The organism is Phenylobacterium haematophilum, from assembly GCF_014196295.1.
Lineage (GTDB): Bacteria > Pseudomonadota > Alphaproteobacteria > Caulobacterales > Caulobacteraceae > Phenylobacterium > Phenylobacterium haematophilum.
This window is the reverse complement of the sequence record NZ_JACIDK010000003.1, coordinates 612,470-668,588: the sequence shown is the minus strand read 5'-3', so window position 1 is coordinate 668,588 and position 56,119 is coordinate 612,470. Positions and strand designations below refer to the sequence as shown.

Sequence of the window (56,119 nt, the reverse complement as noted above, 5' to 3'; positions counted from 1 at the left end):
GATCATAAGCGTGGTGCTGCCCGGATTGACGAGGCCGTAGCCCAGGCTCGCGAGCCCGCCGCACAATAGATAGAAGACAAGGAAGATCAGTGCCCCACGCGCACTGGCGCCGAAGTAGCGCGCCACGGGCGTGCCGAACGCGAGCGCCGCCCCCCCGTTCATCAGAGCATGCGCCCAACTGCCGTGCAGGAAGATGGCTGTGAACAGGAGCGGCCAGCGCCCCTGTTCGAAGGCGGCGGATGAGAAGGCGAAATTCGCCAGCAGCCAGTTCTGCGGCAGGAACGTCTGCACGAGATAGCCGAGCACGATGACCATGGTGGCCACGACCGCTGGCCAGGGCGCGTTGAAGATCGGCTGCCGCTCGTCGTCGCTCAAAACCCGCACTCCACACCCGACCAAAGAAAAAGACCGGCGTTCACCTTATTCCGCTCGCCTTAACCAAATCGCGAGGGTCTGACCCCTAGATACACTCAAGTTCGGCCTGTCTGAGTGCAATGTGCGACCGGCCGTCGTCTTTTTCGGGGTGGGACTTCCCAAGGCCATGGCCGCAGCACCTTTCACAGCTCTGCGCATGCTGGCGTTCGCCGGCGTGGCGAGTCTTATGGGCGTCGCCACGGCGCAGGCCCAATCGATGTCGACCAATTCCGCCGACTTCAACGCCGGCTACGGCCGCCGCGCTGGATCGGAAAACCACGCGGTCAACGTCTCCACGCGTGACGCCAACGGCAACCGGGTGATCATCGACGGGATCATCCAGACCGGCGAAGACCAATCGAGCTTCGCGTTCGGTTCAGGCGCCGGCGAAGCCTACTCCGGCGTCGGCTCGCTGGGCGGCGGCTCCACCGCGATCGGCAATAGCCTCGTGGTGGTCACCCAGGGCAACTACAACACGGTCATCGTCAACTCGTCGCAGACCAACAACGGCAACGTCTCAGCCGGCTCCACCCTGAACGGAGGCGTCGCGCCCAATGGCCAATAGTCGCGCCCTCCGCGCCGGAGTCCTGCTCAGCGCCGCCGCCATCGCCCTTTCGGCCTGCGCCACGCCGATCGCCGGCCCGAGCGGCAACTACGCCCGCAGCATCGGCACCGCGCCGGTGACCGCCAACCCGACCCCCTACTCCGACGCCCTGGTCTGCATGGCCGGCTTCGCGCGCAACACCAATCTCGTGGCGCCGCGCATCGCCATCGGCCGCATCGCCGACTACACCGGCAAGTCGGAATCCGACGGTTCGGGCCGCAAGATCACCCAGGGCGCGTCGCTGATGGCGATGTCGGCCTTCGCCAAGGCCGGCATGCCGCTGGTCGAGCGCTTCGACACCTCGGTCTCCGAACTTGAGCTGAAGTACGCCAACAACAAGCTGATCTCGGACACCCCGAACCCGGCGCCGGACCAGGCGGCCGACTACCGTCGCATCCTGGCCGGCCAGGTGCCCGGCTCGGATTTCTATGTCGCGGGCGGCATCACCGAGCTGAACTACAACATCCGCTCGTCCGGCATCGACATCGCCGGAGGCGACCTCGATCCGATGGATCCCAAAGGGTCGTTCCGTGGCCGGCTGTTCGTGATGAACATCGGCCTGGACCTGCGCCTCATCAATACCCGCACGCTCGAGGTGGTCGACGTCATCTCGTACCAGAAGCAGGTGATCGGCCGCGAAGTCGGCGTCGGCTGGTTCGACTTCCTGAACGGCAATGTCTTCGACATCTCGGCCGGCGCGGGAGCGCTGGAGCCCATGCAGTTGGCGGTCCGCAGCCTGGTGGAACGCGCCGTGGTCGAGATGACCGCCAACCTCTACGGCATGCCGGGCCCTCAGTCCTGCCTCACCTACGATCCGCTCGGCGCGATCGGCTCCGTCGGCGTCACCGGCGGCTATGTTCCGGCCTACAACAACCTGGGCACCAACAATGGTCAGACGCGCGAAGATCCTTCTCGTTGGAACGCTCGCCGCGACTCTGCAATCCCAAGCCGCTACTAGCCAGACCCAGCCGACCGCGGTCCTCAACAATCAGGTTCAGTTCGGCGACGTCTTCAGCCAGCAGTCGCTGAACGTGGTCGAAGTCAGCGACGACACCCAAGGCTCGTCGACGGCGACCGGCAACGCCTACTCGGCGGCCGCCAGCCGCCATGACGCCGATATGCGTTCGTACCAGGAGACGCAGGGCGAGGTCGTCGCGGACACCCGGCTCGACGTCGCGTCGAACTCGGGCGAGACCACCAGCCTGACGACCACCGCCACCGGCAACTTCGTCCAGGCCACGGGCTACGGCTCCACTGTGACCGGCGTCTACACCCAGGCGACCGGGGCGAACGCGGTGACCGCCCACAGCCACACCGAAGCCCCCGGCGGGCGCACCGGCGAGATCGCCAGCTCGGTCCAGGCGGCCGGCAACGCCCAAGCCTTTGGCCTCGAATACGCTTCGGGCGGGGTGCGGACCAGCCAGACCAACGCCGCGGCCGTCACCACCGACGGCGGCGGCGTCTATGGCTATGTCGCCGGAACGGCGAGCTTCGCCGCCACCACGGCGGCCAACGACGTCACCCTGTCGGGCGCCAACGGCTCGGCCGCCCGGATGATCGTCGACCAGAACAACACCGCCCCGCTGACCCAGGCCGCGCAGTTCACGGCCTTTGCAAACGTGCAGGACGCGGTCACCACCGCCACGGCGTCTGGCAACAACGTCAACACGGTCAACGAGGGCGATCTGCTGGACGTCACCGCGCGCCAGAGCAACCAGGCCTATGTCCGCGCGCAGTCGGCCTCTTCGGCCTATCAGTACGGATCGGCCTCGGCATCGGCCTATGGCGTCGGCAACGCCATCGTAGCGGGCGACATCGGCGGCGAACTGTTGCTCGACACCGTGCAGTCCAACGACGGCGGCGGCATCGAGGCCGTAGCCCGGTTCGACGGCACGGAGGGCTATGACGCCAGCGTCAGCGCCACTGCCTACGGCAACTCAGTCACGGGCTACGCGTGTTCCGACTGTCAGGGCCGCCTGGACGTGAATAACGACCAGATCAACAACGCCGACGTCGGCGCGCAGAGCGTGGTCAATGTGACGTCCGGCCGATCGGCCCGCGGCGCGGCCAACGCGGTCGGCAACTCGGCCACCTACTACGTCAGCCGTCCTTCCGGCCAATAGCCGCCTTTCTGCGCCGCAACCGCGCCTTGCGAAGGCCATCCTCGCCTGTGCATGGTGCGATGCTTAACTGGTCTCGGATCCGTAACACCTGATGCGACGTCTCTTCGGCGCGGCCTCTGTGCTCGCTATCGCCCTGTCCTGGCCTATGGACGCCTCCAGTCTGCCCTTCCCGAAACTGGGGCGCGACAAGACAGCGGCGGCGGACGCGGCCCCGGCGGCGCTGAAGGCCGGCGAATGGGCGCAGGCGAGGTCCGACGTCGCTCCCGACCCGACGATCCGCTTCGGCGCCCTGCCCAACGGCATGCGCTATGCGATCCGCAAGCAATCGATCCCGGCCGGCCAAGCGGCGATCCGGCTGCGCATGGACGCGGGCTCGCTGATGGAAACCGACGCCCAACAGGGCCTCGCACATTTCCTCGAACACATGGCCTTCAACGGCTCCAAAGCCGTGCCCGAAGGCGAGATGATCAAGATCCTCGAGCGGCTGGGCCTGGCCTTTGGCGCCGACACCAACGCATCGACCAACTTCGACGAGACGGTCTACAAACTCGACCTGCCGCGCACCAACGACGAGACCGTCGACGCCGCGTTGATGCTGATGCGCGAAGCGGCCGGCAACCTGACGCTTGACCAGGGCGCCATCGACCGCGAGCGCGGCGTGGTGCTGTCGGAGGAACGCGCCCGCGACACCCCGCCTTACCGCATCTACAAGGAAAGGCTGGGCTTTTTTCTGAAAGGCCAGCGCCCGCCGACCCGCTATCCGATCGGCCAGGTCCAGGTGCTGGAGACCGCGCCGGCCTCCGAGTTCACAGACTTCTATCACCGCTACTATCGACCCGAGCGCGCGGTGCTGGTGGCGGTCGGCGACTTCGACGTCGATGCGATGGAGGCCAAGATCAAGGCCAAATTCGGCGACTGGACGCCAACCGGACCGGCGGGCGAGGCCCCGAACCTGGGACAACTGCAACAGCGCAAGACCGAAGCGAAATTGGTCGTCGAGCCCGGCGCCCCGCTGTCGATGCAGATCGCCTGGATGCGTAAGCCGGATCTGGCCGCCGACACGATCGCCAGGCGCAAGAGCGACCTCGTCGAACAATTGGGCTTCTCGGTGCTCAACCGGCGCCTGCAACGGCTCGCCCGCGCGGACCAACCGCCGTTCCTTGCGTCAGGGGTCTTCAAGAACAACGAGTACAATGCGGCCGAGTCCACGCTGCTGATCGTCAACGCCGAGCCCGACCGCTGGCGCGAAGCTCTCGCCGCAGCCGAACAGGAACAGCGCCGCGCCGTGCAGTATGGCGTGCGCCAGGACGAACTCGATCGCGAGATCGCCGAGTACCGCGCCAGCCTGAAGGCGGACGCCGCAGGCGCGGCCACGCGCACGCCCGCGCAGTTGGCCGGCGAGATCGTCGCGTCGCTGGGCGACCGCGAGGTCGTTACCGATCCGGCGCAGGATCTGGCCCTGTTCGAGCAGACCGTGAAGGACCTGAAGGCTGAGCAGGTGTCGGCCGCCCTGAAGGCCAGCTTCGCCGGCGCAGGCCCTCTGCTGTTCATGGCCTCGCCCCGGCCCATCGAGGGAGGCGAGGCCAGCGTGCTCGCCGAATTGGACGCCTCGCGCAAGGTCGCGGTCGCCGAGCCGTCGGCCGCCGCCGAGGTCGCCTGGCCGTACCCCTCGTTCGGCGGCGCCGGGAAGGTCGTCGAGACCAGGGACGCGCCGGACTTCGACACCACCTTCGTCCGCTTCGAGAACGGCGTGCGCCTGACCGTCAAGCCGACCCGCTTCAAGGACGATGAGGTTCTGGTGAGGATCAATGTCGGCGACGGGCGCCTCGAGCTGCCCAAGGACGCCCAGAGCCTTGGCTGGGCCTCGGGCGCCTACATCGAGGGCGGCCTCAAGCAGATCAGCGCCGAGGACATGGAGCGCGTGTTGGCCAGCCGCGTCTATGGCGCCCAGTTCAGCGTCGCAGACGACGCCTTCGTACTGAGCGGGGCGACCCGGCCGGAGGACCTGGACGTTCAGATGCAGGTGCTGACCGCCTATGTCGCCGAACCCGGGTGGCGGGCCGAGGCGTTCAAGCGGCTGCAGAGCGCGTTCCAGACCGCCAACGATCAGTACGAGTCGACCGATTCCGGTGTGCTCAGCCGCGACCTCGCGCGGCTGTTGCGCGACGGCGACAAGCGATGGGCGTTCCCCAGCCACGATCAGATCGCCAACGCCAAGCTCGACGACTTCCAGAAGATGATCGCCCCCGCCCTCGCCGACGGTCCGATCGAGGTGGTGATCGTCGGCGATACAACGGTGGAGAAGGCGACGGAGGCGGTCGCCCGCACCCTGGGCGCCCTGCCGCCCCGGCAGGAAAACCAGGTGGCTTCCGCCCAGCGCGAGGTCGGTTTCCCGGCCGGCGTTCAACAACCGGTCGTCCTGACGCACAAAGGCCGCGCCGATCAGTCGATCGGCTACCTGGCCTGGCGCACCAACGACTTTTTCGCCGACCCGCAGAAGGCGCGCGACACCGCCGTGCTCGGGGAGATCCTGGAGCTACGCCTGATCGAGGAGCTCCGCGAGACGCAGGGCGCGACGTACTCGCCTAGCGTCGTCTATAGCCACAGCATGGTCTGGCCGGGCTGGGGCTACATCTCCGCCAGCGTCGAGATTCCTCCCGCCAAGCTGTCAGACTTCTTCGCCGACGTGAAAAAGATCGCCGCCGACCTGCGCGACAAGCCCGTCACCGCCGACGAACTGGCGCGCGCCAAGAAGCCGCGGATCGATCAGATCGAGAAGGCGCGCGAGACCAACGGCTATTGGCTGTCGGAGCTGTCCGGCGTGCAGAGCGACCCACGCCGTCTGGACGCGACCCGCGGGCTGATCCCAGGCACCGAAAGGGTTACCGCCGCCGACGTGCAGCGCGCCGCCCAGGCGGTGCTCAAGGACGAGGCCATGTGGATGCTAGAGGTCGTGCCCGCCAAGAAGTAGGGAACGGCGCCGATCGTCGCGCCGAGCGCGGCATAGCGTCATATGGTCAAGCTGGCGGCGGGCTGGCTCTATCCTCCGGCGAATCCGCGGCGCTGTCGCGGGACTGGAACGGCAGTCGGGGGGTCTCGCCCGTATCAGCGACCCCGTCGCCTCGATCTTGCGCGGACTTCGAGTTGCGCCAAGATCGCTCCTGAGAAGGGGCGACCATGCTGCCGTTGGATCACATCCCGTTTCAGGGACCGGACCTCCCTGGTCTGGCGCAGGCGTTCGGCGCACTAGGCTTCACCGTCTCGCCGCGAGGCTTCTACACGTCGCCCGATCAACCTGAGGCTCGCTGGGACAATCACTGCGTATTCATGGATCGCGGCTGGTTCGATTTGTTGCAGGCCCCTGGAGCGCCCGCCGCGGTCGGTCCCGGCGGCGCGCTGTTCCTGACCTCGGACCTCGAATCGGCGGCCCGCCGCCTAGGCGACATGCGGCTGGCCACGGCCTACCGCCTCATCCGCAGCCGGGACGGCGAGCCTGCCCATGAACCGTTCAAACTGTTCTCGATCCGCGAGCGCATCGCCCCGCTAGGACTGGCGGTCATCGAGCACGCCTATCCGTGCGCCGACGCCATGCCGGAGTGGTTCTCGCACTCCAACACGGCGATGGAGGCTGCCGGGCTGATCTTCGCTGGCGCTCGGCCGGGGCCGTTTGCGCAGGCCGCCGGCGGGATCCTTGACTTGACCGGCTTCGAATACTGGGAGCCGAACCGGTTGAGGGAAGCCTTCGGCCAGGACGTCGAGCGCGCCGTCCGCGTCCGCGTCGCCTCCCTGGACGCCGCGCGCGCGGCCTTGGCTGGCGATCTCGTAGTCCAGGAATCGAAAGGGCGGCTGCACGTGGCGCCGCCCTCGCCGCTTAGCTGCGGCTTTCAGTTCTTCGAAGCCTAGTAGATGTAGCCGCCGACGCCGCCGTCGAGGCTCAGGGAGCCGCTGACAGTCTGGAGGCGCTCTTCTTCCTCGCGGTAGGCGGTGTAGGTCTCGATCTCGGTGATGGTCAGCACCTTCACGCCGGCGCCGAAGCGACGCAGCAGCGAGCGCTCGTTGCAGTCACGGGCCGGGGTCTGACGGCGGCATTCCAGCTTGCCGTCGCGGCCGTGATAGAGCGCCTGGCCCTTCTCGCAGGCCATGGTCTTGCCGCCGCTGAAGTCGACCTTCCCGCTGAAGTCGGCGATAGTCGCCTGCAGCCAGGTGCCGGCGATGCAGCGATAGAGTTCCCCCTCGAACGAGGCGGCGATATCGCGGTCGGGACGGACCTGCGAGGCCGGGTGCGGGATCTGGCGGGCGTCGATGCACACGGCCTGGATGACGACCTGACGCGTGCGCATGCGGCTGGCCTCGTAAGGCACGCGCCGGATGCGGCTGCCCGCGTCGACATTGAGCTGAACCGAGCCCGTGACCATCGGCGGGGTGTAGCCGCCGCTGTAGCCGCCGCCATAGTAGACGGCGGCGCCGGCGCTGGCGCCAGCGCCGGCTCGAGCGCCGGACGAGGCGCTGGCGACCGCGACGTTCACGTTAGAGACGTGGACGTTGATGTTCGGACGCCCCGGGTCGCCGCAGCACGGTGTCGTGGGGGGAGTGGGCGGCGGCGGCGGCTGGGTGCAGCAAGGCGGCGTCGGCGGCGCGCAGCACACCGGGGGCGGCGGGGGCGGCGCGCAGCATTGCGCCGACGCGCTCTGCGGTCCCACCAGCAAAAGAAGGCCAAAGCCGAGCATCAGGCCCAGCAAGGTCGAACGCGTCTTCATGGATGGCCCCTCCAAAGGCCAGCCGGCCGCCGCGGCGCAACTGCCGATCAACGCAGTAAAGCTTGTGCGGCTTAAGAATCTCTGAGCCTCGCCGAAGTTCGGCGTCCCGTTCTGGTACGTCGGCGACTTGGCACGGTTTTGCTTGCAAGCCGCATGCGGTCGCTGACGGCCGCCTCGGAGGCGTCGAGATGTTCCATTCGAACACGCAGCAGATGATCGATTACTGGCGCAGCAAGTGCGGCGTCGCCGGCCTGCCTGTGCGGGCCGACATTGATCCCACCGAATTCGCCAAGCTGGCGCCCCAGGCCTTTGTCCTCGGACGGGAGGCGTCAGGCGTCTATCCGGTGCGACTGTCGGGCGGCCTCGTGTCCGAACTGCACCGGCGCGATCTGCGCGGGCGCAATTTCCTGAGCCTGCTTGACCCGCTCGGTCGCCACGAAGTCCAGACGGCTCTGGAGACGGGACGTCGGCGCCCTGAACCGGTCGTGGCGCGGATCGATGCGCTCAGCGACACCGCCACGCTCGAGCTGGAACTGCTATTTGCGCCGATCGCCGGCGGCCCGGGCTCGCCGGAACGCTTCCTCGGTCTCTATCAGCCGATCTCACTGGTCGCCGCCCTGGGCGACGAGCCGCTGCGCCAACTGTTCGTCCGCGAGGTCCATGGCGTGGGGCCGGCCAATGAGGAAACCAACCGCCTGCGACTGGCGACCCTCGACGGCCGCTGGGTCGCCTGAGGCCTCAAAGTGCTTCGCCGGCGTCATCCAGTATCCGGGATACGGCCTCTTCGGCTCGCACGCGGGCGTTGGGCGCGCGGAACAGCTTGGCCTGCTGCTGGAACGCCAGGCTGACCCCGACCAGCTCGAAAACGATCTGCCGGCAATAGTCCGGCGGCGCCTTGCCGGCCTTGGGCAGGTCGGCGGCAACGCGGACCAGGGTCTCGTGCCACTCGCGCTGCGACTCGACCAGCCGGTCGCGGATCGCGCCGGGGCGGTCGTCGTACTCCTGAGCCGACACCGCGAAGATGCAGCCGCGCATGTCCGGCTCGCCTTCCAGCCAATCGAACCAGCGGCTGAGCAAGGCGTCCATGCGCGCCCGGCCGCGCGGCATGGCCAGGCTGGGTTCGACGACGCGGCTGCTGAACCGCGCGATCGCCTCCTCGAGCACCGCCAGCTGCAGCGCTTCCTTGGAGCGGAAGTGAGCGAACAGGCCGCTCTTCGACAGCTCCAGGCTGTCGGCCAGCGGGCCGAGCGACAGCCCCTCCAGCCCGACCGCAACGGCCTGCTGGAGGGCCCGCCCGACAATGGCCTCTCGTGTCGCGGCGCCCTTTTTCATACGCCGCACATTAGCACGATCGGTCGTTTTTTCAAGAATCCTTGGCCGACGCCTTATCCAAGGTCGCCAGGTCCTCGGCCGTCAGCGTCAGCCGCGCCGAGCCCATCAGTTCATCCAGTTGCTCAAGGCTGGTGGCCGAGGCGATCGGACCGGTCAGACCGGGTTGCGCCATGACCCAAGCCAGCGCGACCTGCGCCTGCGACGCGGTGCGGGCGGCCGAGACCTCGTCCAACGCAGCCAGGATACGCATGCCGCGCGCGTCCATCATCCGCTTCACGCCCTGGCCGCGCGGGCTTTTCGAGAGATCCGCCTCGGTCCGGTACTTGCCTGTCAGGAAGCCGGAAGCCAAGCCATAGTACGGAATGACCCCGACGTCGTTGTCGATGCAGACCTGCTGCAGGCCGCTCTCGAAGCCGTCTCGCGAGTAGAGATTGTAGAGCGGCTGCTCGCTGTTGTAGCGCGCCAGGCCTTTGGCCTCGCTGATCTCCAGCGCTGACTTCAGACGTTCGGGCGTGAAGTTCGACGAACCGATGGCGCGCACCTTGCCAGCCTTCACGAGGCGGTCGAACGCCTCGGCGGTCTCTTCCTGCGGGGTGTCGGGATCGTCGCGGTGCGACTGGTAGAGGTCGATGTAGTCGGTCTGCAGGCGCTTGAGCGAGGCTTCCACTGCTTCGACCATGTACTTGGCCGACAGGCCCTTCATGCCCTCGCCCATTTCCGAGCCGAGCTTGGTCGCCAACACGATCTTGTCGCGCTTGCCGCCCTGAGCCAGCCACTTGCCGATGACGGTTTCCGAAGCGCCCCCGCCAGCCGGAGCCCAACGCGAATAGACGTCGGCGGTGTCGACCATGTTGAAGCCGCCGGCCACAAAGGCGTCCAGCAACTTGAAGGAGGTGGCCTCGTCAGCTGTCCACCCAAATACATTGCCGCCGAGCACCAGCGGCGCGACTTTCAAATCGGACTTGCCCAGTCTGCGCAGTTCCATCGTCGCCTCCCATGAAATTATTGAAAATATAAAGAAAACGGCCCTCTCCGATTGGAGAGGGCCAAATCATAACGCTAAGCGGCCTTCTGGTCGTCCTCGTAGATCGGCGCGTCCTCCGCCGGCAGCGCCGCGCGGCCCCGGATCACGTCCGAAATCTTCTCGGCGATCATGATCGTCGGGGCGTTGGTGTTGCCGCCCACCAGGGTCGGCATGACCGAGGCGTCGACCACGCGCAGGCCCTCGACGCCGCGCACCTTCAGTTCGCCGTCGACCACCGCCATCTCGTCGCCGTCCGCGCCCATCTTGCAGGTGCCCACCGGGTGGTAGATCGTCTCGGCGTGCTTGCGGATCCAGGCGTCGATCTGCTCGTCGGTCTCCACGTCCTTGCCGGGGAACAGTTCCTCGGTGCGATAGGGATCGAGCGCCGACTGAGCGGCGACCTTGCGCATCATCCGGACACCCTCGCGCAGGGCGCGACGGTCTTCCTCGGTGGCGAGGTAGTTCGCGAAAATCGCCGGATCGTCGGTCGGATCGGCCGAGCGCAGGCCGACGCGGCCGCGGCTTTCCGGACGCAGCTGGCAGACGTGGAAGGTGAAGCCATCCTTGGGGACGGCCGTATTGCCGTGGTTCTGCATGATCGCCGCGACGGTATGGATCTGCAGGTCCGGACGGTCGAGGTCGGGGCGCGACTTCAGGAAGGCGCCCGACTCCAGGAACTGCTGGCGGCCCAGGCCCTTGCCGAAGAAAGCGTAGTTCATGCCGATTGCCAGGGTCTTGATCAGGCCCTTGCGCAACGAGTGCGCGGTGATCGGCTGCGGGCATTCCCACGACATGCAGACGTCGAGGTGGTCCTGCAGATTGGCGCCGACGCCTTTCAGGGCCTTCACGACCGGAATGCCGAACTTGGCCAGTTCCTCGGGATCGCCGATGCCGGATAGCTGCAGGATCTGCGGCGACTGCACCGCGCCGGCCGACAGCAGCACTTCCTTGTCGGCATGCACGACGTGCTTCTGGCCCGACTTGGCGTCGATGTACTCGACGCCGGTGGCGCGGCCGTTCTCGATCACGATCCTGCTGGTCCGCGCGCCGGTGATGCAGGTCAGGTTCGAACGCGGCAGGGCCGGATGCAGGTAGCCGCGGGCGGCGCTCCAGCGCTGTCCGTCATGGATGGTCAGCTGATAGGGCCCCCAGCCTTCCTGCTGGAAGCCGTTGAAATCGCTGGTGACCTTGAAGCCCGCCTGACGGCCGGCCTCGACAGTGGCCGAGTAGATCGGGTTCGGGGTGGAGGCCTTGGAGACCTTCAAAGGACCTGCGCCGCCGTGCCAGGCGTCCCCGCCGCCCTCAAGGCTCTCCGAGCGCTTGAAGTAGGGCAGCACGTCCCGGTACGACCAGCCCTGCAGGCCCATCTGGCGCCACTGGTCGTAGTCGCGGGCGTGACCGCGGATGTAGATCATGCCGTTGATCGACGAGGAACCGCCCCAGCCCTTGCCGCGCGGCCACCACAGCTTACGGCCGTCGAGGTTCGGCTCGGCCTCCGTCCAGAAGCCCCAGTTATAGGTCCCGGGCTTGCCGATCAGGGCGCCGACGCCGGCCGGCATTTTGACCAGGATCGAGCTGTCCTTGCCGCCCGCTTCGAGCAGCAGCACTTTGACCTGCGGATCCTCCGTCAACCGGTTGGCGAGCACGCATCCGGCGGACCCCGCGCCAATGATGACGAAGTCGAAGCGATCCATGTGTTCCGTCCCTAAACACTGTTAAGTTAGCCGCACACTGGCCGAACCCCGGGCGGGAGACAAGTGCCGCAGAACCCTGTTTTTAGGCGCCCCGACGGCAGGTTTCGGACGGGGTCCTGTCAGGAATCGGCCGGACGGCGTGACGCCTTGAGCGCGCTTGAGTTTCATGCGCCAATGGACTTCGGCGGCAATCTGGTCCTAACGACAGTCCTATGAGCGCCCAGCAGACGGCCTCGGCTGGAGGCGAACATCGTCTCGTCCAAGGCCTGCACCATCAGGCGACCGCCGGCCTGACCGTCGGCGCGATCGTCTTTCTGGCGGCGATGGCCGGGATTCTTCTCCGGCCGAGCGGCCACCTCAGCACATTCTGGGCGGCGAACGCGATCCTGCTCGGCCTGCTCGTGCGTCGTCCGGACCTGGCGACGCCGGCGGGCTGGCTGGCCGCAGCCGCCAGCCTGATCGCCGCAGACACGATCACCGGCAGCGGCTGGGCCCGCACCCTGCTGCTGACCGCCGGCAACCTTGCCGGGGTGATGACGGGCTACCTGCTGTTCAAGCGCCTGTCGCCTGAGGATCGCCTGCTGCAACGTCCGGCCTCGCTGCTTTCGGTGACGCTGATCTCGCTGGCGGCCTCGGCCGCCACCAGCGTGCTGGGCGCGGCGGTCAACGCCCTGCTCTTTCACCGGGACCCGATCAGCGGCTTCTTCATCTGGCTGGCGACGGAGTTGGCCAACTACATCGTCGTGCTGCCGGTGGCGCTGACCTTCCCGCGGCCGTCCGAGCTGAAATGCTGGCTCACCCGGACCTTCACCACACGGCCGCAGTTGCGGACAGTCGCGCCGCTGATCCTCTATCTCGTCAGCCTGGCCATGGTGCCGGCGGTCGGCGGCCCCGGGGCCCTGGCCTTCCCCGTCCCGACCCTGCTGTGGTGCGCGCTGACCTACAGCCTGGCGGCCACGACGCTGCTGACCCTGTCGTTCGCGGTTTGGAGCCTGCTGTTCCTGTCGACGGCTTCGGCCTCGATGGGCTTCGCCTCGGTGATGGGCTTCGACCTGATGTCGCTGCGGCTCGGCGTCATGCTGGTCGCCTTGGCCCCGATCACCGTCGCCGGCGTCATGGCCAGCCGCAACGCACTGCTGCGGGAAGCCGAGCTCGCCCGTCGCGCGGCCGAGGAGGCGATGGCCGCCCGTACCCTCCTGCTGGCGACCATGACGCACGAGTTGCGCTCGCCGCTCACAGCCGTCGTCGGTTTTTCAGGCATGATGTCGCGACAGGCGTTCGGGCCGGTGGGCCACCCGAAGTATCTCGACTACGCGCAGTCCATCGAGATCGCCGGCTCGCACCTCAGCGAACTCGTCACCGACCTGCTGGACACCGCCAAGATCGAGGCCGGGCAGATCGACCTAGCCCCCGCGCGCGCCTCGAGCCGCGAGATCGTCGAACAGTCGCTGCGCCTGGTGCGGGGCCTGTCCATCGAGGCCGGCGTCACTGTGGTGATGGAGCCCGGCGACTGGCCCGACGTCCACGTCGACCAGCGCGCTGTGAAGCAGATCCTGATCAACCTGCTGGCCAACGCCGTGAAGTTCTCGCCCCCGTCCGGTCTGGTCGAGGTCTCCTCCGAGCGAAAGGGCGAGCGGCTGGTGATCTTGGTCAAGGACTTCGGCCAGGGCATCCGCGAAGAAGACCTGGCCGTCCTGGGCCGTCCCTATGTCCAGACGGGCGACCGTGTGACCCGACCTGAAGGCTGGGGCCTGGGCCTGGCCCTGTCGCACGATCTTATCGAGCGGCACGGCGGCCGCCTCGAACTCGAGAGCAAGCTCGGCGCGGGCACCCGCGCCCGCTTCGACCTGCCGCTGGCGCGGACCGCTGGGGTCGCCCACTAGTCCCGAGAAAGCGCCGTCTCCGGCATCTCGATATCGATCTCCAGGGTCGAGACCTGGTCGCCGCGGTCCAGCTTGACCACCACCCGGTCGCGATCGATCGGGATGTGCTTGGCGATCACCGCCAGGATCTCCTGCTGCAGGATGGCGGCGAGATCTTCGCCGCCGCCGAGGCCGCGCTCATGCGCCAGCAGCAACTGCAGCCGGTCACGCGCCACCGGGGCCGAACGGCGACCGCGGCCGAAGAGGTTGAGCAGGCTCATGCGACCGCCTTTCGGCCGAACAGCCGGCTCATGAAGCTCTGGCGTTCCTTGGGCACGCTGACGGCCACGTTGTCCCCCATCAGCCGGCGGGCCGCTTCGCTATATGCCTGGGCGGCCGGCGAACCCGGATTGTGCAGGGTCACCGGGCAGCCGACGTTCGACGCGCTAAGCACGTCCGGGCTTTCCGACACGATGCCCAGCAGCGGGATGGCGAGGATTTCGAGCACGTCGTCGACGCTCATCATCTCTCCCTTGGCGGCGCGGGCGGGGTCGTATCGGGTGAGAAGCAGGTGCTTTTCGATCCGCTCGCCGCTCTCGGCACGCAGCGTCTTGGAATCGAGCAGGCCGATGATGCGGTCGGAGTCGCGCACCGAGGAGACCTCGGGATTGGTGACCACCACAGCCAGGTCGGCGTAGCGCATGGCCAGGGTCGCGCCCTTTTCGATGCCGGCCGGACTGTCGCAGATCACCCAGTCGAACTGCTCGCGCAGATCGTCGATGACCCGGCCGACGCCCTCTTCAGTCAACGCATCCTTGTCGCGGGTCTGGGAGGCCGGCAGCAGGCTGAGCGTGTCGACGCGCTTGTCGCGGATCAGGGCCTGGGCGAGTTTGGCGTCGCCCTGGACCACGTTGACGAGGTCGAACACGACGCGCCGCTCGGCCCCCATGACCAGATCGAGGTTGCGCAGGCCGACGTCGAAATCAACCACCACCACCTTCTGGCCCGCCTGAGCGAGCGCCGCGCCCAGGGACGCCGAAGACGTGGTCTTGCCCACGCCCCCCTTACCCGACGTGACGACGACAACCTTGGACATGACTCACTATTCCTTCCCCTCGCCCCACGACGAGCAACTCAACTAACCGAGCGCCGAGAGACGCAGCGCGCCCCGGTCACAGCGGACTTGGACGGCTAGGCCGTGGAGATCGGGCCCCCAGTGCTCGGCCGTCCGATACAGATGATCGACGCCGACCAGCTCGGCCTCGAGCCGGCGGCAGAAGATGCGGGCCTCGGCGCCCGTCCGCAGGCCCGCGATCGCCCGCCCGCGCAGCGCGCCGTAGACATGGATGGAGCCGCCGGCGAGGACCTCGGCCCCGGACGCGACCGGCCCGACGATGGTCACATCGCCCTCTTCGAAGATCACCGACTGACCGGAACGCACCGGCCGATCGATCAGCAGCGACGGCGCGGCGCGGGCGGGCGCGTCAGACGCCTCCGGCGCGACAGCCGCGGCCACGTCGCTGCGAACTCTGCGTGCGACATTGCCGTGAAGGTTGGTCGGCAGATGCGACCAGGGCGTCCCGCCCAACGCCGCCGGCCGCAAGCCCTCGACGCCGATCAGCTTGAGGCCGCGCGCATTGAGCCCATCGAGCGCCACCAGCACAGCTTCCGGCCCGACGCTCTCCAGCGCCGCGCCGAGATCCGCGACGATGGGGCGGTTGTCGAACAGCGCCGCCGAAGCGTGCATCTGCTCGTCAAGCGCCGCGAACCACTGCGCAAACGGCGGCTCGGGGGCCAGGATCAGCGCCATGATGCTGCGCCCGCGCACGCGAATCTTAGGCAACTCGAACGTCTCGGCGTTCACGTCGCGCGGCCTCGAGCACAGGGCCGATTATCGATATGCGCGCTCATGACGCCTCCGTCCGAACTGGGGGACAGGGGTCCCCCTCCGGGCGCTCCCTGGCGTAGTAAGTTCAAGATTCGTGGGGCTTTCTTGCGGCCTGATCCCGCCGCAGTTTCGGCGCCATGAGGTCAAGCTTCAACGCGGCGGGCGGCGAAACTCCATGATCCAGTTGGTCTCCCACGTGGCACCGTCGTCGTACGAAAAGGCCTGGCTCCAACGGGGCGTGTCGGTGTCCGTGCCGCTCCAGTCGAAGAGCACCTTCACCGGCCGCCCATCGTCGAGGTCGTCGCCGGCGAAGACGCCCTGGCCGTTCTCGAAACGGCCGTAGACAGGCGGCTGCAGTTTACCGTCCTTCGAGTTGATCCAGTAGATCGCCCAGCGGTCCTCGGCCGGCTGGTAGAGGCGCAAGGTCATGCCCTTGAAGCCCTTGGTCGGGAAATCACTCTCGTCGATCGAGACCGTCCCGCCCATCAATAGCTGAGCGGTCTCGAAGGACGGAAAGACCTCCCAGTCGTCGGAGCCGACGCCGCGGACCTTCAGCCGCCGGTTCGTGACCTTCCATTCGCCATGGTTGAAGTCGAAGTCGTGCGCCGCGCTCATCACCGGTTCTCCTGTCGGATCGCCGGTCTAGCAGGGGGCTGCTGACAGGGGCGTGTCAGCAGCCTGTCACGACATCCCTCAGCCCCGCATCGAGCCTGTTTCGATGAACCGCTGGTGCCAGGAGAGCGCCTCATTCAGCAGCGACGGCGACTGCTGCCCGTAGGCGTGCAGGCGCGCACGGGCATAGTAGTCGGCCAGGGCGGGCCGATAGTCCGGATGGGCGCAGTTGGCGATGATCACCTCGGCCTTCTGCTTGGGCGACAGCCCACGCAGGTCGGCGAGCCCCTGTTCGGTGACGATCACCTGGACGTCCTGATTGATGTGATCGACGTGGCTGGCCTGGGGCACGATCGCCGAGATCTTGCCGCCCTTGGCGACCGAGGGCGTCACGAAGATCGAAAGGTAGGCGTTGCGCGCGAAGTCGCCCGAGCCGCCGATCCCGTTCTGGATTCGTGAGCCCATGATGTGGGTCGAGTTCACGTTGCCGTAGATGTCGGCCTCGATCATGCCGTTCATCGCCACGCAGCCCAGCCGGCGGATCAGCTCGGGATGATTGCTGATCTCCTGCGGCCGCAGGATCAGCTTGTCCCGATAGAAGGCCATGTTCTCGTTGAGCGCGGCCGCGGCCTCCGGGCTCAAGGAGAAGGCGGTGGCCGAGGCCATGCGCAGCTTGCCGGCGGTGATCAGTTCCAGCATCCCGTCCTGCAGGACCTCGGTATAGGCGGTCATGTTTTCGAACCGGCTGTCGAGCAGCCCGGCGAGCACGGCGTTGGCGATGTTGCCGACGCCGGACTGCAGCGGCAGCAGATTCTCCGGCAGACGTCCCTTGGCCACTTCGTGCTCGAGGAATTCGAGCAGATGACCGGCGATGGCCGCGGCGACGCCGTCGGGGGGCGAAAACGGCAGGTTGCGGTCGGGCGCCTGGGTCTCGACGATCGCGACGATCTTGTCGGGGTCGCAGCGGAAGTAGGCCTCGCCGATACGATCGTCCGGCCGCACCAGCGGGATCGGCACGCGGTTCGGCGGCAACGCGGTGCCGTAGTAGATGTCGTGCATCCCCTCCAGCGCCGGGTTCTGCCAGCCGTTGACCTCGAGGATCACCTGTTGGGCCCGGTCAAGCCACGTCTTGTTGTTGCCCACCGACGATGACGGGATCAGCGAACCGTCCGGCCGGATGCCCGACACCTCGACGACCGCGGTGTCGAGCGGGCCGAGGAACCCCTGCCAGGCCATCGGGGCGACCTGACTGAGGTGCATGTCGAAATATTCCATCTCGCCGCGGTTGATCTTCTCACGGGCGATCGGGTCGGAGTTGTACGGCAGCCGGAACTCGACGCCGTCCGCCTTGGCCAGGGCGCCGTCCAGTTCGGGGCCCGTCGACGCGCCGGTCCAGACGCGAACCTGGAACTTACGGCCGGCGGCGTGCTCGGCCTCAATACGGCTGGCCAGGGCGAGTGGGACGGCCTTCGGATAGCCAGATCCGGTGAAGCCGCTCATGGCGACGGTCGACCCCGAGGCGATCAGTCCGGCCGCCGTCTGGGCGTCCGTCACCTTGGCGCGAAGCTTGTCGCAGCCGATCCGGGTCTTGTCCGCCATACGCGCCTCCACTGACAGGTCCGCCGTCCTTACCCCTTCGCATGGGGCCAGGTCGGCGAAATCTTGTCGCAGCGTAGGGCGTCAATGAGACAGACGCGACTGCGCGCCCGTCAGCGGCCCTTCCAGGCCGGCGCACGCTTCTGAGCGAAGGCCATCGGTCCCTCGACGAAGTCCTCGGATTTGAAGAGCGCGCTGACCGCCGGATAGCGGTTCTGGCCCTTGATCGCCGCCTCGAGCGTCGGTTCGTCCAGGCCCTTGTAGACCGCCTCCTTCGAGGCGCGGATCGACATCGGCGAAAGCTCGCAGATCTGGCCGGCCCAGCGGCGGGCGGCGGGCATCAGCTCGGCGGCCGGCACGACCTCGTTGACGAAGCCCAGCGTTTGGCCTTCGGCCGCGCCGACCCGGCGTCCGGTGAGGATCATGCCCAGGGCCTGCTTCTGGCCGATCATCCGCGGCAGGCGGTGCAGACCGCCGGCCAGAGCGGCCAGGCCGACGCGCGGCTCGGGCAGAGCGAAGGTGGCGGTGTCGGCGGCCACGATCAGGTCGCAGGCCAGCGCGATCTCGAAGCCGCCGCCCATCGCCACGCCGTTGACCGCCGCGATCAGCGGCTTGGTCAGGTCGAAGCGCGAGGTCAGGCCGGCGAAGCCCGACGGCGGGCTCTTCATGTCGCCGCCGGTCGCCTGGTGCTTGAGGTCGTTGCCGGCCGAGAAGGCGCGGTCCCCCGCGCCGGTCACGATCCCGACCCACTGGTCCGGATCGGCCGCAAAAGCGTTGAAGGCGTCGTCCAGTTCGAAGTGCGCCGGCGAATGCAGGGCGTTCATCACCTCGGGCCGGTTGAGCGTGAAGATGGTGATCGGACCCTCGCGGTCCACGCGGATGAACTCATAGGCCATCGAGGATCCTCCCTGTTTGCCGCCCCAGGCTCGCCGGGGCGCCGCTACGTCGGTCAAGTCCTCAGAGCGGGCGCAGACCGGCGCGATATCGCTTCCAATTCTCGACGTAGTGCAGCGCCCCGCCGGCCAGCGCCTTGCCCTGCTCCGGCGAGATCTCACGCACAACCTTGCCCGGCGCGCCCATGACCAGCGAATTGTCCGGGATCTCCTTGCCCTCGGTGATCAGGCAGTTGGCGCCGATCAGGCAGTTCTTCCCGATCTTGGCGCCGTTGAGCACGATCGAGCCGATGCCGATCAGCGAGCCGTCGCCGATGGTGCAGCCGTGCAGCATGACCATGTGCCCCACGGTGACGTTGGCGCCGATGGTCAGGGGATAGCCGGTGTCGGTGTGCAGGACGCTGCCGTCCTGGACGTTCGAATTCTCGCCGATGGTGATCGGGTCGTTGTCGCCGCGAATCGTCGCGCCGAACCATACCGACGCGTTCTTCTTGAGAATCACCCGGCCGACCACCGCTGCGTTCGGCGCGATCCAGTATTCATCTTCCTTGGGCAGTTCCGGGGCGACTTCGCCCAAGTTGTAGACACTCATCCGTACACCCCGTTTATTTAATCAAATGAGCCATTTAAGGATTCAGAAACCACGTTAGCATCACTCTAGTGATGCGATTCGAGAGGGGCGAGAGCCCTTTCCGCATCACGCCGCGAGTCGGCGTCCGGTTCGTGGCCTGCGTTTGGGGCGGGGTACTAAGGTGTCGCGTTTGCTACGGCGGGGTTTCCCGCCTGGATCACGAACCGAAGACGGACCTCCGGGCCGTTGCGCGCGTCCCCGCCGCACCATTGCAAACTTCATCGATCCTCGAGGGCGAGCCGTTTCGGCGTCGCCCTTTTTTCTTGCCCCTATGGAGGCCTAGATGACCAAGCGAGCTCTGAAGCGACAACTGCGCGAAGGCGCGTTCGACGCCGCCCAGTTCGAGGATGACGCGAAAGTCCGCCGTCTGCCCGTGGATCGCGCGTGGTCCCCCTTGGCTCATCACAACGACGACCGCGACCAGGGGTATCTCAAGACGATAAAAGCCAAGTCGCCGGGCCAGCAGGCGCTGATGGACGCCATCGACGCCAAGAACCTGGTCATGGCGCTGGGACCGGCCGGCACCGGCAAGACTTATCTGGCCATCGCCAAGGCGGTGGAAGCGCTGGAAGCCGGGCGCGTCGGGCGCATCGTGCTGTCGCGGCCGGCGGTCGAGGCCGGGGAGTCGATCGGCTTCCTGCCCGGCGACGCCGAGGACAAGCTCGCGCCCTATCTGCGGCCGCTCTACGACGCGCTGTCGGACCGGCTGTCGATGAAGCGGGTGCGGGCGCTGATGGCCGAGGGCGCAATCGAGATCGCGCCGGTCGGCTTCATGCGAGGCCGCACGCTGAACAACGCCTTCGTGGTCATCGACGAGGCGCAGAACTGCACCTACGGGCAACTGAAGATGCTGCTGACCCGCCTGGGGTGGCATTCGACCATGGTGGTGACCGGCGACCCTGCCCAATCGGACCTGCTGCCGGAGCTCTCGGGCCTCGGCCCGGTCGCCGACCGCTTCGAGGAGATCTCGAACATCGCGGTCGTGCGGCTCAAGGACGTCGACATCGTGCGCCACCCGCTGGTGGCCGAGATGCTGGGCGTGCTCTGACGCCGTAGTGGAGGCCGGCCCCGGATCACGGGGCCGGCGCTCGACCTGCTAGGGCAGGTCTTCGGCGAGGATCGCCATTTCGAACATGTACGAGCCGTCGCCGTCCTCGTCCTCGAAGACGACGCCGATGAACTCCTCGCCGATATAGACTTCGGCGGAGTCCTTTTGCTTCGGGCGGGGGACCAACGTGATCCGCGCGTTGGCGAAGGTGCCGCGCAGGTGGCCTTCGAGACGGCGGATAGCTTTTTCGTCCAGCACGCTGGGCTCCTTCGTAGATTTTCGCCGGGAACCTACGGGTTTTGCGCCGCACCGCAAAGCGCCTGCGCCCGAAAAAGCTGGGGACGCGGCCGTCGCGCCCGCTAGTCTGCCCGCCAAATGAAGAGGAGGGCCGCGTGGCGGGCGTCGAGCTGGGACTGGTCGAGGGCTATTACGGCAAGCCGTGGTCGTGGGCGGAGCGCCGGGCGGTCGTCGAGGCGCTGATCCCGCACGGCTACCGATTCTTTCTCTATGCGCCGAAGGCCGACGCCTTCCTGCGCCGCCGCTGGCAGGAGCCGCATCCCCAGGAGGCCGCGGCCGAATTGCAGGCCTTCTCCACCTTCTGCCGCGCCGCCGGCGTGCGGTTCGGCGTAGGCCTCAGCCCTTACGAGATCTACCGCGACTTCGGGGCCGCCGCGCAGGACGCGTTGGCCGCCAAGCTCGCGCAACTGGACGCCCTGGGCCTCGACGACCTGGCCATCCTGTTCGACGACATGCGCGGCGACCTGCCGGACCTAGCGGCCAATCAGATCGAGATCGTGCATTGGATCGCGGCCCGGACCAGGGCGAAGCGGGTGATCGTCTGCCCGTCCTACTACACCGACGATTCCATTCTCGACCGCGTGTTCGGCCAGCGGCCGGCGAACTATCTCGAGGACCTCGGCGCGGGGCTCGATCCGGCCATCAAGGTGTTCTGGACCGGCGAGGAGGTCTGCTCGCGCGAGTTCAGCCCTGGCCACCTCGAACGCGTCGGCCGCCAGCTGCGCCGCAAGCCGCTGCTGTGGGACAACTATCCGGTCAATGACGGGCCGCTGATGTCGCCCTATCTGCATCTGCGCGCATTCACGGGCCGGCCGGCCGGCATCGCGCCGCACATCGCCGGCCATGCGGTCAATCCGGCCCTGCAGCCCACACTGTCGCTGATCCCCGCGATCACCCTCGCGCAGAGCTATGAGCAGGGCGAGGGCTACGAGTATGTCCGCGCCTTCCAGGCCGCCGCCCGAGAGGTGCTGGGCGAGGACCTCGCCGCCGCCGTCGAGCGCAATATGAGCCAGTTCCAGGGCTTCGGGGTCGACCGCCTGACCGATGAGAACATGAGCCGGATGCGGCCGCGCTACGCCGGCTTCGACCATCCGGCGGCGCGCGAGATCGTCGCCTGGCTGGACGGCGCCTACCGCATCACCCTGGCCGAGGTCGAAGCGACTTGAGGCACACCCTGCCGGAGGCCTAGACTGCGCGAACCGCGTTGGCGGAATGCGCGAAAGACCGCCCCAGTGGCCGGCTGATCATCTCGGAGACTCCCGACCTTCACTGACCGGCGCCGCTGGCGCCTTGGGTCGTCCTGCCGCTCGACTTCCCGAGACTGTCTCCATGGCGTTCTTTCGCAACTCCACCGTCAACCTGCTCAACCTCCACTACGGCGTGCACGCGCTGGCGCTTAGCGGCGGCGGCGCGTTCTTCGCGGTCTACCTACTGCGCGCCGGCGTTCCGCCCTATGGAGTGCTGGCCTCGCTGGCCGCGATCCTGATAGGCCGTTTCTTCATCCGGCCGGCGGTGCTGCCGCTCTGCAAGCGCTTCGGCCTCAAGCCGATGGTCATCGTCGGCACCATCCTGACCGCCGGCCAGTACCTGCTGCTGGCCAGGGTGGACGGGATCGGCTGGCCGCTGTTCACGCTCTGCGCCGTCTCCTCAATCGGCGACACCTTCTACTGGACAACCTATCACGCCTACTTCGCCTCGCTGGGCGACGCTGAGCACCGTGGCCATCAGATTGGCGCGCGCGAAGCCATCGCCGCCCTGGTCGGGATCGCCGCGCCGCTGCTGACCGGTTGGGCCTTGGCCACCGTGGGACCGGAGATCGCGTTCGGCGCGACGGCCGTCGTGCTGGTCCTCTCCGCGACGCCGCTGTTCTTCACCCCCGCGGTCCCTATCGCGCTCGAGGCGCCGAACGCCTTCTGGTCGGCACGTCCTGGCGTCGCGCTGTTCATAGCCGACGGCTGGATGGCCTCAGGCTATCTATTCGTCTGGCAGATCGCGCTGTTCATTTCATTGGGTGAGAACTTCGCGGCCTTCGGCGGAGCGATGGCGGTCGCCGCGGTCGCCGGGGCGATCTGCGGTCTGATGCTGGGCCGGTTCATCGACGCCGGGCACGGCCGGCGCGCCGTTTGGTTGGCGGCCGGAACGGCGGCGGCGGTCATCGCTGTCCGCGCGGCAGGCTACGGACATCCGGCCATCGCCGTCGCAGCGAACGCGGCCGGCGCGCTGGTGGTGGCGCTCTACACGCCGACCATGATGACGGCCGTCTACAACCTCTCGCAGGCCTCGCCATGCCCGCTGCGGTTCCACATCGCCACCGAGGGAGGTTGGGACGCCGGCGGCGCTGGGGGCGCGCTCACGGCGGCGACCCTGCTGTGGGCCGGCGCGCCGTTCTGGGCGGCGATCCTGATGGGACTTATCGGCGCCGCCGCGGCTTTCGTCCTTCTGCGACGCTACTATTACGCAGCACCGACGACCGCGCCTCAGATGACGTAGTCGTAGACCGCCTCGGCCAGGGTGTGGTCCATGCTGCGGGCTGGCTCTTCGCAGGTGGGGCAGTTGACCAGGCGCGCGGGAACGCCCGCGGCGGTGCAGTGCGGCGGCACAGGCTTGAGCACCACCGACCCCGAGGCGACCTTGGCGTAGTCGCCGATAGTGATGTTGCCGAGCACCTTGGCGCCCGCGCCCAGGAGCACGCCGTTGCCGATCTTCGGGTGACGATCGCCGCGTTCAGCGCCCGTCCCGCCCAAGGTCACGCCCTGCAGCAGCGAGACGTCGTCGCCGATCACTGCGGTCTCGCCGATGACAATGCCGGTACCGTGGTCAATGAACACCCCAGAGCCGATCTTGGTGGCCGGGTGGATGTCGACCTGGAAAATCTCGGACATGCGGCTCTGCAGGTAGAGCGCGATAGTCTCGCGTCCCTGATGCCACAGCCAGTGGGCGACGCGCTGAGTCTGCAGCGCCTGGAAGCCCTTGAAGAACAGGAACGGCTGGACATAGCCCTTGCAGGCCGGGTCGCGCTCGAAGACGGCCTTGAGGTCCGCTTCGGCGATTTCAACCAGCCGCGGGTCGGCGCGATAGGCGGCGTCGGCCAGTTCGCGCAGGCTCATGGCCCGCAGCTCCTGGTCGCCCAGCTTGCGCGCCAGCTGATACGACAGCGCCGCGCCGAGGTCGTCGTGGCTCAACACCACCGCGTTCAGCAGCGAGGCGAGCGCGGGCTCGGCCTTCGCGGCGCGTTCGGATTCCATCCGCAACGCGGCCCATACCGGCGGCGCGGCCGTGGGATCGATCACTTCCAGACGCTGGCTCAAAGGCTCCTCCCGTCCCAAAGGCGGTCCCCTATCCTAGCATGGCGCGCGCGAGCGACGCCGACAAAAGCCCTTCTCGGGCCATGTGGTACGCCCGAAGCAACATGGCAACCGTTAAGGCGTCGCGGATGTGTCCATCGATTGCAGCCTGCAGCGCCTCGCGGAACGGCGCCCGCACCATCGCGAGGTCCTCGGTGTCATCGGCGTGCAGCGCCTCGGCCGCCGGCCGCAGGTCGGTCGCCAAGTAGCCGATCGCCAGTTCGTCGGTGACCGAGTTCGACAGTTGCACGCGCAGGATCTCGCGCCACTCGCCCGCCGCCAGGCCGGCCTCCTCGGCCAGTTCGCGCTGGGCGCCGAGCAGCGGATCCTCGCTCTTGGGCCCGCCGCCTTCCGGAATCTCCCAACTGTAGTCCGCGAACGGGAACCGATGCTGTCCGACCAGCACCACCGAACCGTCCTCATCGATCGGCAGCACCGCGAGCGCATAGTTCTTGAAGCCGACGACGCCGTAGAAGGCCGCGGCCCCGGTGGGCGCGACCGCGTCATGCTCGGTGATCCGGATCCACGGGTTCTCGTAGGCGACCTTGGATTCGCCACGAAGCCAGGGCCTTCCATGCGCGGTCAGCCACGCCGGTTTTTGCGACATATTCTCAACTAACCTTGCAGATCGCGCCCGCGGCGCCAATAAAGGCCCGACGTCCATCCATCCCAGCGAGAAGCCCGTCTTGTCCATCGCACTTCCCGACGCGCCGTCGTTCGGCGCCCCGGTCGATCAGCATCCCTGCCCCGAACTGCTGAGCTTTCTCGCCACGCGCCGATCGGCCTCGGCGGTCACTCTCGCCGAGCCCGCCCCATCGGACGAAGACGTGACGGCCTTGATCCGACTGGCCGCTCGCGCGCCGGACCACGGCAAGCTGGCCCCCTGGCGCTTCATCGTGCTTCGCGGCGACGACAAGGCCGCATTCGCCGCACGCCTGGAGGATTTGGCGAAGTCGCGCGGCGACGCGCGCGCCGCCGCCAAGCTGGCGAAACTGAAGCTGCCGCCGCTGGGAATCGCCGTGGTGTCGGCGTCGCGCCCGCATGACGTTCCTGAGTGGGAACAAGTGCTCTCGGCCGGCGCGGTGTGCACCGGCCTGCTTTACGCCGCCCAGGCGCTGGGCTACGGGGCCAACTGGATCACCGACTGGTACGCGTACGACGACGACGCCAAGGCGATCTTGGGGCTCAAGGCTGGAGAGAATGTGGCCGGCTTCATCTTCATAGGTACGGCGAAGGAGCCGCCCATGGAGCGCGAGCGGCCTGACAGCCAAGCCCTGACTACCGTCTGGAAGCCTTAGAAGACGGCCTCTGGAATCACGAAGGCCGGACAGCGATGGCCCGCTGCCCGGCCTGATGTGACACGCCCGAGGAGAGATGGGCACGGCCTTTATATCACGCGAGCGACCCGTCCGCTAGTCAATCGCGCCTCTCACCGATGCGACGAGGGGCCGCTGAAGGCTCTGACCGCCATATCAATACAACCGTTGAGATGTATTCGATCGAACGAATACTCTGTGGACGCGGGTCGCGTTCCGGCGTTCAACCGCCCGAACCAGGATTACCGGCGCACAATCACCCTTGAATTCTGATCAGCCGCGACCGCGATATGTCGCGACACCCTGATCTGGCACCCAAAGCCCCTCCGGCGCGGGGCCGCTTTGCCAGAAAACATCGATCGGAATGCCTCCGCGCGGGAACCAATAGCCGCCGATACGCAGCCAGCGGGGCGCGGCGACCTCGACGATCTTGCGCCCGATCCCGACGGTGCAGTCCTCGTGAAACGCGCCATGGTTGCGGAACGAGCCCAGGTACAGCTTGAGAGACTTCGATTCGATCAGCCAGTCGCCGGGGGCGTAGTCGATGACCAAGTGCGCGAAATCGGGCTGTCCGGTCACTGGACAGAGCGAGGTGAACTCCGGCGCCGTGAACCGCGCCAGATAGAGCGTGTCGCTCTGCGGATTGGGGACGCGCTCAAGGATCGCCGTCTCCGGACTATCGAAGCCCCGGACGTCGCGGCCCAGTTGGGTCAGATGCAGTTCTTCCATCGAGGGCATTTATCCCGCCGCAAGGTTTGCGGCAACCGAGCGAGCCGCTATCAGAACAAGCAAACAGGCAGATGGGGAGGACAGGATGTCCGGCAGTGATTTCGAAGGCTTCGTGGTGGTGGTCACCGGCGCGTCGACGGGCCTCGGCCGCGCCATCGCGGTGGAGACATCCAGCCGCGGCGCGCAGGCGGTGATCATCAACTATGCGCGCAGCGCCGACGAGGCACAGGAGACCGCCCGCCAGGTCGAGGCGCACGGCGCCACGGCGGTCCTGGTCCAGGGCGATGTCGCCAACGACGCCGACTGCCGCAAGATCGCCGCCGCGGCCGAGCCGTTCGGGCGTATCGACGCACTGTTCAACAACGCGGGCGTCACCAAGTTCGCGCCCAACCACGCCGACCTCGACGCCGTCTCCGCCGAGGACTTCCTGAACCTCTACGGCGTCAATGTTGTCGGCGCCTTCCAGATGACCCGCGCCGCCCGCACCCTGCTTGAGGTCGGTGAGCGCCCGGGCGCGGTGGTCAACACCTCTTCGATCGCCGGTGTCGCCGGCATCGGATCTTCGGTGCCCTACGCCGCCTCTAAGGGGGCGATGAACACCATGACCCTGTCGCTGGCCCGCGCCCTGGCGCCGAAGATCCGAGTTAACGCGATCTGTCCCGGCTTCATCGACACGCCTTGGTTCGATAAGGGCGTCGGCGCCGAGCGGGCCCAGAAGATGCGCGAGGGCGCAGCCGCCAATACGCCGCTGAAGGCCGCCTCGACCGCCGAAGACGTAGCCGCCGCCGCGGTGTTCCTGGCTTCGCCAGGGTCGCGGCATGTCACCGGCGAAACCCTGCTGGTCGACGCAGGCACGCACCTTGGCTACGCGCCGATGTCCATGCGGTGAGCAGGGGGCGACGCAATCTGGGGTGAAACCCTGACTCGCAGGGCAGCCGTGGCGCCAAAGGCACACTCATTCGCACAAAAGTGCGGCGCCACGCGCTGTTAACGCTCAAAAATCAAACAGCGATTACCCAGCACAGATGATCGGCTCCGCTCGCGTTGATCTGCCGGGCGGCCGCATGGCGATCTCGGTTCGACGGTCAGCTGGAGCCTGATCGAATAATGGGGATACAACGCTAATGAAGACTCTCACCACTGCGCTTCTGGCCGCTGCGGCCACCGTCGCCATGGGCGGCGCCGCCTTCGCCCAGGAGGACAGCGCGCTCGACCTCTCCTTCAACGTCGGCGCGGCCACCGATTACGTCTGGCGCGGCGTCAGCCAAACCGACGAGAGCCCGCAGATCTCGGGCGGCATCGACGCCACCATCGGCGGTCTGGTCTACGCCGGCACCTGGCTGTCGAACGTCGACTTCGGCACCGGCAACGACACCGACTTCGAGCTGGACGTTTACGCCGGCATCCGTCCGCAGCTCGGCCCGGTCAGCCTCGACTTCGGCATCTTGTACTACGGCTACATCAACGCCCCGACCGGTTCGGACCAGGACTTCATCGAGTTCAAGGCCGCCGGCTCGGTTCCGGCCGGCCCGGCCACGATCGGCGCGGCCGTCTATTACTCGGACGACTTTTTCGGCGGCACCGGCAAGGCGACCTATGTCGAGTTGAACGGCTCAAGCCCGATCGGCGAAAAGTTCAGCGTTTCGGGCGCCCTCGGCTATCAGGACGTCGACTATGACGGCGACTACACCACCTGGAACCTCGGCGTGGGCTACGCCCTCACCGACTATCTCGGCGTGGATCTGCGCTACCACGACACCAGCGAGCACGATTTCGGCGATCTTTACGAAAGCCGCGTCGTTTTGGGTCTTAAGGCCGCCTTCTAAGGGCCGCGAGACTTAAGGAAAAGGAGAGCCGCCTCGGCGACGAGGAGGCTCTCTTGCTTTATTCCCCGCGACTACTGCGGGAATTCGGCCACAGGTCAAAAAAAACATCGTTCTCCTGCGGAGCGAAAACCTCGCCTTGGAGTTTCATTGGACGGTCGCGTCGACGCGTCTATGTTGCCAACCTTCGGACAGGACGCGGAGCGCGATTCATGGAGCAGATGGCCAATCGGGCTCAGACCATCGTCGCTGACGCCCTGATTGCAGCTGGCGCTTTCTTTCTTGCGTATCTGCTGGCGGCCGGTCAGTTCCTGGATACTGTTGGACCTGCTCTCCCTGCATTCAAGCTACTTCAGCTGATCGGAATCTATACCGGTCTGGCGGCCCTGTTCTCGACGCTGTTCCGCCGCGAGCTATCGCCCTGGCGCTACGTGTCGATCCCCGACGCCCTTGTCCTGGCCCGCACCGCATTCCTGACGGCCGGCGTCTTCCTGCTTATGGTTTTCGTGCTCAATCGCGCAGAAGGCCTGCCGCGCTCGGCCCTGGCCATGGCCGTGATCTTCCAGATGGTCGGCTCGATGGGCGCACGCCTGATGCGCCGGGCCATGCACGAGCACGCGCTCGACAGTTTCTCGCCGTTGAAGACCATCAAGGACCGCGCGCCGACCGCGCCATCGCTGTTGCTCATCGGCTCGCCGGCGCTCGCGGATTCCTATTTGCGCGAAGCCGCTCGCCGGCATGACCACGCCTGGACGCCGGTCGGCATCGTCAGCCCGGACGCCAGGGATCTCGGGCAGCAGGTGCGCGGCGTCTGCGTGATCGAAAGCATTGGCAATCTGGACGAAGCCCTGGCCGACTTGCGGCGCTGGAACCGCTATCCGCGCGCCATACTTTTCCTAGAGGAGCCCGGCCGCCTGAAGGGGCTGACCGCGAACCAGCTTGGCCTTCTGAAGAATGACGGCATCCGCCTGCTTCGCCGCCCGTCCATCGTCGAACTCGCCCACCATGAGGGCATGCCGCTGCTGCCGATGCGGGAGATCAGCGTCGAGGAACTGCTTGCGCGCGAACCGATCGAACTCGACCGCGCCGCGGTCGGTGCCCTGATACAGGGCCGCCGGGTGCTGATCACCGGCGCTGGCGGATCGATCGGCGCGGAGCTCGTGCGGCAGGTCGCGCAGTTCAACGCCGCCCACGTCACGGTCATGGATTTCTCGGAGACATCTCTGTTCGAGATCGACCGGGAAATGGCCGAGACCTGGCCGCAGCTCTCGCGCACCGCCGTGCTGTGCGACGTGCGCAACTCCCATCGCCTGCATCAGGCGTTCCAGCGCGAGAAGCCGGACCTGGTGTTCCACGCCGCGGCGCTGAAGCACGTGTCGATGGTTGAGCAACACCCCTGCGAAGGCGTGCTGACGAATGTCGTCGGCACCTGGAACGTCACCGAGGCCGCCCGCGCCTGTGGGGCGGCGCAGATGATCCTGATCTCCACCGATAAGGCGGTCGACCCGTCCAACGTCATGGGCGCCACCAAGCGGCTGGCCGAGGCGGTCATCCAGTCCCAGCAAGCCGGCGAAGGGACCCGCTTCTCCGCGGTCCGGTTCGGCAACGTGCTCGGCTCGGCCGGCTCGGTTGTGCCGATCTTCCGATCGCAGATCGAGCGCGGCGGCCCTGTGCGGGTGACGCACGAGAACATCGAACGCTTCTTCATGACCATTCCTGAGGCCGCGCAACTGGTGCTGCACGCCACCGCGCATTCGGCCGAGGGCGAAGAAACCAAGCACGCGCGCCTGTTCCTTTTGGAAATGGGCGAGCCGGTGCGGATCATGGATCTGGCCCGCCAGATGATCGCGCTCTCGGGGCACGTGCCCGGCAAGGACATCGAGATCGAAGTCACCGGTCTGCGTCCGGGCGAGAAGCTGACCGAGCTCCTGCTCGACGAGACCGAACGCTCTCTGCCTTGCGCACCCAAGGTCATGGAGGTCGTGTCCTCCTCAGCGTTGCGGATCACCGCAAACCACCTGATCGAACTGGAAGCCATGGCTCAGCGCGGAGACGTCGACCAGGTGCGGGCCAAGCTGTTCGACATCGTGGCGCAGGTGCGCGGCGAGAAGCCTTCCACCCCGACGCTACGGGTCGTGTCGAGCGCCTGAGCGGCGCCTACGGTATCGCACGGGCGTGACGCGGCCGCGTCGAGAGTATAATCCGGCGGCATGGCGGTTATCCTGGTCACCGGCTCGGCCGGCTTCATCGGCTCCCACGTCGCGCATCGGCTGCTGGATCGCGGCGACGCCGTGGTGGGGCTGGACAATCTCAACCCCTACTACGACCCGACGCTGAAACAGGCGCGCCTTGCGCGGCTTGAAGCGCGCGAGGGCTATCGCCACTCGGCCATCGACCTGGCCGATCGCGAAGCGATGGCGGCGCTGTTCGCCGAGGCCAAGCCCGACCGCGTGATCCACCTGGCCGCCCAGGCCGGAGTTCGCTACAGCCTGGAGCAGCCCGCCGCCTACATCGACGCCAACCTCGTCGGCTTCGGGAACATCCTGGAAGGTTGCCGCGCCGTACGGGCGCAGCATCTGGTGTTCGCGTCGACCAGTTCGGTCTACGGCGCCAACGGCAAGCTGCCATTCTCGGTGCACGACAGCGCCACCCACCCGATCACCCTCTATGCAGCGACCAAGCTGGCTAACGAAGCCATGGCGCATTCCTACGCCCACCTGTTCGACATTCCGTCGACCGGCTTCCGGTTCTTCACGGTCTACGGGCCATGGGGTCGGCCTGACATGGCGCTGTTCAAGTTCACCAAGGCGATTCTCGAAGGCCGGCCGATCGATGTCTTCGGTCAGGGCGAGATGCAGCGCGACTTCACCTACGTGGACGACATCGTCTCCGGCGTGGTCGCTGCGCTCGATCGTCCAGCTCAGATCGATCCGAACTGGGATGCTATGGCGCCCGATCCGGCCACCAGCGGCGTCGCCCCTTGGCGCATGCTCAACCTCGGCAACAGCCAGCGCGTCGAGCTGATGCGTTACATTGAGGTGCTGGAGGAGAAGCTCGGCCGCAAGGCTATGCTGAACCTGCTGCCGATGCAGCCCGGCGACGTGGCACGCACGGAAGCGGACGTCACCGACACTAAGGCCGCCCTCGACTACGCGCCATCGACGCCGATCGAGGTCGGAGTGTCGAACTTCGTCGACTGGTATCTCGACTACTATCGCGTCGGGACGAACTGACGATCAGCGGCCGCGGGCCTGATCGCGCGCGGCTGCCGCCTCTTCCTTCTGGCGGCGCGCCGCCTCGCGGGTGGCGCGGCGTTCGGCGAGAATCGACCAGACGATCAGCCCGACGATGCAGGCCGCCAGGAACGGCAGGGAAAACTGGCCAAGTCTTTCCATCCGGAAGGGTCCTTACCTCGGCGTCGATGACCTAGTCGATACCAGGGTTCGCCGCCCTGGCAAGCGGCGCGCTAGAGCCGCAGGTCGGCCGCCCCCTGCGGGAACATCGCCTTGACGTCGTAGAGCACCGCGTCGGGTTTGCCCAACGCGCGGATGGCGTCGACGCCCATCTCCTTGAACTCGTTGTGGGCCACCGCGACCACGATCGCGTCATAGGCCCCCGGCTCCAGGGTCGCGACCGGGGCGACGCCGTACTCGGCCTGCGCCTCAGCGGGGTCAGCCCAGGGCTCGTGAACATCGACTTCGATCTCGTACTCGGCGAGTTCGCGGACGATGTCGATGACCCGGGTGTTGCGCAGGTCCGGGCAGTTTTCCTTGAACGTGAGACCCATGACCAAGACCCGCGCCCCGCGGACCTGAATCTCGCGACGGATCATGCTCTTGACCAGCTCCTGGGCGATGTAGCCGCCCATGCCGTCGTTGATCCGGCGACCGGCGAGGATGACCTGCGGGTGGTAGCCGGCGTCCTCGGCCTTGGAGGTCAGGTAGTACGGGTCGACGCCGATGCAGTGACCGCCGACCAGACCGGGGGTGAACTTCAGGAAGTTCCACTTGGTGCCGGCCGCGGCCAGCACCTCCTGGGTATCGATATCCAGGCGATTGAAGATCAGCGCGAACTCGTTGATCAGCGCGATGTTCAGGTCGCGCTGGGTGTTCTCGATCACCTTGGCGGCCTCCGCCACGCGGATCGAGCTGGCCAGATGCGTGCCGGCCGGCACCACAGCAGCATATAGGGCGTCGACGAACTCCGCGGCCTGCGGCGTCGAACCGGCGGTGACCTTGATGATCGTCGACAGCCGGTGCTGGCGATCGCCCGGATTGGCGCGCTCGGGGCTGTAGCCGGCGAAGAAATCCTCGTTGAACTTCAGGCCCGAGACCTGCTCGATCACCGGTACGCAGTCCTCTTCAGTGGCGCCGGGATAGACGGTCGACTCGAAGATCACCACCGCGCCATTGGCGATCGCCCGGCCCACCGTGCGGCTAGCTGACAAAAGCGCCGTCAGGTCGGGGCGCTTATATCGGTCGATCGGAGTCGGGACCGTGACGATGAAGACGTTACAGGCCTTCAGCGCCGCTTCATCGGCGGCGAAGGTCAGGCCGCTAGCCGCAGCCAGTTCCTCCGCTGAGGTCTCCAAAGTCCGGTCATGACCGGACTTCAGCTCGGCTATCCGCTCGGCGTCGATGTCGAACCCGACAACGGGGTACTTCTCGGCCAACGCCACCGCGAGGGGCAGTCCGACATAGCCGAGGCCTATCACGCCGATCGCGGCCGGCGTGCGGGTAAAGGGGTTCTGCAGCATCGCTGGCAAATCTCCTAGCGTCCGGTCGCCCGGAACAGCTCCGTGCAGGCGCAGAGGATATGGTAGAACGACGTCGCCGGCGCCGGTTCGTCGATGAAGGTTCCGTCGGGCCGCAGCTTGTCGCGCCAGGCGCCCTCCGCCGGGGTCCGCAGGTAGCGGCGCAGCACCTCGGCCGCGTCGATCTTGTCCGCCTCGTCGCCGAACAGCAGTTCAGCCTTGAGATGCTCGGTCTGCGGCCACAGCCGGGCCGTCGCCTCGCGCACCGAGAAGTCGTCCCAGAGCTCGTTCATGACCACCAGGCGGCCCGGGTCGATCCCGCGCCGACCAGCCTCGTATAGGCCGCGAGCGGCGGCAAGGGCGTCCTCGCGTCCGCGAAGCCGGCCCCACTTCTCCAGCAGCCAGGCCCACTCGAACTGGTGGCCTGGCTCGACCAAGCGGCCGTCGTCGCCGTCCACCAGGCGCCAATCGACATCGAAGAACTCCCGCAGGAACCCGCCCTTCGGGTCGATGAACACCTTCAGCGCCATTTCAACGATTTCGTCGGCCATGGCGTCCCACGCGCCGCCCTCGTTCTCGGCCCAGGCCAGCGCGCCCTCCAGGAGGTGCATGTGGGCGTTGGCCTGATAGGGGTAGGCGATGTTCTCGACGAAGCCGCCGGCTGGATTGCGCATCGAGTCGAGCCCGTTCAGCACACCGAGCGCCACCTTGCGCAGATCGATCCGGCTTGGATCAACCTTATGCAGGGTCGCCGTACCCAGCAGCGCGAAGGCCTGGTCGTACAGCATCGGCGTGTCGTCCAGCGGCGCGCCGTCAAGGCCCACCAGGGTGCGGAACAGTCCGTCCGGCCGCAGGTAGCGGTCCAGGAAGAAGTCCATCCCGTGCCACGCGGCCTCGCGCCAGGGCCCGTCCCAGCCGAGCGCGCCAGCGGTGGCGAACACGTAGGTCTGGCGGCCCTGCACCCGCGCGCGGCGCGGCCCCGGTCGGGCGTCGCCGTCAATGCTGAGCGCCTCGTGATAGCCGCCCCGCTCATGATCGGCCCCGCGCTCCCACCACAGCGGCAGCGCAGCCTCGCGAACCCAGCGGTCGTACCATGCACCCGCAGCGTCCAGGCTCTTGAAGGGGGCTTCGTCCCGAGGATCCACACTCTCGTCCCGTCGCGGCGGCGAATCGACTTTCAATACTTCCAACCTTGTCCTCACGGCCCCTCGATAGCGCGTCGGGGCGTACGCGTCATCGCGATTGCGCCGCGGCCGGATAAGCGCAGCTTGAGGCGAAATTGCGCGAACGCGCGCCGCGACGCCAAATCCACCGGAAACCTTTCCTCAGGGCGAGGATGCTAGACAGATGCGAGGCGTCTCCACCGACGCCTCCGTCACCGCAAAGGCTTCGATATGCTCGGACTGTTCAACGCCGCCGTTCTCAAGCTGAGGCTCTACCTGATGAAACGGCGCCAGTTCGACAATCTGGCGCTGCGCAAACTGTTCCGCGAGCGCTACGACATCGACATCGGCATGTACTCGTACGGCTGCTTCGATCAATGGCGCATGCCCGGACCGATCCGTATCGGCCGCTACTGCTCCTTCGCCAACACGGTCCGTTCGGCACCGATCAACCATCCGCTCGACGCGCTGACCACACACCCGGCGCTGTATGAGAAGAAGTTCGGCGTGGTGGACGCCGACATCACCTGGGACGAGCCGCTGATCGTCGAGGACGACGTCTGGGTGGCGCACAACGTGGTGATCCTTCCGAGCTGCAAGTTCATCGGCCGCGGGGCCGTGATCGGAGCCGGAGCCATCCTGACCAAGAACGTCGATCGCTACGCTGTGATGGTGGGCAATCCGGCGCGCAAGATCCGTGACCGCTTCGATCCCGAAATGGCCGCGGCGATCGAAGCCACCCGCTGGTGGGAACTCGATACGCCCGAACTGCGCCGGCTCGTGCAGAGCCACGGCGAAATGGTCAATCACCCGAGCGTCGCGGCCCTGGAGGCTTGGCGCCGCGGACAGCCAATCAGCGGCTAGCGGGCTTCAGGGTCCGCAACAGCCCAACCACCTCACCGATCGTTTCGCGCTCGCGCAGCGCGACCCCGGCGGCGATGGCCGCCAGTAGCGCCGCGAACAGCGCGGCGAAAGCGTAGTGGCCGGAATCCGCGGCGGCTGCGGCGCCGTAGATCACTGCAAACGAAGCCGCGAACGCGGCCACGCGATCCCAGCCGTCCCAGTTGGGGAAACCGACGGCCCTATTCAACAGCACCAGGGCCACCATCAGGGCGGTGAACTCGCCGATGATGAAGCCGATCAGCACGCCAGGCAGTCCTCCCAGCATCATGAATCCCGCGATCGCCGCCGGCAGCGCGACCAGACGTGCAATGTTGTTGATCATGACAATGCGGCTCACTCCGACGCCGAGCGCGACATTGGTGGGCCAGAGACGGATGAAGCGCGCAGCCTGCAGCATCCCGATCAGGGCGAGCACCGTCGCCGGAAGGTCGAAAGCCCTGCCGTAGAGCATCACGACCGCCACAGGGGCGACCAGGGCGAACCCTGCGGCGATGCCGAGCGCCAGCAGCACGGACCGCCCGGCGAGCCGGTCTGCAGCCCGCTTCAGGTGAGCCGGATCACTTCGGGCCGCGGAGATGATGGGCAGGTTCGTGGCCCCCAGCACGCGGCTCACCATCGCCGCCGGCGAACTGACCAGCAGCAGCACCGCGGTGTAATGGCCAAGCTCGGTCACGCCCAGCTGATGGCCGATCAGCACGCGGTCGCCTTGCGAGCCGACGAACAGCAAGAGGCCGTTGACCACCAAAGGACCGGCGAACATCGCCAGCCTTCCGGCGTAGTCGCGAGAGTAGCCGATCGCATAAGGGCGTTTGGCGGTCAGGTGGGAGACGATCACCTGCGCCACCGGCCGGGCGATCAGACCATAGAGAATCGCCGTGAAATCACGTGTGTAGTAGGCGGCGATGATGATCGCCGCGGTGCTGACCAGTTCGGCGACCGCGATCCCCAGGGCCTCCGGCCGGAAGTCGTGCGCCCGTTGAGCCCGCCGGAAATCGAGGTGGACCCAGCCGCCGATGAGCGGTGCGGCCGCAAGAACCATCAGGCCGGTTGCGAGCGCCGGCTCGTCGTAGAGGCTCGCCATCGGGTAGGCCGCGATGAGCAGACCCAGCGCGATAAATATGCCTCGTCCCACGAAGACCAACTGGACGAGCTTCTGGGCCGCCGGCTTGTCGCCGTCGGGATCCTGGATCAGGAAGCGGTCGCTGCCGTTGTCGCTGACAGACTCGAAGAACGACGACGTAAGGATCAGCAGCGCCGCGAGACCAATCTGCTCTGGCCCCAGCAGCCGCGCCATGATCGTGTAGCGCGCCAGCGAGCACACCTGCGCGATTACGGACGCGGCGACATATGCTCTCGTGCCTTGGCGAATGACGCGCCCTCAATCTTGCATCTACCCAGCCGCACCCCGCAGCTGGCACCTCACCCGCCCCGTCGTCGGCGCTCGCCGACGTTGGAGGCCGAGCTTACTCAGGCCGCAGCCGCTTCGAAGGTTCGGCGAAGCTCCGCCCGATAGACGCCGAGCAGGTCATCCACCTCACGCATTCCGGCGACGATATCGGCCGCCAGCTCCTTCCGCCGATCAAGACAGTCCTCAAGGTACCCCAGCGCCTCCTCGACATCGATGCCCGAGGTGGGGATCATCCACTTGTACGCCAGCAATCCGAACAACCCGCTGAACTTTCGACTGTAGGCGACCGGCACGACGGGCGTACCCGATGAAAACGCTCCGATACAAGCATGCATCCGGCCGGCGACCAGGAAGTCGAGGCTGGAAATATAAGACTTAGCGTCGGAAGGATTTGTGAAGTTCCCAACCCTCACCGTGGCGGGGAATTCAGTCGCAAGTTTGTCCGCGATCCGGCCATCGTCATCCCAGGCGTAGGCGTCGGCGGTGGCGTGCGGGATGAGGTGAACCTCGACGTCGTCGCGGGCCGCGGCACGGCCGATGAACCGGCGCATCAGATCAGCGTAGTCGACGCTAAGCCCGAAGCGGTTCCGGCCGCTCTCGGCCTCATTGAAAAGCAGTCCGGACACGTTCACGCCGAGCCGCAGACGTGCGCCGCCCCGCTCTGCGCTGCGGTCGACATAGGGCAAGGCGAACGCCACATCGACCGACAGGGCGCCCTTGGCGGCCGGTGCCAGGCCGCGAAGCGCGTCGAGCGAGGCCTGGTCGCGGGCCAACACGCTGTCGGCCCGCTTGAGGGCCACCGACGCCATCTGACGATAAGGCGATCTCGTAAACGGACCGATCGTCTGCGGCGACAGGACCAGCGGCGTACGCGCGGCCAGCGCCTGCATCTTGGTCAGCCACAGGAACATGAATCGGCGCAGACCGTAGATGTCGGCGAAGCTGTCGCCGGCGCCGATGTCCAGAATGCAGTCCTGATCGGCGATGACACGCAGCGCCCCGCTGGGATCCAGAAGGGTGCGGGTGCTTACGACGAACAGATCCGCCTCGGTCGGCGACACGTACACCGCCCCGTCGTCCCGCATGCCGATGATCGTGAAACGCGGCGTGAGGCCCATCTCCGTCGCCACCGTACGCGCGATCGCCATGTTGGCGACCGTCAACGCCCCAACGCCGAGGTTGCCGGAGTTCGGCGAGTGCCACAGCAGGCCGATCTTGATCGCCTTGTCCGCCATCGCGTTCACTCTCAACTCCAGTACTACCGCGGCTTCAGCAAGTGCGCCGCACCCGAGCGTCTCCGCCCCCCCCGATATTGTCGCCCTGCCGGCCAAGCACCGTCGCCGGCGTCAGGCTTTTATGGCTTTCGCCAGCTGCGTTCCGATCAGCGCATTGCGCCGCGCAGCCGGAGTCGCGGCCAGCAGCGCCGGCACGAATCGGTCGATCAGACTGAACGCGGCCTTTGGGTCCGAGCCGAGCGCCGAGAACCGCACCAGCACGCCGTCAGGCACATAGCCTTCCATCGCCGTTTTCAGGCGTACTGAGCGCTGGTCGCCGGCGCTCTTGGGCAGGTACTCGCCCATGCGCGTCCAGTAGGTGACGTACTCGACCCGGTCCGCGCCCTTGGCGACGATCCGGCGGACCGGCAGCTCCGCGCCGCCAGGCAACGCCATTTCCCCGGCCCGGACCGACTGCAGTTCGAAACCCAGGGCCGGATAGCAGGATTCCGGCCGGTGCAGTTGCAGCAAATCGCTCTGGGTGTCCCCATAGGCGATCAGCATCATGATCTGCTCGTCGGTCTCCAGGTCGCGATAGATGCGGCTGACCATCTCGCTATAGAGCGTCGCGGCCAGGCCTTCGGTGTTGGGCTGCACCAGGCCGTCGCTCTCTTCCGAGGACCATTGGCCAAAGCGCACGGGAACGATCGCGTCGATCTTGTCGCCCGACTTGACCAGGCTCAGCCGATGGCGCGGTTTGAGCCCATAGGAGACGCCCGCCGCCCCGGCGCAGGCGCCCAGGAACAGCAGTTCGCGACGCCCGATCATGCCGCCGCTCCCTTCAGCTTCAGCAGACGCGACATCAGGTGGTCGACCGCGAAGACCAGCAGCAGCGCCGTCACGAAAAGGAATATCCCGGCGGCCATATGCAGGAAGCCTTGCGCCACGGCGTCGCCGAAGAAGTAGGTCAGCAACACCAGGGTTACGATCCGGATGATGTTGGCGACGATGGCGATCGGGATCACCAGCGCGACCAGGAACAGCGAGTAGCGCCACGAAGCGTTACGCAGCAGGTAGATATAGAACAGGCTGATCGCCACGAGGCCGGTGATCGAGTTCATGCCCGAGCAAGCGTCCTCTACGAGCAGCTGGTAGTGGCCGATCATCAGTGTGACGCCTTCGCGGAAGACCGGAATGCCGACGGCCTGCAGCCCTTCGGTGGCGGCGAACGACACGAACAGCTTGAGCGGCGCGGTGACGCCATCCATGAACCAGCCGGGCGGCGGAACCAGGAAGCCCAGGTAAAGCAGTGGGAACCAGTTGGTCAGCAGCACCCGCAGGCCGAAACATGCGTACAGCAGCGAAACCCCGACGCCGTACAGACCGACCACCTCGAGGCTGATGAAGTCATAGGCGCGGCCGAAGATGTAGAGCGCCAGCGACGCGGCCATGGCCGGAATGGTCAGCCAGTCGCTGCCGGGCGCGGCCGCGGCCAGCATCTCGTCGCGCTTGCGCCACAGCAGCCAGAGGCCAGTGACCAGGACGATCGGGCCATGGGCCCCGGATTCCTTCGACCAGACCTGTTCGCCCAAGGTTGCGATGGTCGGGACCGCCAGCAGCGCCATACCGAGAGCGACCACCCAAGCCGGGGTGATCGCGAACCGGGAACGCGGCGCGTTTTCTGATACTGCTGACGCCACGGATCAGCCTTCGTTCATCACCGTGCCGACGATCCGGGCGCGGTCTTCATTCAGTTGAGCGGCCAGGACCTGCATGTCGCCGATGAAGCTGCGGTTGCGCCGAACCACAATCAGGCTGTAGCCGACGACCGTGCTGATACGACGCGCGTCCGCGCAGCTGTTCGCCGCCGGCGTGTCGATGATCGTCATATCGAAATCGCGCAACTGCTGATCGACCAGATCCTTGAACCGGTCGCTCGCCAGCAGCTCCTGAGCGTCCGGCGCAGCGCCGCCGGAGTACATCACCGACAGGTCAGGCAAAACGGCTGACTGGATGACGCCATCCAGCGGCTCCTCCGAGCTCAGCGCCTGGCGAAGGCCGATCACCGGCTTGGCCGGGCGGATCAGGTCTTGGACGGTCGGGCGACGCAGGTCGCCATCGATGAGCAGCGTGTTGACGCCGATCTGCGACAGCGCGACGGCCAGATTGACCGCAGTGAATGTACAACCCACGCCGATGCTCGGCCCGCAGATCGCCAAGCCGCGACGACCGTCGTCCACGTGCTGGGCCATGATGTGCGTGCGCAGGGTGCGAATGGCTTCGGCCTGCTCGCCATGCGGCGCCGACAGGCTCACCACGGAAGGCGAGAAGCTGAACGCACCCTCCCCGCCCTTGGGCGTCTCAGGCGCGCCGATCGGGGCTCCGCCGATGGGGGCGGCTTCATTTGTCCGAGGCACTTGCGTTTCCCTGATCATGCGTTCGCAAATTTGCGGCGCGCCGCTCCCCGGGCGCCGCCGGTCGGCAGCGAGAAGCCCAGGAAGGTGGGCGGCTTGTGCGGCCCGGCGATCACCGCCAGCAGCGGCGCGTCGATGATGGCTGTGACGTCCTCGGCGCCGCGGACGCGCCGGCCGAAAAGCTCGATGAGCAGCGACACCAGCACCCCGAAGCCGAGGCCGAAGCCCAGCGCGCCGAACATAATCAGCGGCATGTTGGGGAAGCTGGGGCTCTGGGGGGTCACCGCGCTGCCGAGCGGTACGAGGTTGGTCTCGCCGACCTCGGCCTCCTGGCGTAGTTCGGCGGTGCGGGCCGCAGCCTTTTCGAACTGCGAGCGGCGCAGATCGACCTCAGCCTGCAGCTGACGCAGGCGCTCGACCTGATCACGCTGACCGATGACCTTGTTCTTCTGGCGCTCCAGGGCGCCGGCGCTGACCGCGCTGGCCCCGGCCATGGCGCCGACGGCGGACCGCTCCTGGGCGACCTGCTGGGCCATGACCGTGCGTTGCTGACGCATCGCGATCAGATCGGGGTGGTTCGGACCCAGCACCCGTGAAGCCTGGGCGATCGAGGCGTCGATCTGAGCCAGTTGCAGGGCCGAAGCCGACGGGCCGGCGATCACCGGCGCGGCGGAGGCGGCCGAGGCCGCCGCCAGCGCGCTCAGCTTGGCGCTTTCGATGTCGGGACCGCCATCCTGCAGCACGATACCGGTCTGCTTTTCGTAGGCGGTCTTGGCCGCTTCGGCCGAGACCAGCACGGTCTTGGCCTTCTCGGCCTGGGCCTCGTACCACTCGGCCGTGCGGCGAGCGGACTCGCGACGGAAGGCCAGGCTGGTGTCGATGTAGGCCTTGCGCAGCGCGTCGGCGACGGTGCGCGCCGATTCCGGAGAGTTCGAGGTGTAGCTGATCTCGAGGATATTGCTCCCCTCGATCAGGGAGGCGCCGGTCCCGTCGATCACGCGCTGTGCGGCCCAGCGCCGGAAGTCGCGGTCATCGCCCGGTCCACGCATGTCGTACTGGGTGATCAGATTGGGGTCTTGCAACCAGCCGAGGTCTTCGACCACCTGGCCGGCGACCCGATAGTCCTTGATCAGCTCGATCTGGGTCTTGGTATAGGCGCGCGCGAAGCTGGGAGCGGCGGTGACCTGACCGGTCACGGGGTCCGGCTTCACCAAGTCCATCATGACCCGCGAATATGCCGAATACCGCGGCGGGACGATCAGGGTGACGATGAACGCGCCAAGCACGCAGCTGATGGTCGCGGCGACGGTGACCCAACGCCGGGCCCAGAGGATCCGCAGGAACTGAATAATGCTCATTGCCTGTCTCCGGCCCCCAAAGCCGCCTTAGAACAAACGCTCGCCGATGACGATCACGTCGCCCGGCTCGACCTTGTCGTCGAGATTGACCTTCAGTTTCGTGCCCGCACGGGTGACCTGCAGACGGCGGTCGGAACCCGCCGGCCCAAGGCCTCCGGCCTTGGCGATCGCCAGACGATAGGTGAGCCCCGTGGCCACCGGGTACGATCCCGGCGAATTGACCTGGCCGCTGATGTAGAAGAGCTCGGCTTGCGGGGCGAAGATCTTGTCGCCGGCCGCAACGACCGGGTCCTGCGACAGGTCGCCCGTCGCCAGATCCTTGATCAGCAGGCGCTTCTCGGCGCTACCGTCCGCGGGACGCAGGACGATGTAGTCCGCGCCGGCAGCGTTGACGCCGCCGACCCGCGCCAGGATTTCCGACAGCCGGTAGGAACGATTGACCGTGACCAAGCCCGGCGAGGTGACCGCGCCTAGGACGGTGACGTAGCGGCTGGAGTAGGAGACCACTTCCACATTGACGATCGGGCTGGCGAAGTAGCCGCCAGCCTGCAACGCCGCGCGCACCTGTTCGCTCAGGGCGCGGGCCGTACGATCGCCGGCCGCGATACGCCCGATCAGCGGCAGCTGGATGGTGCCGTCGGCCCCGATGCGCGCGCGGGTCTTGAAGTCGGCCCGGCCCAGCACCTCGACATCGACCACATCGTCGGCGCCGAGGATGTAGTCGGGCGACGGCGCCGGCTGCGCGTCGGGCGCAGCCATCGACGGGCCGACGGCCGGAGCCATCGCCGGACCTGCCGCAGGATTGGTCGCCTGCGCCTGCGCGCTCAGCGGCACGGCGAGAGCAGTCCCGATGACGACGATCAGTTTGAGCAGGCTATTGCGCATGGTCAGGCCTCAGTCCGATTAAAACGCGACCCCCGCCGACAGCGCGACGACAGTCCGATCATAGGTGTACTGCGGGGCGTTGGCGTCCCGATCCTCGTAACGCGCATTCAGGCTCCAACGGATCCGCTCGCTTTGCGCAAACGTGATGCCCCCGAAAACGGCGTAGCTCTGGGAATCCGTCAGCACCGGGAACAGGGAGGCGAATGAGCCGTCCGTTTCGGTGTCCACGAACTCCGTGCCTGCCGACAGTGCAATTCGCGAGCCAAGATCGTAGTCGGCCGTAAGGCGATAGTTGGTCGCGATCGAGTAGAGGCCGCCGATGCTGCTGGCGGGCAAGACCGCACGGCCCATGCCGAACTCGGTCCGCAGGCGCGTCGTCGGGCGATAAATCAGGTCAACGCTCCAGGTTGAACCCTCGAAGTCGCTGTTGGCCACCAGGCTGTCGGTCTCGACCGTGGTGTAGCCGTAGTTGATGACGCCCTGCAGGCGGCTGCTGATCCGACGCTCGAACGACACGCCCAGGGTCGTGGTCTGATAGCCGCTGGCCGAGGTCGGCAGGAGGCGGTTCGGATAATCGGTGTCCGAGTAGCCCGCATAGACCGTGAGCGTTCCCAGGGCGGGGCGCGAATAGGTCACGCCGACGGTGCCGTCCCACGTCTCTGAATCATTTTGGAACACAACGGCGTTGCTGTTCTCGGACCAGGTCTTGTGCGCCGCGGCCGTGACGCCGAGGCCGGCGCCGCGAGTGCAGGCGACGGTCGCGCCCAGCGAGCTGCTGTCGATGGCGTTCTCGGAGTCCACCAGGGTGACGGTCTGAATGTTCGCCTGACCGTGGTGGAACGAACCGCCCAGCTGGCCCTCGCAGGGACCGAAGCGCAGGTTGGCCCCGCCTTCGAAATCCAGGTTCTCGGTGTCGAGCTGGGTGTTCTTGTCGTGGAAGTCGTAGCCCACGCTGCCGCGCAGATAGAGCGACTGGCGGCTGACCGGCAGCAGCACGTCCGCCGTCACCGCGGGACTGAAGATGGTGTCCTCTCGCTGGATGCCGCGGAGCGCCGCGGTCGCCGCGTCCGAGCGGGAGACGTTGCTGTCGTGCACGACCGTCGCCTGGACGCCAAACGTGACGCTTCGCGTCTCTTGCGCGAGCGCAGGCGTGGCCAACGCCACAACGCCAAGCAAACTACCGCAGACGATCTTTCCGTAATGCATGCGCGTGCCCCCCAATTCGTAACGCCTTCTGACAGGCCCGAAGCCCTTCAGAGAGATAGCGCCCGCGATTTGCGCGTGCACTAACAAAGTAGGCTGAAGTTTGTGAACAATCTGCTGATGAGCAGTTCGGTTAACTAGCGCTTTCCAAGCAGTACCCGGCGCATCGTTCCAACCAGATTGCGCGCGGCCTCTGCCGGCGGCGCGAGCCGCGCTGCGGTCGAAACCTCGGTGCCCCGCATGTCGGGCTTGGGCTGCAAGGTGGCGCTGAGCGCGCCCAGCCGCGCACGCACCAAGCGCTTTCGACGCGCTTGCGACGGCTGCATCAGGTCGATCTCGCCGACCTCCAGCGGCTCAGCGCTCAGGACGCCGTCGTCGACCGCGCGCTGGAACATCTCGGCGCCCACCGGCGAGCGCACCACGATCAGGCTGCGGCCATCCTGTTCTTCGAAGCTCGGATAGCCGCTTTCACCGCCATACCAGGCATCGGCGCAAGCGATGTCCGCTGCTCCACCGACCGCGTCCGGGCAGATCTTGCAACGGAACTGAACTTCCTTCGAGAGGTGGCCGCCCCAACTGTCGGCATAGGACATTTTCGCCACCCGGCCGTCGTGCGTGGTCGCCGCCGCTGTTCCGGGCCAGCCCTGGCCGCGGAAGCGAAAGGCCGCCACGTCCTCGAAAGACACCTCCATCGCCTTCAGGATCCGATGCACGCCATCATGGCTGGGCATGCCGCCGCAGAAGAACGACAGCATCAGTGGCACGTGCTGATCGACACGCGGATCGTGCAGCGCAAGCCGGCGCAACGCCGAGACGTCGCACGGCTTGCCCACGAAAGCCATGCGCCCGCCGGCGGCCAGCGCCTCGTCGATGCCGCTTAGCGGCGAAGAGGCCGTGTAGCGCGAACCAGCGCCAGCCAGAATTTCCTGCGGCGTCGTCGAACAGACCGTAACGTTGCCGGTGGGATTTTCGGGGTCAGCCTTGATATGAACCACCCGGTCTACAAAGCCGCTGGCGATGGCGTGGATCAGGATCGCCGAAATCGCACCGCCGGACGAACCTTCGAAGCGCACGGCCTCGTCAGTGGCGAAGCCGGTCCAGACCCCACGCCACGGTCCCCAGTAGGGATGCATGTTCGCATCGCGATCCCAGGCGGCGACGACCGCGCCGGGGCAAGACCCCGCTATGGCCCGCTCGGCCTGGGAAGAAATCGGCGCGGACTGCACCGGCCGGCTATAGCCGGGCGGCGTCATCTGCATGGTGATCGCGCCCTCGGACACGGATGCGCAAAGCCCACACCCCGTGCAGAGCTGCCCACGAAGCACGCGTTCGACGGTTGGTGACGCCGGCAAGGCCATACTGGTTTCCCTGACCGCGCCGAGCGCGCGCGACCTCGCTACAACAAAAAAAGGTTTCGCGGCGGTTTAGCGCCGACTGGCCGACGAATATCAAGCCACGTAGTAACCCGTCTTTAGATGTCTGAGTGGTAACGAGAGATTTCCCGCGTGAACAGTGATGGCGAGACGGTGGCGGTTTCAGACGTCGTAGCTGCGGAAGCGGCGCCCGCCAGCGGCGCGACGCCGGCAGGCCGTCGCCTGCGGCTGTGCCTCGCCGCCTCCGGCGGCGGCCACGTTCGCCAACTGCTCGACCTCGAGAGCATCTGGTCGAAGCACGACTATTTCTTCGTCACCGAGGACACCGCGCTGGGCGCGACACTCGCTCAGACGCATCGCACGCACTTCGTCCCGCACGTGGCGATAGGCCAGGCGCGGCTCGGCGCTCCATGGCAGATGGTCCGCGCCGGGATCAGCAATTTCTTTCGCTCGGCGTCGATCATCGCCCGCGAACGTCCGGACGTCGTCATCTCGACGGGCGCGGGAGCGGTGTTCTTCGCGGTCGCCTGGGCGCGGCTGCGCGGCGCGCGGACAGTGGTCATCGACTCGTTCGCGCGCTTCGACCGTCCGTCGCTGTTCGCCCGCATCGCCGCCCCGATCGCCGACGACATGGTGGTGCAGTCGAAGGCGCTGGCCTCGCATTTCCCCAAGGCTAAGGTGTTCGATCCCTTCCGGCTGCTGGACGCCGCGCCGCCGCCGAAGCGGCCGCTGCTGTTTGCGACCGTCGGCGCCACCCTGCCCTTCGAACGCCTGGTCTCGTCCGTCGCCGAGCTGAAGGCGCGCGGCGGCCTGTCGGAAGAGGTCATTATCCAGACTGGAGTCGGCGCCCCGCAGCCCGAGGGCGTGACCGCGGTCGAGACCCTGCCCTTCGACAAGATCCAGCAGTTGCTCAGGGAAGCCGACATCGTCGTCTGCCACGGGGGCACCGGTTCGCTGATCACGGCGCTGCGCCAAGGCTGCCGGGTGATCGCTTTCCCTCGGTTGCTGGAAAAGGGCGAGCACTACGACAACCACCAGGCCGAGATCACGGGCGCCTTCGCCGCGCGCGGACTGATCGAGGTCGCCAACGACGCCGACGAACTGGCTGCCGCGATCGCGCGCATCAAATCTCGGCCGCCGGTGCTGGCGACCACCGATCCGAGCGAGCTGATCGGCTATCTCGACGGCGTCCTCGACGAGGAACGCCGCAAGCGTAGGTCGAAAACGCAAAATGCGTGACGACCGCTGGGGCCGTCACGCTTTTCGGTAGCGTGGTTCGGATGCCCCGAACCTGGGCATGGCGGCCAGGTCCGGGGACGTCCGAGGGAGCCGCTTAGAGCGCGAACTCCGAGCCGTCCAGGCTGTGGACGCCCGTCAGCTTGATGTGCAGGTCAGCCACCTTGTCGCCGTTCATGTCGCCATAGACGTGAGTTTCGCCGTTGGTGACTTCATAGCGGAGTTGGCCGGCCTGGCCGCTGAACGCCTTGGTTCCGATGAAGGCGAATTTGTCGTTCGCCGCCGTTTTGGTGTTGGCGTCCAGCTCGCTGAGCAGGATCTTGTCGCCCTGCGCCTTCGAGAAGTCCGTGATCAGGTCGGTCGACCCGAGGTCGGCCGGACGGAACACGAAGTTGTCGGCGCCAGCGCCGCCGGTCAGGGTGTCGGCGCCCGGGCCGCCTTCCAGGCGATCGTTGCCGGCCCCGCCAAGCAGGACGTCGTTGCCGTCGCCGCCGGTGAGCGTGTCGTTGCCGTTGCCGCCGTCGAGACGGTCGGAGCCGGCGTCGCCCAGCAGACGGTCATTGCCGTCGCCGCCCGAGAGGGTGTCGTCGCCTTCACGACCGCGCAGGATGTCATCGCCGCCCAGGCCCGACAGGTTGTCGGAATTGGTGGTGCCGGAGATGTCGTTCGCCAGGTCGTTGCCGGTGCCCGACGTCGCGCCGTCCTGCAGCTTCAGGTTCTCGACGTTGTCGGTCAGCTTGTAGTTCACCGACGCATAGACCGTATCGGTCCCACCATTTGCAGTCTCGACGACCTTATCGTCGGCGTCCTTGATGATGTAGGTGTCGTTCCCGGCCCCGCCGATAAGGACGTTGGCGCCCTTGCCGCCGGTCAGCACGTCGTCACCGACGCCCCCTTCCAACTGCATGTTCTCCTTGCCGCTGACCGTCAGGCGGTCGGCGCCGGAGGTGCCCTTCACGATGGTCAGCGAACCGCCGTCAGAACCCGAGCCGCTGTCCGTACCCGAACCGCCGTCCGAACCGGAACCACCATCCGAGCCAGAGCCCGTACCCGGATCGGGATTAGGCGTCGGATCCGGAGTCGGAACCGGCGTCGGATCGGGCCTGGGATCCGGAGTCGGGGTCGGCGTCGGAGCGCCGCCCGGCAGCGGGAAGGTCGAGATGGCGCCAGCTTCACCCTCGTGCGCCTTCACCCAAGCGTCGATCTTCGCGATCTCCGCAGAGGTCAGGGCCTTGATGGTGACGTTGCCGCTGTTCGCCGTCGTGGTCGTGCCGCTCAGGTTGAAGCTGGCGGCTTCGTTGTTGGTGATCTTGGCGTTGGTCGAGTTGGCGATCCGGATCCAAGACGTCATGTCGCCATAGGGCGCGACGGTGTTGCCGTCGACGGTCAGGCCGTTGGTGTTGGACACCATGATGCCGTTGTACATGCCGCCCACGACCACGTTGTCCGTCACGGTCACGTTCTTGTAGCCGATACCGGCCTGGTCGGTGATGAAGATGCCCTGGATGATCCCGCCTTCACCGCGCGCGACCACGTTGCCGCTGACCACGATGTTTTGCGCAGCCGAGGTGGCGCCGCGGGTCAGGAACTGAACGGCGTCCGGGTGGTCGCCGGTGGCCGGGGCGAAGTCGTGGAAGGAGTTGTTGAGAACCTGCACGTTGGACGTACCCACGGCGATAACGCCGTCAGCACGCATGTCATGCATGTTGTTGCCTTCGACGCGAACGCCGTTGCTGTTCATCATGCTGACGCCGTGCGCGAGCTCGTGGAACTCCGAGTTCGTCACCTTCACGTTCGAGCTTTCACGGATCAGCATCGCCGACTGGTCATCGCCGGGGTTGTTGTTCAGCGAGCCGTGGAAGTTGATGTTGTCGAACGAGATGTTCTTTGAGCTGTTGACCTGGGTGTTCCAAACCGTGGACGGATTGCTGTAATCCATGTGCAGGTTCTCGAAGGAGAGCCCTTGGCTGTTGGCCACGGTCAGACCCGTCAAGGTCGCTGGGTTACCCGCATCCTTCGAGGTGATCGTCACCGTACCGTCGAAGACAATGCCCTTCAGATTGACATTGCCGTAGTTGCCGGCCGAAAGAAGGATATTATCGCCCGCCTTAGCAGTCGTAAGAGCGGCGCGCAGCGAATCTGCACTATTAACAGTAATATTAGTCACGTAGGGAGACCCTCACTATTGGTGGCCAAAGTCCGATACACTTGCGTGCACCAAAGCCACTGAATGTGAGCGTCTATCTACATACTGAGATTGCGCCCATCCAGGTGACGGAACGTCGCAACAATCCTGCAATGTCTCGAATTTAGACTGTTATATACCTGGATAGTGACGGTTGATTCGCGTCCAAGACATGTCATGAATCGGGCGGAATCCGGGCGAACAGCGACTAATCTTCAGTTCTCCTTTCGAACGACCAAAAGAAAACCCGCCGCTGCGGGGGACGCAGCGGCGGGATGGTGTTCGAACCCGGTTTTCAGCTCACTCAGAGCATGAAATCGGCGGCCGTGAGCTTGCTGACACCCACCACGTTTATCTCGAAGTCGGCGATGCGGTCGCCGTTCATGTCGCCGTAGACGTGTGCGTCCCCGTTAATGACCTGGAACCGCAACTCGCCCGCCTTGCCGCTGAAGGCGCTGGCGCCGATGAACGTGAATTTGTCGTTCGCGGCGGTGTTGGTGTTGGCGTCCAGCTCGGCGAGCAGGATCCGGTCGCCCTGGGCCGACGAGAAGCCCTCGATCCGATCCACGCCGACCAGGTCGCCCGGGCGGTAGACAAAGCTGTCGGCACCGGAACCGCCGACCAGCGTGTCAGCGCCGGGCCCGCCCTCGAGACGGTTGTCGCCAGCCCCACCGATGAGGATGTCGTTGCCTTCACCGCCATACAGGCTGTCATTGCCCGCCCCGCCGTCCAGGCGGTCGTCGCCAGCGTCGCCGTAAAGCTGGTCCGCGCCGTCGCCGCCGCTGATCGTGTCGTTGCCTTCACGCCCTCGCACGGTGTCGTCGCCGCCCATACCCGACAGATTGTCGGCCTGCGTCGTGCCCGTGATGATGTTGGCCAGCCCGTTGCCAACGCCGACGGTCGCGCCTTCCTGCAGCTTCAGGTTCTCGACGTTGGCGCTGAGCGTGTGGTTGACGTAGGCGTAGACGAGGTCGGTCCCGCCATTCGCGCCCTCGACGATCACGTCGTCGCCGTCGCGGATGATGTAGGTGTCGTCGCCGGCCCCACCGATAAGCGTGTTAGCGCCCGCGCCACCGGTCAGCACGTCGTTACCCGCGCCGCCTTCCAGCTGCATGTTGGCCTTGCCGGTGACGGTCAGGCGATCATCGCCAGCCGTCCCGGCGAGCACGATCACGGCGGTCTCCACCGGAGCCGGATCCTTGACGACCGGCGCCGTCGGAGTCGACGTGGTGGGCGCGGTCGGCGTGGTGGGAACCGTCGGAGCGGTCGGCGTCGTGGGGACCGTCGGGGCGGTCGGCGGGACGGGGGCCGCGCCGTCCAGCATGCCCACCAGGCCGCTCGAAACGTCGGTATTGGCGGCCAGCCAGGTATTCAGGCTGGCGATCTGCTCAGCCGTAAGCGGCTGCAGGATGACGTCGCCGGTTTGCGTCAGAGCGGTGTTGCCCTGCAGGATGTAAGCGCCCGCCTGATTGTTGCTCATTTGGACGTTGGTCGAGTCGCCGACCCGGATCCACGACTTCTGATCGCTGTAGGAGGCCACGACGTTGCCGTCGATGACGACGCCATTGGCCATCGCCACCATGATGCCGTTGTACATGCCACCGGTCACGACGTTGTCCGTCACCGTCACGCGGTCATAGCCGAGCCCGATCTGGTCGGTGATGAACACGCCCTGGATGATTCCGCCATCGCCGCGCGTGATCAGGTTGCCGCTCACCAGGATGTCGTGAGCCTTCTCGGTCGTGCCGCGGGTCAGGAACTGGATCGCGTCCGGATGGTCGCCGTCGGCCGGATAGAAGTCCGTGAAGACGTTGCCGACGATTTGCACGTTCGAGGTCCCCGCGCCCATCACCCCGTCGGAACGCAGGTCATGGAAACTGTTGGCATCGATGCGAACGCCGTTGCTGTTCATCATGCTGACGGCGTGGGAGAACTCTTGGAACTCCGACCCGACCACCTTGACGTTCTCGCTGCTGCGGATCAGCAGCGCGTTCTGGTCGTCGGCGGGGTTGCCATTCAGCGAACCATGGAAGTTGAGATTGTTGAGCTCGATGTTCTTCGAGCTGACGATCTGTGCGTTCCAGACCGTCCACGGCGAACTGAAGTCCATGTGCAGGTTCTGGAAGGTCAGGTTCTCGCTGCCCGTCACCACTAGACCGGTAAAGGTCGCCGGATTGCCGGGATCCTACGAGGCGATGGTCACCGTGCCGTCGAACACGAGGTTCTTGATCTGGACGTTCGAGTAGTTGCCAGCCTCAAGAAGGATCGTATCGCCAGACTTGGCGGCGTTAAGCGCCGCGGTCAGGGATTGAGCGCTATTCGCCGTGAGTATCACGATATCTCTCCGCCACCAGATCCGTACTCGTGCTTTGTATTGGCGAGTACGGGATGCCCCGTTGTGGACTTACGATTAGCAACAAGCCGCTTGAACCGGCCTTAATCAGCTAGGTTAATTGCGCGATAACATAAACATCCGGAAACCATGCGCTCCTACGCCTTGCAGGCGCACGGAACAGCGCCGCCCCGGCACACGCTGGGGCCGTCGATCGCTATCGGTGAGATCGGACTAGGTTTGCTGGGCGGCCAGTCGGCCGGCGCGCCGGCGGCGTCGATAGGCGTCAAGCGCCGGGCGCTCGACGAGGTGCCAGGACAGCGCAGCCAGCGGCACGGTCGCAGCCATGGTGACCAGCGTCAGGGCCAGGTGCGACGAGGTCGGCCAGAAGGCGTAGATCAGCACCATCACCGGATAGCCGTAGATGTACATGCCGTAGCTGTAGTCCGGCCACTTGGCGGAGAAGACGCTGCGCTGCGCGGTGAGCAGGCCCCAGCACAACACCGCATAGCCGATCAACAGCGCGCGCATATGTAGGCCAAGCCCCACGCCATGAGCCGCCAGGGTCACGACGAACAGCACGCCCAGCCAAATCCACGAAAGCGGAATGCGCTCGCGGAAGAGATAGGCGGCGATGCCCAAGGCGAACGCCGCCCACAGGCGGTCGAAGGTTTCGATCAGATAGACTGCGCCATCGCCCACCAGGCTGCGGGCCAGTTCCTGCACCTGTGGAACATCCCAGACCAGCACGCCGACCAGGCTCAGCGGCAGCACCAGCCGCTTCATGATCGTCGGCTTGGCCAGACCCAGCGCGCCAAGGATCGCCAGCACGGCATAGCATCGGACCTCCCAGGGCAGGGTCCAGAGCGAACCGTTGAGCACGCACGGCTCGCCGCCACACTCCACACCAGTCAGCCGGTAGGATGCGACTGTGAATGTCAGGTTGGTCAGGACGAACTTCGAAGTCTCGCCGCCGAGATAGGCGCCGGGGGCCGCCGTGGTGAAGAAGCCGCCCACCAACACCGTCAGCAGCACGCACAGGGCCAGCCCCGGCCATAGCCGCACGAACCGCGCCGTGAGGAAGCGCACCGAACTGCTGAGCCGCAGCAGGCTTGGATAGACGAGAAACCCGCTGAGGAAGAAGAAGCCGTCGACCGCATAGGCCGATATCGGCGCGCCGAGAAACCCACTGAGGTCGTCGGCATTCCGCACGCCGGTGGTCATGAAGTAGCAGTGCGTGTAGATGACCGAACTGGCGAGCAACAATCTAACCGCGGTGAAGTTGTTGGCGTCGGCGTCCAGTCGCTCGTCGCTGATCCGCATCGCCCGTCCCTCGACCACGCCGCTTCGCACTATCCGACCGGCAAGCAGCGACTAGTACAGCAAAGCTGATACGTAAACCTTACGCGAACCGCACCCAACCACTACACCAACTCATACTGCCTCCAGGTCGCGCCAATATTGATGAAACGTCAACATCGCAGGGGCATATGTGCGACCGGGCCCGCCGTCGCGGCCGCCCGTTGTTCATATGCGAGTCCGCCCCGCCGATGGAATTGACCGGAGACGCCCTGCCCGCTGGCGCGCTGCCTCACGTCAGCGTGATCGTACCCCACTACAACGACCTCGCATCGCTGGATCGCTGCCTGTCGGCCCTGCAAGCCCAGACCTATGCGCCCGACCGCTTCGACGTGATCGTCGCCGACAACATGTCCCCGGTGGGGGCAGACGCTGTGAAGCAGACTATCGCAGGCCGCGCGAGAATCGTCAGCGTAGCTGAGCGCGGGGCCGGCCCGGCCCGCAACGGCGGCGTCGCTGTGGCGCGCGGCCAGATCCTCGCTTTCACCGACTCCGATTGCATTCCGGCGCCCGAATGGCTCGCCGAAGGCGTCGCGGCTCTAAAGCGCAGCGACTTCGTCGGCGGCGGCATGCGCGTGCTGGTGGGCGACGAGGACCACGTCACCGGCGCCGAAGCGTTCGAACTGGTCTTCGCCTTCGACAACCAGGCCTATGTGGAGCGCAAGGGCTTCACGGTCACCGCCAACCTCTTCTGCCCGGCCGCATTGTTCGCCCAGGTCGGCGGCTTCCGGGTCGGAGTGTCCGAAGATCTGGAATGGTCGCACCGCGCCCGCGACGCTGGATTCAAGATCGGCTACGCGCCGGCCGCGCTCGTCGCCCACCCCGCCCGCCGCGACTGGAAAGAGTTGTCCGCCAAATGGCGGCGGCTGAACGCGGAGACCTTCGGCATCGTCGCCGCTCGACCGCAAGGGCGGGGACGCTGGCTGGCCCGCAGCCTGCTGCTGCCGCTCTCGGCCGTCGCCCACACGCCACGCGTTTTGACCAGCCCGCGCCTGCGCTCCCCGCGCCAGAAACTCCACGCCATGGCCATGCTCTACCGGCTACGTTTCTGGCGCGCCTTTGACGCCGTGGGCCTGCTGGCCCGTGCGGAGCGCTGATCCATGCATGTCGCCGTCTGCATCGTCGCGTTCCGCAACGTTCCCGACATCGTCGCCTGCCTCGACGCGCTGGGCCGCTCCAGCCACAACGCGTTCGAGGTCCTCATCTGCGAGAACGGCGGCCAGGCAGCATACGACGCGCTCGTCGCCCAGCTGCCCCAGGCCCTGCCCAGCGGCCAGATCGTCCGCGCCGTGCGCGCGCCGCGCAATCTCGGCTACGCCGGCGGCGTGAACGTCGGCCTGCAGGAAACGCCGCACGCCGACGCCTGGTGGGTGCTCAACCCTGACACCTTGCCGCAGCCGCAATCGCTCGAACGCCTAGTGGCCCGGCTGCAGGCTGGCGGCTGCGAAGCCGTCGGCGACACGGTCTACCTGCCGGACGGCCGGGTGCAGTCGCATGGCGGCCGCTGGCGGCCATGGCTGGCGCGGGCCGTCTCCATCGGCCACGGCTCGCCGCACGGCGCGCCGCCCGATCAGGCGCAGATCGAGCGCGAGCAGAACTATCTCAACGGCGCGTCGATGATGATCGGACGCCGCTTCCTCGAGACCGTCGGCCCGATGCGCGAGGATTACTTCCTCTACTGCGAGGAGGTCGAATGGTGCCTGCGCGGGCTTCAGCTCGGCATGCGCCTGGGCTACGCGCCCGGCGCCGACGTCCTGCATGAAGCCGGCACCACCACCGGCTCCTACGCCGCCATCCGCAGCCGCCCGCGCACGCCGATCTATCTGGGCGAACGCAACAAGCTGCTGACCACCCGCGACCGCTATCCGACACGCCTGCCGGTCGCGGCCGTCGCAGCGCTCGCCCTGCTGGGTCTGCGGTTTGGTCGCGCTCGCGCCTGGCGCCAGCTCGGCTATGCGCTGGCCGGCTGGAGCGCGGGTCTGCGAGGCGAGCGCGGCCCCCCGTCCTGGCTCGACGTCAGCTGACGTTGGCCGGCGGCGCGCCTGCCTCGGGCTTCTCATGGGTGGCTCGGTAGACCATCGCCGTCACAATGCCCATCAGCATGAAGATCAGCGGGTGGTTATCCTGCTGGCTGAACACCGACTTGATGACGATGAAGTTCACCAGGGCGATGGCCGCGGGCATGAAGTAGCTCAGCTCGCCCGTGGGTGACCGCACCGCGTACTTGGCCGCGTAGTAGGTCGAGATGACCAGCATCCCGTAATAGACGAAGAAGCCGATCACGCCGTACTCGAGGCCGACCGCCAGATAGTAGGTGTCGATGGTCGTGATGCCCGCCGGGCTGACGAAGCCGAGCGTGCTGCCGCCCGTACCTGCCCCGTGCCCCCATGGCGCCTTCAGGATCATCGGGATGCCCATGTCGTACTGAGCGCCGCGCGACGCCGTGCTGGCCGCCGTGTCGCCGCCGCCCCAGACCATGTTGCGAAGTCGGCCCACGAACATCGTCGCGGCGATGAACAGGGCGAAGATCACCGGATAGGCCAGCACGATAGCCGGGGCCAGCAGGCTGGTCTTGTCCGCGCGCCATCGCAGCCAGCTCCACAGCAACAGGTAGAGCATGAACGACAGCAGGAAGCCGACCATGCCAAGACGGGAGTCGGTGATGATCACCACATAGAGCATCACCGGCATGGTCACCCCGGCGGCGATACGGGTCACAAGCCTCTTCCCGAACATCACGAAATGCAGGACGAAGGGCGCCGTTAGCGCAAGGAACTCGGCCAGACCAAGCGGTGTGGTGAAGGTGCTCTGCACGCGATACTGCCCAGTCGCCGAACGCATACTGCCGGTGAGCGTCCGGATCACGCTCTCGTCCTCGACCTTCAGGAAGCTCGGCACGAAGGCGCCCCAGGACGGGCGGCTGATTTTGAACTCGAAGAGCCCCATCAGGCAGACGACGACTGTCACGACCCAGAGGATCACCGCCCAGCGGTGGACCCGCCCGGGCTTCAGGAAGACGAACGCGCTGGTGAAATAGATCGACGTCCAGGTCAGCTGGGCGTTGATCACCCGCTGGATGGACTGGTCCTTCTCGTCGGAGAAGGCGATCGTGACCACCTGGATCAGCACGAAGCCGGCCAGCAGCTTGTAGACCAGCGGCGTGGCGTTCAGCGCTTCCTTCATCTGCGCTCTGAAGTCCGGCGACATCGAGTAGCTGATGGCCAGAACCAGGGCGAGTGGCGCGCCGACCAGGCGCATCAGCGTGATCCACGGCAAGCCCGGCAAGGCCACGGCCAGATAGTTCGGCCATAGGAACAGCACGATGATGAAGGCGAAGCTGAGCCCGTACAGCATGCCCGTCGGCGCGGTGCGGGTGTCGGGCAGCGCCCAGACCGTCAGCAACGCCAGGAGGATAACCGGAATGACCAGCTGCTTGATCAGGTACGGCGTCGTCAGACCGTAGAAGAAACCGAAGAACAGGCAGAAGCCCATGAACGCGAGCAGGAAGGCAGCTTGAACCAGGCGCCCGGGGCCGGGCCGGGTGTAGGGTCTCAGGATAATCGGCCGCGAACTGCGGCCGTCATTGTCGCTGCGCGCCCACATCAGGGCCTCTCCCAGTCGTTTTCAATCCGCCGGCTCGCAGACGCGCCGAAGCTAGGCGTTCACAATCTGACGTCCATGAATTAACATTCTTCCCAGCGCTCGCTAAGTCGTGAGAGCGCAAGGCCGCGGGAGAGTTAAGCCCCCGCAGCCCAGTGCAAGTAGCGCCTCGATTTTAAGCATTTGTTAGATGTACTCGGGCCCGATCAGCCCGACGGAGGCGCCAGTCCTCCTGCGTCAATTTAGCCCCGGTGACCGTTGAGCTTCACCCGCTATGGTCGGTGAGACAGCGGGGGCTGCGACCAGAATAGAGAAGACGCAAATCTGATGGCCGATATCCTGTGCGCCAGCGCCGCCGAGCTTACAGCAGCACTTGGTGTAGCCAAGGCTGGAGACAGGATACTGCTGCAGGAAGGCAACTATTCTAACGTCCAACTGAAGAATCTCGTCTTCGGCAGCGCCGTTACAATCACTTCCGCAGATCCCGGCCAACCGGCGACCTTGACCGGGCTGACCGTGAGCAACAGCCAAGGGCTGGTGATTAGCAATCTGCACCTCGATTTCAGCGCGCCGTGGACGGTCTGGAACGCCCAGGTCCTCAGCTCGAAGGACATCACGCTCGCCAATCTCAGCATTCACGGTTCTTTGAACGGCACGCCGGCCGACGATCAATCGGGGATCCTGATCCGCAGCAGCAGCGGCGTGCGCGTCACCGGATCGGAGTTCCAGCAGCTCGATCATGGCAT

At 66.5% G+C, this 56,119-nt stretch carries 53 protein-coding genes (2 of these 53 cut by a window edge); 20 read left to right on the top strand and 33 right to left on the bottom strand.

Annotated elements, in window-relative coordinates; genetic code table 11:
- Positions 1–375, bottom strand: partial view of a rhomboid family intramembrane serine protease gene (locus GGQ61_RS14090; RefSeq protein WP_183773782.1) — the 5' portion only. It extends 261 nt beyond the left edge of the window; 375 of the gene's 636 nt are visible here — the first part of the coding sequence; its start codon is at positions 373–375; its stop codon lies beyond the left edge, outside the window.
- Positions 376–541: 166 nt separating this feature from the next.
- Here GGQ61_RS14090 and hfaA point away from each other — a divergent pair, with 166 nt between their 5' ends.
- The 5 genes from hfaA to GGQ61_RS14065 all read left to right on the top strand — a co-directional run bounded on the left by hfaA (position 542) and on the right by GGQ61_RS14065 (position 7,044).
- Positions 542–979 (top strand): holdfast anchoring protein HfaA, encoded by a 438-nt coding sequence (gene hfaA, locus GGQ61_RS14085; RefSeq protein WP_183773780.1) that lies wholly within the window; start codon positions 542–544, stop codon positions 977–979.
- Positions 969–1,976: a holdfast anchoring protein HfaB gene (gene hfaB, locus GGQ61_RS14080; RefSeq protein ID WP_183773777.1), complete on the top strand. Its 1,008-nt coding sequence runs from the start codon at positions 969–971 to the stop codon at positions 1,974–1,976. The genes hfaA and hfaB overlap by 11 nt, the downstream gene beginning before the upstream one ends.
- Positions 1,906–3,141, top strand: a complete 1,236-nt coding sequence (gene hfaD, locus GGQ61_RS14075; protein WP_183773775.1) for a holdfast anchor protein HfaD — start codon at positions 1,906–1,908, stop codon at positions 3,139–3,141. The genes hfaB and hfaD overlap by 71 nt, the downstream gene beginning before the upstream one ends.
- Positions 3,142–3,232: 91 nt before the next feature.
- Positions 3,233–6,112 carry a M16 family metallopeptidase gene (locus tag GGQ61_RS14070; RefSeq protein ID WP_183773773.1) on the top strand — a complete coding sequence of 960 codons (2,880 nt, stop codon included), beginning with the start codon at positions 3,233–3,235 and terminating at the stop codon, positions 6,110–6,112.
- 206 nt (positions 6,113–6,318) lie between these two features.
- Positions 6,319–7,044, top strand: a complete 726-nt coding sequence (locus GGQ61_RS14065; protein WP_183773771.1) for a VOC family protein — start codon at positions 6,319–6,321, stop codon at positions 7,042–7,044.
- Here the strand turns inward: GGQ61_RS14065 and GGQ61_RS14060 are convergent.
- Positions 7,041–7,898: a hypothetical protein gene (locus GGQ61_RS14060; RefSeq protein WP_221221017.1), complete on the bottom strand. Its 858-nt coding sequence runs from the start codon at positions 7,896–7,898 to the stop codon at positions 7,041–7,043. The genes GGQ61_RS14065 and GGQ61_RS14060 overlap by 4 nt on opposite strands.
- A 188-nt stretch (positions 7,899–8,086) precedes the next feature.
- Here GGQ61_RS14060 and GGQ61_RS14055 point away from each other — a divergent pair, with 188 nt between their 5' ends.
- The gene (locus GGQ61_RS14055; protein WP_183773769.1) at positions 8,087–8,632 is read left to right on the top strand and encodes a PAS domain-containing protein; all 546 of its coding nucleotides are present in this window, start codon (positions 8,087–8,089) and stop codon (positions 8,630–8,632) included.
- 4 nt (positions 8,633–8,636) lie between these two features.
- Here the strand turns inward: GGQ61_RS14055 and GGQ61_RS14050 are convergent, their stop codons facing one another.
- The 3 genes from GGQ61_RS14050 to GGQ61_RS14040 all read right to left on the bottom strand — a co-directional run bounded on the left by GGQ61_RS14050 (position 8,637) and on the right by GGQ61_RS14040 (position 11,948).
- Entirely contained in the window at positions 8,637–9,230 is a 594-nt protein-coding gene (locus GGQ61_RS14050; protein WP_183773767.1) for a TetR/AcrR family transcriptional regulator, read from the bottom strand.
- 31 nt (positions 9,231–9,261) lie between these two features.
- Positions 9,262–10,215, bottom strand: coding sequence for an aldo/keto reductase (locus GGQ61_RS14045; RefSeq protein ID WP_183773765.1), 954 nt, complete (start codon positions 10,213–10,215; stop codon positions 9,262–9,264).
- A 74-nt stretch (positions 10,216–10,289) separates the two neighbouring features.
- Entirely contained in the window at positions 10,290–11,948 is a 1,659-nt protein-coding gene (locus tag GGQ61_RS14040; protein ID WP_183773763.1) for a choline dehydrogenase, read from the bottom strand.
- Between the two features lie 212 nt (positions 11,949–12,160).
- Here GGQ61_RS14040 and GGQ61_RS14035 point away from each other — a divergent pair, with 212 nt between their 5' ends.
- Positions 12,161–13,831: a sensor histidine kinase gene (locus GGQ61_RS14035; RefSeq protein WP_183773762.1), complete on the top strand. Its 1,671-nt coding sequence runs from the start codon at positions 12,161–12,163 to the stop codon at positions 13,829–13,831.
- Here GGQ61_RS14035 and minE read toward each other — a convergent pair.
- From minE to GGQ61_RS14000, 7 genes are all read right to left on the bottom strand, one after another.
- Positions 13,828–14,091 (bottom strand): cell division topological specificity factor MinE, encoded by a 264-nt coding sequence (minE, locus tag GGQ61_RS14030; RefSeq protein WP_183773760.1) that lies wholly within the window; start codon positions 14,089–14,091, stop codon positions 13,828–13,830. The two genes, GGQ61_RS14035 and minE, sit on opposite strands and share 4 nt — an antisense overlap.
- On the bottom strand, positions 14,088–14,906 hold the full coding sequence (gene minD, locus GGQ61_RS14025) for a septum site-determining protein MinD (protein WP_183773759.1): 819 nt from the start codon (positions 14,904–14,906) through the stop codon (positions 14,088–14,090). The genes minE and minD overlap by 4 nt, the downstream gene beginning before the upstream one ends.
- A 42-nt stretch (positions 14,907–14,948) precedes the next feature.
- Entirely contained in the window at positions 14,949–15,620 is a 672-nt protein-coding gene (minC, locus tag GGQ61_RS14020) for a septum site-determining protein MinC (protein WP_183773757.1), read from the bottom strand.
- 228 nt (positions 15,621–15,848) lie between these two features.
- Positions 15,849–16,313 carry a hypothetical protein gene (locus tag GGQ61_RS14015; RefSeq protein ID WP_183773755.1) on the bottom strand — a complete coding sequence of 155 codons (465 nt, stop codon included), beginning with the start codon at positions 16,311–16,313 and terminating at the stop codon, positions 15,849–15,851.
- Between the two features lie 78 nt (positions 16,314–16,391).
- Positions 16,392–17,909: a succinyl-CoA:acetate CoA-transferase ScpC gene (scpC, locus tag GGQ61_RS14010; protein ID WP_183773753.1), complete on the bottom strand. Its 1,518-nt coding sequence runs from the start codon at positions 17,907–17,909 to the stop codon at positions 16,392–16,394.
- Positions 17,910–18,019: 110 nt separating this feature from the next.
- Positions 18,020–18,802 (bottom strand): enoyl-CoA hydratase-related protein, encoded by a 783-nt coding sequence (locus GGQ61_RS14005; RefSeq protein WP_183773751.1) that lies wholly within the window; start codon positions 18,800–18,802, stop codon positions 18,020–18,022.
- Between the two features lie 61 nt (positions 18,803–18,863).
- Positions 18,864–19,391, bottom strand: coding sequence for a gamma carbonic anhydrase family protein (locus GGQ61_RS14000; RefSeq protein WP_183773749.1), 528 nt, complete (start codon positions 19,389–19,391; stop codon positions 18,864–18,866).
- Positions 19,392–19,713: 322 nt separating this feature from the next.
- On the opposite strand from GGQ61_RS14000, the gene GGQ61_RS13995 reads away from it, so the two are divergent.
- Complete coding sequence (locus tag GGQ61_RS13995; RefSeq protein WP_183773747.1) at positions 19,714–20,478, top strand: PhoH family protein; 765 nt, start codon at positions 19,714–19,716, stop codon at positions 20,476–20,478.
- Between the two features lie 48 nt (positions 20,479–20,526).
- Here GGQ61_RS13995 and GGQ61_RS13990 read toward each other — a convergent pair whose 3' ends face one another.
- Positions 20,527–20,733: a DUF3126 family protein gene (locus GGQ61_RS13990; RefSeq protein WP_183773873.1), complete on the bottom strand. Its 207-nt coding sequence runs from the start codon at positions 20,731–20,733 to the stop codon at positions 20,527–20,529.
- Positions 20,734–20,870: 137 nt separating this feature from the next.
- Between GGQ61_RS13990 and GGQ61_RS13985 the strand changes: the two genes are divergently transcribed.
- The gene (locus tag GGQ61_RS13985) at positions 20,871–21,941 is read left to right on the top strand and encodes a beta-N-acetylglucosaminidase domain-containing protein (protein WP_183773745.1); all 1,071 of its coding nucleotides are present in this window, start codon (positions 20,871–20,873) and stop codon (positions 21,939–21,941) included.
- Between the two features lie 163 nt (positions 21,942–22,104).
- Entirely contained in the window at positions 22,105–23,265 is a 1,161-nt protein-coding gene (locus tag GGQ61_RS13980) for an MFS transporter (protein WP_183773743.1), read from the top strand.
- Here the strand turns inward: GGQ61_RS13980 and cysE are convergent.
- Positions 23,253–24,083, bottom strand: a complete 831-nt coding sequence (gene cysE, locus GGQ61_RS13975) for a serine O-acetyltransferase (protein ID WP_183773741.1) — start codon at positions 24,081–24,083, stop codon at positions 23,253–23,255. The two genes, GGQ61_RS13980 and cysE, sit on opposite strands and share 13 nt — an antisense overlap.
- A gap of 28 nt (positions 24,084–24,111) precedes the next feature.
- Positions 24,112–24,726 carry an NUDIX domain-containing protein gene (locus GGQ61_RS13970; RefSeq protein ID WP_183773871.1) on the bottom strand — a complete coding sequence of 205 codons (615 nt, stop codon included), beginning with the start codon at positions 24,724–24,726 and terminating at the stop codon, positions 24,112–24,114.
- Between the two features lie 79 nt (positions 24,727–24,805).
- On the opposite strand from GGQ61_RS13970, the gene GGQ61_RS13965 reads away from it, so the two are divergent.
- A complete protein-coding gene (locus tag GGQ61_RS13965; RefSeq protein ID WP_183773739.1) occupies positions 24,806–25,417 on the top strand; it encodes a nitroreductase family protein in 612 nt (203 codons plus the stop codon).
- A gap of 291 nt (positions 25,418–25,708) precedes the next feature.
- Here GGQ61_RS13965 and queF read toward each other — a convergent pair whose 3' ends face one another.
- Positions 25,709–26,164, bottom strand: coding sequence for a preQ(1) synthase (gene queF / locus GGQ61_RS13960; protein ID WP_183773737.1), 456 nt, complete (start codon positions 26,162–26,164; stop codon positions 25,709–25,711).
- 85 nt (positions 26,165–26,249) lie between these two features.
- Here queF and GGQ61_RS13955 point away from each other — a divergent pair, with 85 nt between their 5' ends.
- The 4 genes from GGQ61_RS13955 (at position 26,250) to GGQ61_RS13940 (ending at position 31,220) form a co-directional block, all read left to right on the top strand.
- Entirely contained in the window at positions 26,250–27,053 is an 804-nt protein-coding gene (locus GGQ61_RS13955) for an SDR family NAD(P)-dependent oxidoreductase (protein WP_183773735.1), read from the top strand.
- A gap of 235 nt (positions 27,054–27,288) precedes the next feature.
- Positions 27,289–27,990, top strand: coding sequence for a TorF family putative porin (locus GGQ61_RS13950; protein ID WP_183773733.1), 702 nt, complete (start codon positions 27,289–27,291; stop codon positions 27,988–27,990).
- Between the two features lie 218 nt (positions 27,991–28,208).
- On the top strand, positions 28,209–30,137 hold the full coding sequence (locus GGQ61_RS13945) for a polysaccharide biosynthesis protein (RefSeq protein ID WP_183773731.1): 1,929 nt from the start codon (positions 28,209–28,211) through the stop codon (positions 30,135–30,137).
- A 60-nt stretch (positions 30,138–30,197) separates the two neighbouring features.
- On the top strand, positions 30,198–31,220 hold the full coding sequence (locus tag GGQ61_RS13940; RefSeq protein WP_183773729.1) for an NAD-dependent epimerase: 1,023 nt from the start codon (positions 30,198–30,200) through the stop codon (positions 31,218–31,220).
- A gap of 3 nt (positions 31,221–31,223) precedes the next feature.
- Here GGQ61_RS13940 and GGQ61_RS13935 read toward each other — a convergent pair whose 3' ends face one another.
- The 3 genes from GGQ61_RS13935 to GGQ61_RS13925 all read right to left on the bottom strand — a co-directional run bounded on the left by GGQ61_RS13935 (position 31,224) and on the right by GGQ61_RS13925 (position 33,885).
- Positions 31,224–31,382 carry a hypothetical protein gene (locus GGQ61_RS13935; protein ID WP_183773727.1) on the bottom strand — a complete coding sequence of 53 codons (159 nt, stop codon included), beginning with the start codon at positions 31,380–31,382 and terminating at the stop codon, positions 31,224–31,226.
- 71 nt (positions 31,383–31,453) lie between these two features.
- Positions 31,454–32,743, bottom strand: coding sequence for a nucleotide sugar dehydrogenase (locus tag GGQ61_RS13930; protein WP_183773725.1), 1,290 nt, complete (start codon positions 32,741–32,743; stop codon positions 31,454–31,456).
- 14 nt (positions 32,744–32,757) lie between these two features.
- The gene (locus GGQ61_RS13925; RefSeq protein ID WP_343056141.1) at positions 32,758–33,885 is read right to left on the bottom strand and encodes an AGE family epimerase/isomerase; all 1,128 of its coding nucleotides are present in this window, start codon (positions 33,883–33,885) and stop codon (positions 32,758–32,760) included.
- 249 nt (positions 33,886–34,134) lie between these two features.
- Here GGQ61_RS13925 and GGQ61_RS22490 point away from each other — a divergent pair, with 249 nt between their 5' ends.
- On the top strand, positions 34,135–34,767 hold the full coding sequence (locus tag GGQ61_RS22490) for a CatB-related O-acetyltransferase (protein WP_281372678.1): 633 nt from the start codon (positions 34,135–34,137) through the stop codon (positions 34,765–34,767).
- Here GGQ61_RS22490 and GGQ61_RS13915 read toward each other — a convergent pair.
- The 9 genes from GGQ61_RS13915 to GGQ61_RS13875 all read right to left on the bottom strand — a co-directional run bounded on the left by GGQ61_RS13915 (position 34,757) and on the right by GGQ61_RS13875 (position 44,646).
- Entirely contained in the window at positions 34,757–36,175 is a 1,419-nt protein-coding gene (locus GGQ61_RS13915; RefSeq protein WP_343056144.1) for an oligosaccharide flippase family protein, read from the bottom strand. The two genes, GGQ61_RS22490 and GGQ61_RS13915, sit on opposite strands and share 11 nt — an antisense overlap.
- Positions 36,176–36,273: 98 nt before the next feature.
- Positions 36,274–37,449 (bottom strand): polysaccharide pyruvyl transferase family protein, encoded by a 1,176-nt coding sequence (locus tag GGQ61_RS13910; protein ID WP_183773720.1) that lies wholly within the window; start codon positions 37,447–37,449, stop codon positions 36,274–36,276.
- Positions 37,450–37,560: 111 nt separating this feature from the next.
- Positions 37,561–38,256: an exosortase-associated protein EpsI, V-type gene (gene epsI / locus GGQ61_RS13905; RefSeq protein ID WP_183773718.1), complete on the bottom strand. Its 696-nt coding sequence runs from the start codon at positions 38,254–38,256 to the stop codon at positions 37,561–37,563.
- Positions 38,253–39,128, bottom strand: coding sequence for an exosortase V (gene xrtV / locus GGQ61_RS13900; RefSeq protein WP_221221016.1), 876 nt, complete (start codon positions 39,126–39,128; stop codon positions 38,253–38,255). The genes epsI and xrtV overlap by 4 nt, the downstream gene beginning before the upstream one ends.
- Positions 39,129–39,131: 3 nt before the next feature.
- Positions 39,132–39,845: a CpsD/CapB family tyrosine-protein kinase gene (locus GGQ61_RS13895; protein WP_183773716.1), complete on the bottom strand. Its 714-nt coding sequence runs from the start codon at positions 39,843–39,845 to the stop codon at positions 39,132–39,134.
- A gap of 14 nt (positions 39,846–39,859) precedes the next feature.
- Positions 39,860–41,200, bottom strand: a complete 1,341-nt coding sequence (locus GGQ61_RS13890) for a GumC family protein (RefSeq protein WP_183773714.1) — start codon at positions 41,198–41,200, stop codon at positions 39,860–39,862.
- Positions 41,201–41,227: 27 nt separating this feature from the next.
- Positions 41,228–42,085 carry an SLBB domain-containing protein gene (locus tag GGQ61_RS13885; protein WP_183773712.1) on the bottom strand — a complete coding sequence of 286 codons (858 nt, stop codon included), beginning with the start codon at positions 42,083–42,085 and terminating at the stop codon, positions 41,228–41,230.
- A gap of 18 nt (positions 42,086–42,103) precedes the next feature.
- Positions 42,104–43,180 (bottom strand): outer membrane beta-barrel protein, encoded by a 1,077-nt coding sequence (locus tag GGQ61_RS13880; RefSeq protein WP_183773711.1) that lies wholly within the window; start codon positions 43,178–43,180, stop codon positions 42,104–42,106.
- Between the two features lie 245 nt (positions 43,181–43,425).
- The gene (locus tag GGQ61_RS13875; protein WP_183773710.1) at positions 43,426–44,646 is read right to left on the bottom strand and encodes a Coenzyme F420 hydrogenase/dehydrogenase, beta subunit C-terminal domain; all 1,221 of its coding nucleotides are present in this window, start codon (positions 44,644–44,646) and stop codon (positions 43,426–43,428) included.
- Between the two features lie 147 nt (positions 44,647–44,793).
- Between GGQ61_RS13875 and welK the strand changes: the two genes are divergently transcribed.
- A complete protein-coding gene (gene welK, locus GGQ61_RS13870; protein ID WP_221221015.1) occupies positions 44,794–45,900 on the top strand; it encodes a beta-1,4-glucuronosyltransferase WelK in 1,107 nt (368 codons plus the stop codon).
- A gap of 94 nt (positions 45,901–45,994) precedes the next feature.
- Here welK and GGQ61_RS22260 read toward each other — a convergent pair whose 3' ends face one another.
- The 4 genes from GGQ61_RS22260 to GGQ61_RS13850 all read right to left on the bottom strand — a co-directional run bounded on the left by GGQ61_RS22260 (position 45,995) and on the right by GGQ61_RS13850 (position 51,737).
- A complete protein-coding gene (locus GGQ61_RS22260) occupies positions 45,995–48,064 on the bottom strand; it encodes a right-handed parallel beta-helix repeat-containing protein (RefSeq protein ID WP_183773709.1) in 2,070 nt (689 codons plus the stop codon).
- 322 nt (positions 48,065–48,386) lie between these two features.
- Positions 48,387–50,231, bottom strand: coding sequence for a right-handed parallel beta-helix repeat-containing protein (locus GGQ61_RS22485; protein WP_183773708.1), 1,845 nt, complete (start codon positions 50,229–50,231; stop codon positions 48,387–48,389).
- Between the two features lie 36 nt (positions 50,232–50,267).
- Entirely contained in the window at positions 50,268–50,417 is a 150-nt protein-coding gene (locus GGQ61_RS13855; protein WP_183773707.1) for a hypothetical protein, read from the bottom strand.
- Positions 50,418–50,648: 231 nt separating this feature from the next.
- Positions 50,649–51,737, bottom strand: a complete 1,089-nt coding sequence (locus GGQ61_RS13850) for an acyltransferase family protein (RefSeq protein ID WP_183773706.1) — start codon at positions 51,735–51,737, stop codon at positions 50,649–50,651.
- A 227-nt stretch (positions 51,738–51,964) separates the two neighbouring features.
- Between GGQ61_RS13850 and GGQ61_RS13845 the strand changes: the two genes are divergently transcribed.
- Positions 51,965–52,870: a glycosyltransferase family 2 protein gene (locus GGQ61_RS13845; RefSeq protein WP_221221014.1), complete on the top strand. Its 906-nt coding sequence runs from the start codon at positions 51,965–51,967 to the stop codon at positions 52,868–52,870.
- Positions 52,871–52,873: 3 nt separating this feature from the next.
- Positions 52,874–53,797: a glycosyltransferase family 2 protein gene (locus tag GGQ61_RS13840; RefSeq protein ID WP_183773704.1), complete on the top strand. Its 924-nt coding sequence runs from the start codon at positions 52,874–52,876 to the stop codon at positions 53,795–53,797.
- Here GGQ61_RS13840 and GGQ61_RS13835 read toward each other — a convergent pair.
- Positions 53,790–55,376 (bottom strand): O-antigen ligase family protein, encoded by a 1,587-nt coding sequence (locus tag GGQ61_RS13835; protein ID WP_183773702.1) that lies wholly within the window; start codon positions 55,374–55,376, stop codon positions 53,790–53,792. The two genes, GGQ61_RS13840 and GGQ61_RS13835, sit on opposite strands and share 8 nt — an antisense overlap.
- Before the next feature lie 324 nt (positions 55,377–55,700).
- On the opposite strand from GGQ61_RS13835, the gene GGQ61_RS13830 reads away from it, so the two are divergent.
- Positions 55,701–56,119, top strand: partial view of a right-handed parallel beta-helix repeat-containing protein gene (locus GGQ61_RS13830; RefSeq protein ID WP_183773700.1) — the 5' end (the start) only. It continues 1,198 nt past the right edge of the window; only the first 419 of its 1,617 coding nucleotides appear in the window; the start codon lies at positions 55,701–55,703; its stop codon lies beyond the right edge, outside the window.

What these genes read in the sequence shown, in the direction of transcription:
- hfaA (WP_183773780.1), top strand. Translation starts at nt 542, where the DNA reads ATGGCCGCAGCACCTTTCACAGCTCTGCGCATGCTGGCGTTCGCCGGC.
- hfaB (WP_183773777.1), top strand. Translation starts at nt 969, where the DNA reads ATGGCCAATAGTCGCGCCCTCCGCGCCGGAGTCCTGCTCAGCGCCGCC.
- hfaD (WP_183773775.1), top strand. Translation starts at nt 1,906, where the DNA reads ATGGTCAGACGCGCGAAGATCCTTCTCGTTGGAACGCTCGCCGCGACT.
- GGQ61_RS14070 (WP_183773773.1), top strand. Translation starts at nt 3,233, where the DNA reads ATGCGACGTCTCTTCGGCGCGGCCTCTGTGCTCGCTATCGCCCTGTCC.
- GGQ61_RS14065 (WP_183773771.1), top strand. Translation starts at nt 6,319, where the DNA reads ATGCTGCCGTTGGATCACATCCCGTTTCAGGGACCGGACCTCCCTGGT.
- GGQ61_RS14060 (WP_221221017.1), bottom strand. Translation starts at nt 7,898, where the DNA reads ATGAAGACGCGTTCGACCTTGCTGGGCCTGATGCTCGGCTTTGGCCTT.
- GGQ61_RS14055 (WP_183773769.1), top strand. Translation starts at nt 8,087, where the DNA reads ATGTTCCATTCGAACACGCAGCAGATGATCGATTACTGGCGCAGCAAG.
- GGQ61_RS14050 (WP_183773767.1), bottom strand. Translation starts at nt 9,230, where the DNA reads ATGAAAAAGGGCGCCGCGACACGAGAGGCCATTGTCGGGCGGGCCCTC.
- GGQ61_RS14045 (WP_183773765.1), bottom strand. Translation starts at nt 10,215, where the DNA reads ATGGAACTGCGCAGACTGGGCAAGTCCGATTTGAAAGTCGCGCCGCTG.
- GGQ61_RS14040 (WP_183773763.1), bottom strand. Translation starts at nt 11,948, where the DNA reads ATGGATCGCTTCGACTTCGTCATCATTGGCGCGGGGTCCGCCGGATGC.
- GGQ61_RS14035 (WP_183773762.1), top strand. Translation starts at nt 12,161, where the DNA reads ATGAGCGCCCAGCAGACGGCCTCGGCTGGAGGCGAACATCGTCTCGTC.
- minE (WP_183773760.1), bottom strand. Translation starts at nt 14,091, where the DNA reads ATGAGCCTGCTCAACCTCTTCGGCCGCGGTCGCCGTTCGGCCCCGGTG.
- minD (WP_183773759.1), bottom strand. Translation starts at nt 14,906, where the DNA reads ATGTCCAAGGTTGTCGTCGTCACGTCGGGTAAGGGGGGCGTGGGCAAG.
- minC (WP_183773757.1), bottom strand. Translation starts at nt 15,620, where the DNA reads ATGGCGCTGATCCTGGCCCCCGAGCCGCCGTTTGCGCAGTGGTTCGCG.
- GGQ61_RS14015 (WP_183773755.1), bottom strand. Translation starts at nt 16,313, where the DNA reads ATGAGCGCGGCGCACGACTTCGACTTCAACCATGGCGAATGGAAGGTC.
- scpC (WP_183773753.1), bottom strand. Translation starts at nt 17,909, where the DNA reads ATGGCGGACAAGACCCGGATCGGCTGCGACAAGCTTCGCGCCAAGGTG.
- GGQ61_RS14005 (WP_183773751.1), bottom strand. Translation starts at nt 18,802, where the DNA reads ATGGCCTATGAGTTCATCCGCGTGGACCGCGAGGGTCCGATCACCATC.
- GGQ61_RS14000 (WP_183773749.1), bottom strand. Translation starts at nt 19,391, where the DNA reads ATGAGTGTCTACAACTTGGGCGAAGTCGCCCCGGAACTGCCCAAGGAA.
- GGQ61_RS13995 (WP_183773747.1), top strand. Translation starts at nt 19,714, where the DNA reads ATGACCAAGCGAGCTCTGAAGCGACAACTGCGCGAAGGCGCGTTCGAC.
- GGQ61_RS13980 (WP_183773743.1), top strand. Translation starts at nt 22,105, where the DNA reads ATGGCGTTCTTTCGCAACTCCACCGTCAACCTGCTCAACCTCCACTAC.
- GGQ61_RS13970 (WP_183773871.1), bottom strand. Translation starts at nt 24,726, where the DNA reads ATGTCGCAAAAACCGGCGTGGCTGACCGCGCATGGAAGGCCCTGGCTT.
- queF (WP_183773737.1), bottom strand. Translation starts at nt 26,164, where the DNA reads ATGGAAGAACTGCATCTGACCCAACTGGGCCGCGACGTCCGGGGCTTC.
- GGQ61_RS13955 (WP_183773735.1), top strand. Translation starts at nt 26,250, where the DNA reads ATGTCCGGCAGTGATTTCGAAGGCTTCGTGGTGGTGGTCACCGGCGCG.
- GGQ61_RS13950 (WP_183773733.1), top strand. Translation starts at nt 27,289, where the DNA reads ATGAAGACTCTCACCACTGCGCTTCTGGCCGCTGCGGCCACCGTCGCC.
- GGQ61_RS13945 (WP_183773731.1), top strand. Translation starts at nt 28,209, where the DNA reads ATGGCCAATCGGGCTCAGACCATCGTCGCTGACGCCCTGATTGCAGCT.
- GGQ61_RS13940 (WP_183773729.1), top strand. Translation starts at nt 30,198, where the DNA reads ATGGCGGTTATCCTGGTCACCGGCTCGGCCGGCTTCATCGGCTCCCAC.
- GGQ61_RS13935 (WP_183773727.1), bottom strand. Translation starts at nt 31,382, where the DNA reads ATGGAAAGACTTGGCCAGTTTTCCCTGCCGTTCCTGGCGGCCTGCATC.
- GGQ61_RS13930 (WP_183773725.1), bottom strand. Translation starts at nt 32,743, where the DNA reads ATGCTGCAGAACCCCTTTACCCGCACGCCGGCCGCGATCGGCGTGATA.
- GGQ61_RS22490 (WP_281372678.1), top strand. Translation starts at nt 34,135, where the DNA reads ATGCTCGGACTGTTCAACGCCGCCGTTCTCAAGCTGAGGCTCTACCTG.
- GGQ61_RS13910 (WP_183773720.1), bottom strand. Translation starts at nt 37,449, where the DNA reads ATGGCGGACAAGGCGATCAAGATCGGCCTGCTGTGGCACTCGCCGAAC.
- epsI (WP_183773718.1), bottom strand. Translation starts at nt 38,256, where the DNA reads ATGATCGGGCGTCGCGAACTGCTGTTCCTGGGCGCCTGCGCCGGGGCG.
- GGQ61_RS13890 (WP_183773714.1), bottom strand. Translation starts at nt 41,200, where the DNA reads ATGAGCATTATTCAGTTCCTGCGGATCCTCTGGGCCCGGCGTTGGGTC.
- GGQ61_RS13885 (WP_183773712.1), bottom strand. Translation starts at nt 42,085, where the DNA reads ATGCGCAATAGCCTGCTCAAACTGATCGTCGTCATCGGGACTGCTCTC.
- GGQ61_RS13875 (WP_183773710.1), bottom strand. Translation starts at nt 44,646, where the DNA reads ATGGCCTTGCCGGCGTCACCAACCGTCGAACGCGTGCTTCGTGGGCAG.
- GGQ61_RS13850 (WP_183773706.1), bottom strand. Translation starts at nt 51,737, where the DNA reads ATGCGGATCAGCGACGAGCGACTGGACGCCGACGCCAACAACTTCACC.
- GGQ61_RS13845 (WP_221221014.1), top strand. Translation starts at nt 51,965, where the DNA reads ATGGAATTGACCGGAGACGCCCTGCCCGCTGGCGCGCTGCCTCACGTC.
- GGQ61_RS13840 (WP_183773704.1), top strand. Translation starts at nt 52,874, where the DNA reads ATGCATGTCGCCGTCTGCATCGTCGCGTTCCGCAACGTTCCCGACATC.
- GGQ61_RS13835 (WP_183773702.1), bottom strand. Translation starts at nt 55,376, where the DNA reads ATGTGGGCGCGCAGCGACAATGACGGCCGCAGTTCGCGGCCGATTATC.